Origin of the sequence: Fusobacterium sp. FSA-380-WT-3A, from assembly GCF_012843705.1 — a bacterium.
In the GTDB taxonomy this organism is placed as follows: domain Bacteria; phylum Fusobacteriota; class Fusobacteriia; order Fusobacteriales; family Fusobacteriaceae; genus Fusobacterium_B.
In genome coordinates, this window is record NZ_JABAFQ010000003.1 from 1 (window position 1) to 57671 (window position 57671).

A 57671-nucleotide genomic window follows, 5' to 3' on the forward strand; every position below is an offset into this window, starting at 1 on the left:
CCCAATCTCCTTCAAATCTATCTATTTGATATTTTTCTAAAGTTATATTATGATGATTTTTATGTTCTAACTCCATTCTTCCATCTAAAATTGATATTATTCTATGAGTATTTTCTAATTTTGTAAAAGTAGAATTTTCTAATTCTGTTGTAGCTATACTTATTCTAAATTTAAAATTTCTTTCTTGATAAGTAGAAGCTTCTGGATAAATATATAATTGTTTTGTAACTCCTCCACTCCAATTATTAATTACTCTATCTTTTTCTTTTAAAATTTTTATCATTTTTTCTCCTTAATTTTTAAGTAAAAATAACCTTAACATTTGAAATATTAAGGTTATTCTTTATTTTTAAAAAACTAGTTCTTTATTTTTTACTATAATTTTTCCCTTTTTAAACACATCATTTACATGATTTATTCCTATATTATAAAATATATAATTTAAATTAGTAGTATCATATATAATAAAATCAGCCTGTTTTCCAACTTCTAAACTTCCTATTTTTTCTTCTTTTTTAATAGCTTTTGCTCCATTTATTGTTGTTGCTTTTATTATTTCCAATGGAGTCATTTTTATTTGTGCAGAAGCTATATTCATCACAAGTTGTATATTCTCACAAGGACAAGAACCTGGATTATAATCTGTTGATAAAGCAACTGTTACACCTTTATTTATCATTTTTCTTACAGGAGCATAATTTTTTCCTAGATTAAAGGATGTTGCTGGTAAAATATTTGCAATAACATTATTCTTAGATAACTCCTCTATTCCTTTATCACTTATAGCCATTAAATGTTCTGCTGAAACTGTTTCTAATTCTCCTGCAAGTTCTGCTCCTCCTAACGAAACTATTTCATCTGCATGTATCTTTAATTTAAATCCTTCTTTTTTAGCTGCATTTAAAATATATCTACTTTCTTCTATATCAAAAACACTATCTTCACAAAATATATCACAAAATTCTGCTAAATTTCTTTCTTTTATTTCTTTTAACATTTTTACAATTTCTTCTATATACTTTTTCTTATTATTAATATACTCCTCAGGTACAGCATGAGCCCCTAAAAAAGTAGAAATAATTTCTAATGGATGCTTTTCATTTAATTCCTTATTTACTTCCAATTGCTTTATTTCTGTTTCTAAATTTAGACCATACCCACTTTTACTTTCTATTGTTGTAACTCCAAACTTAATCATTCTATTTAAAACTTCATAAGCCTTATTAAATAATTGTTCCTTAGAAGCTTCTCTTGTATTTCTTACTGTACTTAATATTCCTCCTCCTTGTTTTAATATTTCTAAATAGGGTACTCCCTTTATTTTTAATGGTAATTCATTTTCTCTTGAACCATAATGAACTAAGTGTGTATGTGAATCAACTATACCTGGTGTAATAACTTTTCCTCCTGCATTAAATAATTCTGTTTTTTCATCTTTTAATTCTATAGGGTAATTCCCTTCTCCTATTGAAATTATATTTTCTTTTTCTATTGCGATATAGGCATTTTTTAAAACTTCTATATTTTCCATATCTCCTATACTTTTCCTTTCTAATTCTTTAGATGTTACTAAAGTCCCTATATTATATACTATTAAATCAGCTTTCATAATTCCTCCTTAATTATATTACAAGAATAAGAGGCAGATTAATCTGTCTCTCATTCTTCTTACTTATGACTTTTTACTATTTAATTTTTTCTTCAACTAATTTTTGAATTAATTGTTCATTAGCTATATAAGGTAAAGTAATATGGTCTGTACCTTTGTTATCTTGATTATATTTTATAACTGTTTCTATTGAATGAGAATTTCTTGCCCAAGCTCTTCTTGCTACTCCTCCCATTACATCCCAAGGCATAGCTTGCATTAATATTTCATCTACTCTATGACTTCCATCTAGAACCATTCCAAATCCACCATTAATAGATTTTCCAATTCCAACTCCTCCACCATTATGAAGAGCTATCATTGACATTCCTCTTGCTGCATTTCCTGCAAAACATTGAGTTGCCATATCAGCCATTATATTACTTCCATCTTTGATATTTGAAGTTTCTCTAAATGGAGAATCTGTTCCTGATACATCATGATGATCTCTTCCTAACATAACTGGTCCTATCTCTCCATTTCTAATCATTTCATTGAATTTAAGAGCTATATTTGTTCTGCTCATAGCATCTTGATAAAAAATTCTTGCTTGAGTTCCTACTACTAAACCATTTTCATCAGCATTTTTTATCCACATATAATTATCTCTATCTTGATATCTTCTATTTGGGTCAACTAATTCTAAAGCAGCTTTATCTGTTTTTAATAAATCTTCTTTTTTACCAGATAAGCAAACCCATCTAAATGGTCCATAACCATAATCAAATAATTCAGGTCCTAATATATCTTCTACATAAAAAGGGAATATAAATCCTCCTTTATCATCTCTTCCATTCTTAGAAATTTCTTTTATTCCTATATCATATAATGATTTTAAAAAACTATTTCCATAGTCAAAGAAATATACTCCTTTTTCAGTAAGATTTTTAATTACATGATAATGTCTTCTTAATGTTTCATTTACTAATCTATTAAATTCTACTCTATCTTCTGCTAATAATCTTGTTCTTTCTTCAAAACTTATTCCTGCTGGACAATATCCTCCATCATAAACAGCATGGCAAGAAGTTTGATCTGAAAGTAAATCTATATGAATATTATTTTTATCTGCATATTCTAATAAATCAACTATATTTCCATGAAATGCTATTGCATAAGGAGTTTTACTTTCTAATTTTTCCTTTGCTACTTCAAAAGCTTTCGCTGGATCTGCAATTATTTCATCTACCCATCCTTGAGATAATCTTGTCTGAATTCTTGAAATATCAACTTCTGCTACTATTCCAACTCCTTTAGCTATTACTGTAGCTTTCCCTTGAGCTCCACTCATTCCTCCTAATCCTGATGTTACAAATAATTTTCCTGTTAAATCTCCATCATTAGGAACTCCACAGAATAGTCTTGCTGCATTAAGTATTGTTGAATATGTTCCATGAACTATTCCTTGTGGTCCTATGTACATCCATCCTCCTGCTGTCATTTGTCCATAGTTTGCTACTCCAATTGCTGCTGCCCTTGCCCAGTTATCATAATCATCAAATGCTCCAACCATTAATGCATTAGTAATTATTGCTCTTGGTGCATCTGGTTTTGATCTAAATAATCCTGTTGGATGTCCTGATGCAACTACAAGTGTTTGATCTTGTGTTAAATTTTCTAGATATTTTTTTATCAATCTATATTGCATCCAGTTTTGACATACTTGTCCTGTTTCTCCATAAGTTACTAATTCATAAGGATATAATGCTATTTCAAAATCCAAGTTATTATCTATCATAACTTGCATAGCTTTTCCTTCTATACATTTTCCTTTATATTCATCAATAGGTTTTCCATAAATTCTTCCAGCTGGTCTAAATCTATATCCATAAATTCTTCCATGTTCCATAAGTTCATCTAAAAATTCTGGTGCTAATTTTTCATGATATTCTTCTGGTATATATCTTAAAGCATTTTTTAAAGCTAATTCTATCTCATCTTTTTCTAAATGTACTACTCTTTTTGGTGCTCTTCTATACTTAGGATCTAACTCTGGTATAACCTCTGGTATATCACAAGCCTCTAATTTTATTGACATATTTTCAAATATTTCTTTATTCATCATATTTTTCCTCCTAATTTTTTTATTATTATATTTTCATTTCTCCTATTACTTTTTCTACTGCCTCTACTACTTTATTACTTTCTATTAAATTCTCTACTGAATCTATATCTAAATGCATAACTCTATCTGCATCATAATATGATACTTTTTCTCTTACTAATCTATATGCATCTCTAGTACCTTCTCCTAATTTATCTTGGGCTTTTCTAAGATCTACTCCTTGACAAGCACATAACATTTCCATTGCAATTACTTTTCTTGTATTTTTTAATATTTCTCCAGCTTTTCTTGCTGCAATAGTTCCCATTGAAACATGATCTTCTTGATTTGCTGATGAAGGAATTGAATCTACTGAAGCAGGATGTGCTAAAACCTTATTTTCTGACACTACAGCTGCTGCTGCATATTGAACTATCATAAATCCTGAATTTACTCCCCCATTTTCTACTAAAAATGCTGGTAATCCAAAATTTAAATTAGGATTTACTAATCTTTCTATTCTTCTTTCTGAAACATTTGCCATTTCTGATATTGCTATTCCTAAATAATCAAATATTAAAGCCATTGGTTGTCCATGAAAATTTCCTCCGGATATAACATCATCTGTTTCACAGAAAATAATTGGATTATCTGTCACTGCATCCATTTCCATTTCTACTTTATATCTTAAATATTCTAAAGCATCTTTACTAGCTCCATGAATTTGTGGTATACATCTCAATACATATGGATCTTGAACTCTTAATTGTCCTTGTTTTGTAGTATTTTTACTTCCCTCTAAAATTCTTCTAAAATTTTCTGCCGTTCTTATTTGTCCTTGGTGTCCTCTGATTTCATGAACTCTTGGATCAAAAGCACAAGTAATTCCATTTAAAGCCTCTATTGTTAAAGCACCTGCTAAATCTAAATGTTTCATTAAATTTATTGCATCATATGTTACATGAGCTCCAACAGAAGTCATAACTTGAGTTCCATTTATTAATGCTAATCCTTCTTTTGAAGAAAGTTCAGGTAATATTTTTACTCCACCTTTTTCCATAGCTTCTTTACCATCCATTAATACACCTTGATAATAAGCTTTTCCTAATCCTAACATTACTAAAACAATATGAGATAAAGGTGCTAAATCTCCTGATGCACCTAAAGACCCTTTCTCTGGAACAAATGGAGTTACTCCTTTATTTAACATTTCAACTAAAGTATCTACTGTAATTTTTCTAGCTCCTGAATATCCTTTTGTCAAATTTACTACTCTTAAAAGCATAATTCCTCTAACTACATCTATTGGTAAAGGATTTCCTACTCCACAAGAATGACTCATTATCAAATTTTTTTGTAAAATACCTGTTTCTTCCTTTGAAACTACTGTATCACAAAATTTTCCAAATCCTGTTGTTATTCCATAAGAAACTCTTTTTTCTTCTACATAAGTATCAACCAATTTTCTTGCTCTAGCTATTTTTTCATAAGCACTTTCTGATATTTCTACTTGATAACCTTTTCTTGTAACATTAATTAAATCTTCTAGAGTTAGTTTTTTATCTCCTATCATAAGTATTGACATAACCCCATGACCTCCTTAAATTTTTTATTATATATTCATTATATTATTTAAAATATAGTTGCCCCTATTAATCCAAAAATAAATAATAGTACTGTATAGTGACTAAAAGTAGGTATACATGTATCTACTATATGTTGATGTTGCCCATCTGCATTTAATCCAGATGTAGGACCAAGAGTAGAATCTGAAGCAGGAGAACCAGCATCTCCCAATGCACCAGCTGTAGTTATTAATATTATCATTGCAGTAGGAGAAAAACCTAATTTTAATGCTAAAGGACAATATATTACAGCTAAAATTGGTATCGTTCCAAATGAACTTCCCAATCCTATTGACACAAAAAGTCCAACTGTTAACATCACAAATGCTGCAATTAATTTATTTGTTCCAATTATAGCTACTACTCCTTCGACTAATACTGGAATTGCATTTGTTTCCCTAATAACATTTCCATATCCCGCTGCAACTAACATTACAAATGCTATAAGACCCATTATCATTACTCCACCATTTAATAAATTATCTATCTCTTTTAAATTTATTACTCTAAAAATCATCATCATTATTAATGCCGCTATAGCACCTAATGGTAAAGAACCTGTTATTAACTGAACTACAAAAGCTAAAATAGCTGCTCCTAATGTTATCCAATGCTTTCTCTCCATATGTTCTGGAATATCTTTATCTTCTGAAAAACCTTTTAATGGCAAATCTTGATATTCTCTATCTTTTCTATAAGTTATAAATACAGCTATCAACAATCCTAATAACATTGCAATTCCTAAAAACCAATTAGACTTCCAAACTTGATCCAATGTTATATTATAACCATTCGCATTTAATTGTTCCTTAACTATAGTATGAAAAATTAATCCAAAACCTACTGGTAAAACTATATAAGGAACTTTTACACCAAATGTTAAAGCACATGCAACAGCTCTTCTATCAATTTTTAAGTGATTCATCATTTTTAATAATGGAGGAATAAGAATTGGTATAAAAGCAATATGAACTGGTATTAAATTTTGTGAAAAACAAGCTAAAAAAGCTATTAATAATATTAAAACTTTTTTTCTACCGTTAACTAAATTAGCTATTTTTTTAGACATTATACTAGCTAATCCCGTTTGATTTATTGCTACTGCTAAAGTTCCCAATAAAATATAACTTAGTGCTGTTTCAGAATTTCCTCCCATTCCAGCAACTAAATATTTCATAGTTGATCCTAAACCCATTCCCGACATCATTCCTGCCACTAATGATGCAACAATCATAGAAAGCATTACATTTAATCGTAATAAACACAAAACTCCCATAACAATAACTGAAATTACTACTGGATTAAATAATAACATCTTAAACCCCCTCTTTAGTTTTTAAAGTCATTTTAATAATTAAATAAAAAAATTTTTTCAATCCTTCGCCCCTTGATATTTTTATTTTTAAAATCAATTTAATAATTAAATAAAAAAATTTTAATATTTAAAAATAACTTTATCCATTTTTTTTAATTTTAACTATTAAAATCATTTTTATTTTCCTATTTTTTAAATGATTTTAATAATTACAATATACTTATACCATTATCTTTTTTAAAATTCAAATATAAAAAATATATAATATCTATATTTTATTTATATATATCTTTTTATAAACTTTATGATTTATTTTAGAATAAATTTGAATATTTTAATTAAATGTTATATAATATATAAAAAAGGAGAATATTATGTATCAGAAAAAAGTAAAGGAGTCAAATAAAAATAATATTTTTAAATATATTTTTGAGAAAAGAAAATCTTTTGTTATAAACGACATTGCAGAAAATCTCAATATTACTTTTCCTACTGTAAAAAAAATTATTAATTCCTTTTTAAAACAAAATATAATTTTTGAAAGGCAAAAAGTTGGATTTGGTGTTGGAAGAAAGGCAATGGAATATGAACTTAATGAAGAATTTTGTTATTCTATAGGAATTTTAGCTTCTTCTACAAAACTTAAATTTATTTTAACTAATGCAATTGGAAAAATTTTAAAACAACAGATTTATGAATTAAAAAGTAATAATTGTAAAGCTGAAATTTTAAATTCTACCAAAGATTTTTTAAATACAATTAGCCCTGAAGTCAGAAAAAAATTAATAGGTATAGGAATATCTGTACCTGGTATTGTTAGTGAAGAAGGAAATTTTATAGAGTTTTCTTCTAAGGAAAAAATTGTTCTTTCTTTTATTGAAGAATTGAAAAATTTATTCCACATTCCTGTATTAATAGAAAATGAATCAAATCTAGCTGCTATTGCTGAAGCATTTTTAACTAGAAATTCTATTTATTCTACTTTTACTATTTTGACTATAAATGAATATGTTGGAATTAGCAATTTTCATCAAGATTCTTTAAACAATACTCTTTTTTTTAAAGCTGGAAGACTTCACCATATGGTTATAGAATCAAATGGTAAATTATGTGAATGTGGAACACATGGATGTTGGGGAACTTATGTTTCAGATAAGGTCTTACTTAATGACTTCCAAAAATATTTTCCATCTATTAAAACTTATAATGAAATTTTTGATTTAAAATATCATGAAACTAATATAGGAGCTTCTCTTATAGATAATTATTTAGAACACTTAGCAATCGGAATAAAAAATATTTTATTCTTTTCAAATCCAGAAAAATTAATAATTTCTGGTAATATTTCTATTTACAAAGAATATATAGCTGATAAATTAATTGAAAAAATATATAAAAATCATATTTTTTATCGTGGTAAAGAAACTATAGTGTTTTCATCTTTAAATGAAAATGGAAGTATTATAGGAGCTGCTATGTTTCCTATATTAGATAAAATAATTTAGTTATTAAAACTTCTTTCTAATCTTTTCCATAATTTTAATATTTTCTCTTCTATTTTATTTATTAACTAAAAATAATTATTTAAATTTATTATTTTTTTACTTAAAATAAATCTGAAAATCTTATAAATAATTCAATATTATCCTCTCAAATAATATCTAATATTCTCAAAATATTTTATAATATTTTATTAAATTATAATTTTTACTTTTTAATTTTCTATTATAATTTTTTATAATACTTTTTATATTTTTTATTTATATTAAAAATTTAAATAAATATTCAAATCTATTATTTTTTTGATATAAAAGGATTTAGAAATACTAGAAAATAGTATAAAACTGTTAATAAAAATAAAGAGGTTATTTATGTAGAAAAAGAAAAGATAAAGTGAATAAATGTACTAATACTGCTATTAGAAAAGAAATTTTAGAAGCTTTAGTTATAGAAGCTTTAAAAGAAAATATTTTTACACCTACACAAATAAATATAATTTCTGATAGAGTTTATAATTATTTAAAGGATAATTATCTTAATACACAAAAAAAGTAGTTAAAATAAAAAAAGAAATAGAAAAATTACAACTTCAAAAAGATAAAATTTTAAATTATAATTTGAATAGTGTTTTAAATGATGATGAATATTTCAAGAAAAAAACACTTTTCGTCAAGAAAATTTTAAATCATAAAGAAAATTTAATAAAATTGGAATTTGATACGAAATTCTTGAATCGTGATAAAGTCTTTAAATACATTGAAAAACTTGCAAAAAAATAGAATCATCAGATATAACAATTCTACAAAATATTATATTTACATTCATTGAGAAAATAATTTTCTTTAAAGATACTATTCAAATAAACTTAAGACTATTTTCTCTTGAAGAAAAAATTGTTAAGGTTGGTGGAGATGAAAAACAACACCAATTAGAAATGTTCATTCGTTCTCCTAAACTTGGAAAACTAAGAGCTATCAAATAGGTAGCTCTTAATTTTTAAAATTATCTTTTTGAGAATTGGAAATCCTTGATTTCATTGGTATAAATATACCTTTTGTTACCTATGCGTTACCTACAAAGGGATTTTTAAACATTTTTCCAATTTATTCTTTTTTATTTTTATTTAAAAAAGAGTTTTCCCTATTATTAATATATTAAAATCTTATTAAAGTGACCCTAATTTTTTAAATATCCTTTTCTTTTAAATTTTTCAATATAAATATTATTAAATTCAAATTCTATTTTACAATATAAACCCAATCTTTTCTCTTATTTTAAATCCTCTAAAATTTGTCTTAGTGATTAATCCATGACATTATTCCTTATTTGATTTATAAAAAATAAAATAAATAATAAATCTTATTTTTCTATTTTCTTGTTATTTTCTATACTACTCATAGAATTTAAAAAGCATGTTTTATATTTTTATCATAGCAATTGTTTTTAATTATATTATTATCATCTATATATTACTTAAATTATAATTTTCTAATTTACAAATATATTTCTAACTCATTAAAATTATAATTCTAATAATTATACACTATTAATTTAATTATTTTTTATCAAAATTATTTTGTTTCCTATAAATATATTTTTAAGAAATATTTAAAATTCAATAGTAACAGCAATATCATTTATAATATTATTTATAGTCTTACTCAGTTTTTCTTCTAAATATTTTTTTGAACGATCTAGTTCATAAATACCAGCTTTTGAGTTAAAAGAACTATCATATTCACTAAAATTTAAAATTGAGCATTTTTGAGAATCATATTTATAAAAAGGTGTATAATATAAAGAAACTACTTTTTCTTTCTTTTCAATAGGAAAATTCGGAAATGGAATACTTGTAATTTCATTCACTTTTATTTCTTTCATTTTAGATCCCATTGATAATGCACCACAATATTCTCTATATAAATTTGAATTTAAAATTGCGTTATAAAATACTAAATCAGAATCACAATAATTTTGTATTCTATAAATTCCTTGATTATGGTGCCCTACTCCTAAATTAATAAAATCATAAAAATAACTTAATCCTACATATAATCCATCCTTTCCTTTGGAAGTTCTATTGACTATAAGCAAACAATTTGAATAAATATTACTTTCAAAACAGTCTATAGTTGGATGTGAATTTAACAAACCTATATTATCAAATATTGTAGGAGTAATCCAATAATTAGATAAATTATCTTCTTCGCTAATTATTCTCTTTTGAGGAGTATTTCCTCCTTTAATATTTTCTTTAGATATATAAGAATAACCATATTTATAATTTTTTATCATAAAATCTATTTCTTTAAATCTTTTTGAATAAACAGAAGAATCTAATCTTGTAGTTTCCATTATCTCATTTATACTAGGAAATGAATATGTAAATAAATTTTCAAGTTGATTATTTTGTAGCTCAGACATTATATAATCAGAAACTTGAACATATCTTTTTTTTATTTCAATTTCTTTATTAATAATTGCTTGCATTAATAGTTCTATATAAGATATTACATTTTCTTTATTTTGGTTTGGTAATGGAATAAGACAATCTAAAAATTTAGTTTTTCCATGTCTAATAGTAGAACCTCTTGGAACTAAAAAATCAATTTGATCTCTAAAAATTTGATTTTTTATAAAAGCTAGAAGATAATATTTGTAAGTAGTTATTGGCAACTTATAAAGTGCTCCACATAACATGGTATTTGGATAATCTTTATCTAATATTACAATTTCTCCTACATTACTATCTTTTGAAATAATTATATCTCCTTTTTTTAGTTTCATATCTACAAAATTTTGTGGAACTATTGCCTGAACTGAATCATCAGTTATATCAAGTAAATAAGATTCCTCTTGTAAAGCTTTTGTTTTTATAAAATAATATGGAGAAGTCTCAATATAACTTTCACTTCCAACTTCATATCCCAAATCATATCTTTCTAAATTCCTATCTAAAAATGAAGAAACTGGTTTTAAATTTTTATTTTTTATTTGTAAAGATTTATATTGAGTAGCAGATAGAGTATAATCTTTTTCCATAATTTCTTGTATTGTTGTAAAAATAGGTATATCAATATAATTTTTCTTCAATTATAACTCTTCTCCTTTCATAAAAATAATTTTTTTAATGTTTCTTCTTGTTTATTACACCATTGTTTAAAAGTAAAAATTGTTTCAGAAAACTCTTCATCTAATCTAGGAGTTCCATCATTGTTTATTTCTTTTTCAAAAGTTTCTGGATTTATTTTATACTTTGTTTCAAAACATTTTACTTTATTTTTAGTTTTTACTTCATAACCAACCTTTTTAATTTGTTTTGAAAAAACTTGATAATTTTCAGCTTTTAATTTTTCTAGTTCACTAGAAGAAGGTTTATATGCTATTATTATGGTTGGTGACACTCCTGCTTCAGCAAAAATATTTGCAGGTAAATCTATAATAGCAACTATTCTCATGTTATTACACAACCATTTTCTTGCCTCTTTGTGAGCTTCTATTGATGCAATTGAATTTGATAAAACAATGGCCATTCTTCCATTTTCATTTAAAATTCTAACAGCATTCTCTAAAAAAATTACTCCCATATCTATTTCATTTTGATTATATCTATTCCAAAGTTCATAACATTCAGCAATCGCTTTCTCTGCTTCATTTGGAACCCAAGAACGAGCTTTACCAAAAGGAGGATTTGTTAAAACTATATCAAACTTCTTTAAATTTTTTCCATCTACTCTATTATCCCAATTTCCGTTATAATTCTGTTCTTGTTTTTCTGATTTAGGAATTAGTGAGATAAAATTTCCCTCATCATCAAATTTGGTTTTTATAGATCCTAAACCATCACTTTGAACTTCTATTTTAGCGTTTCCATCTCCATTAAGTAACATATTTAAAGTTGCTAATTTTACCATATTTTCATCTATGTCAAGTCCATAAAAATTTCGATCGTCTAATGTTCCATTTGATTTTACATAGGAAACTGATAGAAAATCTGCAATTCCTACAGTTGGATCTATAATACTTTCATTATGTTTAGGATTAACCATATCAACAATAAAATCTATTATTTGAAGTGGTGTAACAAATTGAGCATTATCAGCTTTACTATATTGAGAAGCAAAACGATGAAAAACAAGTTGATATAAATTATTCCTTTGAGAATTTGTGAAACTATAATTTTGAAATTGTCTAACTATTTCTATTACTATTTTTATTTGATTTTCATTTGTGCTATCAAAATAATTTTCATTCAGTATTTTTTTATATTGTGACTTAGCTTTTAATCTTATTCTTTCTATTCTTTTTAAAAATTCTTGAAGACCATCATCTGAAATTCTTTCATACAAAGCTTCTTTAGGATTTATATAATATTTTAAATCAGAAAAATTATTTTTTTCATCATAAATTTTAAGAGCTAATAATTGAATTAAAATATCGTAACCTTTTTGATTTACTAAACTACATTTATCCATAGTATGTAAAATTTGATAAAGTGCGTCATTTAAACGTTTTGAATCAGTTTTAGATATAATACTTAAATCCTCTATTTTCCTTTTAGAATAATCAACAATATCTTTAGTTGAAATATCATATTTTACCATTTCATCAAAACTTAATAAATTATCATATCCATCTGGTATATCAAAAGTTGGTTCTAATTTTCCTTTACTGTTTTCATTATTAAATTCATCACTTAAACGATAATAATTTTTTCCATTTGATTTAAATAAATACAATCTTCCTTCATCATATAATATTCCAAAAACAGTATTTTTTGTAGATTCATTCATATATGCTTTTAATTGACTTGTAAAAACACCTTTTATATCTTTTGATCCTTCTTTTTTAAATTCTAAGGCACAAAGAAGATGTTCTTTTAACCAATTTAACTCATCCCATCTAGAATTATCTTTTTTAGTATGTAAGGCTTGATAATGCTCATACCAAGTCTTATCATCAAAAATTGCTGCATCTATTTTTATCATAGCCGAATTTTTATTTCCTTTTGGCAAGTGTATCTCTGTTCCTATATAATCTTTTGAACATAAACTAGCACCTACAAAGCAATTCAAAAATTCCCATTTATAATATTGTTCATTATACTCTCCATTTTTCTTTAAAAGATTAGTTTCTATTTTTCCAATAGTTAAATGTGTTGGTAAAAAACAATTTATATATTTATCATTTTTATGAAAAATATTATATTCTAATTTTAACTCTTCAAATTTTTTCATAAAATCTCCTTTTTTAATTTTTTATACATTTTTGATTAAAACAGCAGTTTTATTATATCCTTTTACAGTCTATGAAGTCAATAATTACTTATTTTGCTATTCATTAAAAGTTGAGAATTAAGTCTCCTCAATTATATAAAATAGTATATAATTACTAATTATACCAGAATTCTTATCTAATTATTTATTTCATTTTTTATAAAAACACCATAGTCACATTATAACATAATATTTTTTCTAATTAATATCATATTATCTTTAATTTCCTCTAAAGTTAGTGATATTCTTGTATCTATTATATTTGCCATAATACTTCTTAATTCATCTAATATTTTTTTGCTTTATCTAATAGCTTATTAAATCTTTTTAATTTCTCTACTATCTCTTAAATTCTGACTTCTGTTCTCATTATTTAACAAACTATACTTTCTATATTTATTCCATAAATTTTATCTATTAATTTGTATATCTCTAAATTATTTAAAATCAAGATATTTTTATTGAAAATATTTGATAATACATTAGGGGTATGGATTATAAAAATAAATTATATTTTTGAAAATGTCTTAGTTAAACCTTCTATTATCTTACTCTATAAACTCGAGTGTAATTGCATATCAAATTCGTTATAAATACTACTCCAAAATTTTCTTATAAAATATTATCTAATAATTGAAAATTTAATATTATCATTTTATATACTTACTATATTAATAGTATTTTTATATCATCATTAAGTACTTTAATATAGAAAATTTATTATAATATTTATGATATTTATTATATCACACTATAAAGAAAATCCCTATTTTATTATTTATTAACTATGTAACTCCAAAAATATTTCTATAAAAATATTCCCATATAAATCGGTAAATGAATAACTCCATCTTTTATCATCAAGTCTTTTTGATACAAGATATATGAGTTATTTATCCTTTCACCATACTTCTTTCTAAATTTATCAAGAGAAGAATGTTTTCTATAAGTAGATGATTTAACCTCTATAACTGCTAGTTTTTTTATATTTTTCTTATCTTTTATAAGAAAATCTATCTCCATATTATTTTCTTTTTTTTCTTTATCATATCTTGAATAGAAAAATAGTTTATGTCCATTTGTTCTCAATATTTGAGCTACAATATTCTCCATAATCATTCCTTCATTTATATTCAACTTATTAAAGAGAACAGCCTTATAAATCTCATTATCAGTATAACTTCCATCCATAAAAGTTTGAGTAACAAGAAGTCCTGTATCCATCATATAACATTTTCTAGTAGAATAATCACTATTTAGACTAAGTCCTACATTTGGGTCTGTTGAATTGTAACAAGGATTAACAATCATAGCATCATTTAACCACATAAAAGAATCCTCATACTCTCTATATCTAGCTTCTTTTGATATAGAACTTAGATTATATTTCTTCTCTTTTTTAGATAGTTGGCTTGGAATCTCATCAAAAATAGATATTACTTTATTTTCATATCCTTTAGCAAATTTACTTATATCATTTCTATATAAAGTTAAAATATCTCTTTTTATTTCATCAACATTAGCAAAATCTTTTGTAGCAATATACTCATTTACAGCTTGTGGCATTCCTCCAACTAAAATATACTGTCTAAAATCATTCATTACTTTTCTATGTAATGCTTGTCCTAATGGCTTTTTTTCATCAAAACACATTTTTAAAAATGGAATTGTTGTAGTATCTCCTAATGCCCATAAAAATTCTTCAAAATCAAGTGGGTACATTTGAATATGTTTCTCTTCTGATGGAAGTATTATATTTTCTGTATTTCTTTTAAGTGATAATAGAGAACCTGTTTCTATATAATCATATCTTCCATCTTTTACTAGATATTTTATTAATTGTCTTGCTTTTGGAAATTGTTGAACCTCATCAAAAACAATTAAGCTTTCTCTTCTAAAAAGTTGTACTCCATAAAAAGCTGATAATTTTATAAAAAATAAATCTAAATTACTACTTTCATTTTCAAATAAATCAACTATTTCTTTTGAAATATTTCCAAAATCAATAATTAGATAACTTTTATACTCATTTTTTCCAAACTCTTCACAAAGATAGCTTTTTCCTATTCTTCTTGCACCATCTATAAGTAATGCTGTCTTTCCTTGTGATTTTTCTTTCCATTCAAGTAAAGAACTGTATACTTTTCTTTTAAGCATATTACCACCTCAAAATACAATAATCACGTTTTCCTATATTTTATTATATCATTTTTTCACGTTTTCCGATATATTTTTTATATTATTTTTCACTTTTTCCAACTATTTTGATATTTTTATCCTATATCTTATATTTCTTCCCTCTCTTATTTTAAATTCTATCTCTAATATTTCTACAAACTGATATTCCTAGAGTTAATCTTTTAGAAGAAATATTACTTGGTATCTCTCCTAAAGATATTATCTCTATTTTATTATTATGTAATTTGATTATATATTTTTTATAACACTATATTATCATTTTATTACTTATATATTATCTAAAAAAATTTATTTTTTAGAGGTTATCCTAATTAAATCAAGATAACCTCTTTTCTTTTATCTTATTTTATAATTTAATAAGTCTTTTCTCATTTTCAATATTTCAGCATATACATCTAGTATAATAATTTTTCTTTCTCCTTGTATTGAATTTAATATCTTCCTAACTTTAGTAACTGCTCCTTCTCTTGTTTTATTATTATCTATACATATTCCTAATGCTCTTCTTAATACTTCATAATCATATATAGTTGACAGATTCTGTAAAATAAATCTTTCATACTCAAAGTTTCCTTTAGCTCTCTCTTGAATTAATATACTTGTTAATTCATTTGCCCATTCTTGATATAAAGTATCTATTATTTCCATATTTATCACATTTTCTAAGATATATTTCTTATATTCTGAAAAATAATGTCCATATATATCAAAACTAGTAAATTCTTCCACAGTAAAAGGAATTTCTCTTCTTATTCTTTTAGAAACCTCTAATCTCATTCTTCTTAATAAATCAGGATTCTCACATACTATATCCTCTATATTTTCCTCTCCTAATTTGCTTTTTAAATTTTCATATTGATTATAAATCATCAAACGATTATTATAATCTTTATTAGTTCTTCCAGTATCAGAGTATATAACTGTTTCTACTTCTTCTGTTAATGTATCTACATATTTTTTACTTCTTGCTTTATTTTTCTTTTTAGTATATGTATATGCAAATATCTTATAAATTTTACAGTAACTATTAAAATCCATATTTTCTCTCATATAATAAGTAAAAGGAATATCTACTCTAGTTAATGATATACTATCTATAATATCTCCCCAATTTTGAGATATATATTCTGCAAATGCTCTTTGAACCTCAAAACATTGTTCTCTACTATCTATTAAGAAAGCATTATTTCCTCTAAAAAATCTAGGATAAGAAATCTTGACTATAAGATTACTATCTGGTGTTCTTTCTAGCACATCACAGTATGTATATCCTTGTGTACTTCTTAAATTATTAATAGAACTTCTTAAATGTTCTATAACATCATAACCACCTAATGTACAAATTTCTTTTAATATGTTTAATCTAATTTCTATTGTATCCATTCTTCTTCCTCCTTATAAAATTAATTAAAAGATACATATATTTCAGTGAGTGTCCTCATTTTCACTCAAGTGAATTCGGACACTCACTTACTAAAAAAACAAAAAATATCCAAAAAATAGCTATTTTTTGGATATTTTAAGTAAATTTATACTAGTTTATAACTTTGTATAAACCTATCTAAATTAGTATACCCCTTGAGGTCACAAGGGGTATAAACATGTGTACAAATATAAATAATAACTAATTTATACAGTTATCTCTATAACTTATACACGTATATTGTTAAAGATATTAATAACTTTTATTAGTAATATATCTATTTAAACACACAATATACATGTATATTGTTATATAAAAAAAAGAGAGGTTTCCCTCTCAATTTCTTAAAAGCTATTTATTCTTTTCTAATAATAAGAGAATTATTTCTCCTATCATAAAATAAAGTTACTATCCTATCATTACTTGTTATACCAAGATCTTTTATTATCTCTTTATTGATAGGTAAATTATACTGTTCTGCTATACCTTTCTTAGGTTTTCTATAACTAAGTTTCTTTTTCATAACAATACCCCCTTTTGTATTAATATACATATACATGATATTGTTAATAAAAATTATATTTTTTACTATATATTGTATTTTTGATATATAAATTTTCTAGTTCTATTATCTATAATATAAAATATTTCTTTGATTATATAAAAAAATCAATTTATAATTTCTTTAGTTGTAAAAAATAGATAGAGATATATCCCTATCTATTTTTTATTGTCATTATTTAATTACAACTGGTTGATCTTCTTTAGTAGATTGAGCTTCAATAAATGGTCTTATTGTAGTAAATGTAGTATTTTCTATAATTTCTCTACATATTTCATATACCAAAGCATGTGATAATAAGTAGTTATATTCAGAACTATCCATAGAAAATTCCTCTGATTGAAATTGTCCAGAAATAAATGCTACTATAGATTTATTAAATAGAATCTCACACTCTAATTTTCTACCTTCTTCATATGCTCTAACAAATAATTTAAACAGAATCTCATCTAATCCAACTGTAGCTGTTATATAGTAATAATCATATTTTTTATTATACCAATCTTCATCCTTTTCAAATTCGTTAGGTTTGTATTCTTCAATAGACCAATTCATTTCCACTCTATAATCTTTATATCTTACAGGATATTCTACTTGTTCTAGAGCAGCATCTCTGTAATATTGTAAGAAAGGTTTTGATATCTTTTTAATATCATCTAGAGTTAACACATAATTTTTATGATATACTGGTTCAATAATATCATTTACCAAGTCATAATTTGTGCAGCCTCTTAGAAATGTATTGGCTACATTTTGACTTTTACTTTCAATATCTGCTGATACATATGTCACATAGCTAATATATTTAAGTTCTTCTTCTAGATTACTAATATACTTGCTTCTAGATATAGTTTTAGATAACTCTAGCACATCTTCTTTACTAGCTCCACATCCATTAAATAACATTATAACAACTAAACTTAACATAACTAAAAACTTTTTCATAATTGGTCTCCTTTATATTATCAATTCTTTTTAGTTATTTTCAAAATTATCTATATACTCTAATAAGATCCTATGTTACTATTAAATCTTGATATATAATCTTCTATATTTCTTTATCATTTACACAACCTGTAAATAATATTGTAGTACTCTATAGCTCTTTCTTATTTTTGATTACCAATCATTATATGATTTTTTATAAAGTTCTTCTTTAATTTTTAAATATTCTTGATATTCAATAGAAAAATCTAAAAAATTAATTAACCATATTTTTGAAATATCTGGTATATATACACTTACACTTTCATATAAAAATATTACTTCATTATTTTCTGCTATTCTAAAAGGAATAAAAATTTTATAATTTGGTGCTTCTGTATACTTTATTCCAAATCCTCCCTTTCTTTCTGTTGAAAAATCAATTATATACTCTAATTTACTATTTTCTTTTTCTATTTCTGTTATACCTTTATATACCTCTTCTTCATTAGTATTAAAAAACTTTTTTGCTATATCTACTCTTTCATTGGCTGAATACATATACCTACGAAAATCCGGATGATAAGCTAAGAATAAAGATAAATAATTAATTGTAGCAATATACTCTTCTTTTGTTTTTATTTCTTTTTCCCATTTACTTTCATTTCCCATTCCCATTGGAAATAATTTTATTCCTTTAGGAATATCTGTAGTTTTAAAAGCATTTATAATAACTTCGTTAGGAATTACTCCTTCCTTCACTCTAAGACTTTCTCCAAATATAATGCTATGAAAAATTAATATTAAACAAATAATAATTTTTTTCATTTTTTCTCTCCATTTTATATTTAATTATTTTTTTTATCTTGTTCGTCTAAAATTTCGTAAAGAACTCTGTATATATCAAATTCGTCTGGTGTTAAATTATAATTTCTATCTTTCATTTTAGGTTTTATATCTGTCATATATAAACTAATATAATCTCCATCTTTTGCTGTTTGAATTGTAACTACCACATTTGAAGAAGTAACTTCTAATATTTTTCCTTTTTCTGTTTTCCCTGCTACTTTCCATTCAACTGTAGTCGGTTTTTGTAATTTTAATCCCATTTGTTTTGCTGTTGAATAAGCTCCTTCATCTGTCATATAAAACATTGCCTGTAATCGTATTTTTTGTGAATTTAACTCACTATAATTTAGTTTATAAAATTCTCCTCCTTCTATATACCCTTGTGCAATCTCTTCTACTGTCTTTCCATCATCAAATGTAATCATTTTTACAGTATCTATATAATTTCCATCACCACATCCTGTAAATAAAAACATTCCTAATAAAAATAATACTGATAATATTTTTTTCATAATTTTACCTCCAAAGTTATAATAAATATTTATTTTAAAATACAATGGCTCATTATTAAATGTGATTATCAAATAATAAATTATTTTTTCTCTTTATAATTTATCTTTTATCATAAACTTTCTAATGCTAAAATCCTATCTACTGTTTTTGGATGAGTAGAATATAAGATTTTTATAAAGTTAATATTAGATCCAATTTCCATTCTCTCTAATTTTTTAAAGAATCCTTTTAATTCTTCTGTATATCCTAAACTGGCAGAAAAAGCATCACATCTATATTCTTCTTTTCTACTTTTAAACATCAAAATTAATCTAAACAATCCATCAGATAATAATTTCACAAAAATAATATAAAATATTAAAGCGAGTATTGGAAGTATACTTGCATCTTTTTTATTTTTTACTCTTGTACCAGCTCCTATTATCAAAGTACATAAATATCCTACACATCGCATTATAAAATTACAACTAACAACTGCTGATAAAAAAACAGTATCTTTTTTTATCAAATGAGCAAATTCATGAGCTAGTATTGCTTCCATTTCTTTTTCATTTACTAAATTTCCATATAAAAATCCTTCTGAAACATAGATATTTCTATTCCCTAAAGCAAATGCATTAAACGATTGATCTATAAACACTTTGAAAACATAATCATTTATATTTAAATCTAAATCATATTCATTATTAATTCTAGTAATCACATTTTTTATAATAGGAAATAAAAATTCTCTTTCTTCTCTATATAATCCTCTTTGATTTGGAATAGTAATACTTCCTACTAATTCTTGGAATTTTGTTGAAAATCCTAATAAAGTTAAAACAATTGGTATAAATATTGATAAAATCACAATAAGATATTCTCCATTCGGAACATATGAAAGTGGCATTAATAATATAATAAATAATGCTATTATGTTTAATATAATATTAATTATTATTAATGCTATATCTACTCCTTCAAATTTAGTTTTAATTTTTTGGGTATTTATATTAATTTTATTTTTCATGTTACATTCCTTTCTCTAGGTTAATCTTTTAATATTTTCTTTTAAAAATATTTTATAAATTACCAAACAATTATTTAATTTTTTTAAATATTATGATTTATTTCATTATTTAAAATTTATTTTTTCTAAAGAATCTATAACCTCATCCAAATGTTTTTCATTATTAGAAGTCATCATATATGTTGGAGCATATAAATAGTAATCCTCATCCAAGTATATTGTAAATTCTAGTTTTTCTTTTTTCCATTTATAAGTTACAATATAACAATAATTTGGTTCTAAAGTTTTTAATTTTATCTTAAAATCTTCTTTTTTTAAATCTAAAGAAGTTATGTATTCTTCTGCAAATTCATCTATTGTTCCATATAATTCACATTCAAAAATAGATTTTTTAGGTTCTTCTTTTACTACCTGAGTATTTTTAAAATTTTCTATTTTTCCACTCATTCCACAACTGCTAAATATCAGTGCTATTCCTAGTAAAAATCCTATTAATATTTTCTTTTTCATTTTTTCCCTATTCCTTTATATCTATTCCATTTTTTCTTAATATATTAACTCCTATTTCATTTACTGGTTTAAAGCCTTCTTTTATAAGATTTTCTGTATAATATTTATTATAGGCAAAAGCTACTATTATATTTAGTGCATAACAACCTGCTCCATAAGTAAAATATGATACTACACATGAAATTAGAAAAAAACCTAAAGCAGTTTTATAATCTTTTCTAATTAAAGGAACTAAAAATCCAAAAAATAAAATAGTCCAACTAAATCCTACAAATCCATCCTTCACTATTCCATCTTTTACTAAATTTATTTTCTCTGCCATTTTTATCCTCTCTTATTTCTCTATTCCTAATTCTTCATTGGTAAATTTTTTAAGTCCCACAGTTTTTAATCCCCCATTAAATAATCTATAAAAGCTTCCATCAGTATCTCTAAACATACTCATTTCATCAGCTCTTATATTAACAATAGGTATAAAAGCACTTATTTTAAGCATTTTATTACTCCAATTATCTTCTATAAGATATGGTAAATGTCTCTCAAGATTTTTTTCCAATTTTTTTATTCCTTTTTCTTCTATATCAACCTTTAATTCCCCTTTTTCATATCTTTTAAAATTTTCAAATCCTTCAGCAAAAAGTTCAAATTTTTCATAATAGTCTTTATCTTCTCCATTAGGATTTAGAAATCTATATATTGAATATATTACTGCTAAAGTAAATATTATAGAATAAAGTATTCCTATTCCACTAAAAATAAAAATCAAAAGAAATATAATTTCTAAAGCTCTTGCAATATAACCTTGAATCCTAGTTAATTTTTGTTTTTCATAGACATTTTTCATCTTAAATATTAATTCTTCTTTTTCTAATTCCAATAATTCATTTAAAGATTTTTTCATAAAACCTCTCCTCTCATATTATTAAATTAATTTTCTTCCACAAAATTCACAAAATTTACTTTTATTAATATCTACTTGTGCTCCACATCCAGGACATTTATCTATTTTTATTATTTGATCATTTTTAGAAGATTTCTCATATAATATTTCTTTTATTTTATTTTCTTCTTTATCATAATAGATATTTATAAAAATTCCATTTTTTATAAATGCCTCTATTTCTTCTTCAACATCTTTTAAATTTTTATTTCTTTTTTTAGAAATTTCTTCTAAATCTAAACATCCCCCATTTATCATTACTATATATTGATCAGCACTTTTAAATAAATTTCTTTTAAAAAAACCTATTCCTAATAAAACTAAAGAAATAATTCCAAAAAATGTTGCAATTCCTATTTCTTCTCCTAAAAAAATTAAAAGAGTCAATATCATCAAAATACTACCAATAATAATATAAACTATTCCTAGAAAATTTTGCTTATTTAAAGAGTCATAATTTACTTGTAACATCTTTATTCACCTCCTTACCTTTTATACTTATACAATAAATTATAATAAAACTTATAATATTTATTATTATAGTTATTATATTTACTACTATATATTGCCTTTCATCATAAAATTTATCATAAAATTTATAAAATAATATTGTTAAAAATATATAACTTATATTAATTGTTACTCGTCCTGCTAAAAAAAATGTTTTTTCCATTTTTACTTTTGTATTGCTGCTCCAAAATAATTCTAAAAAAAATGTTAAAAATGATAATAATATAAAAATAATTGAACTTATTCTTTCTTCTAAATTTCTATTAAAAATCAATAATATAATTATTACAAAAAGAAAAAAAATAATAAAAATATATTTGTTTTTTACTTTTTCCATTTATTTCACCCCTATTCTATTTTACTTCCACATTCAGGACAAAATTTTGTATTCTCTGGTAAACTAATTTTACATTTATTACAATATTTTCCTAAAGGAGTTCCACATTCAGAACAAAATTTAGCATTTTCATTCTCTTGAATTTTTCCACAATTTTTACATTTTTTAAATTGTAAAGTTCCACAATTCGGACAAAACTTTATCCCCTTTAAAATTTTAGTTCCACAATTTTTACATATTACAAGTTCCTCTTTTTTCTCAACTTCATTAATTGAAGTAATATTAGAATTAAAACTTTTATTAAAAGCATCTCCCATTCCAACACCCATAGCCATTCCAATTCCAGCTCCTATAAAATTAGAAGCAACTCCATTTGCATTATTTTTAGCTGCTCCCTCTAATGTATCAAATGATCTTTCTTGTAAATAATTATACCCAACTATATTCATCTCTGCTCTTTTTGCTAATGCTTCTTTTAATCTTTTTACTCCTTGATCTTCTTCTGGAACATTTATATCATTAATATAAAAATTTACTAATGAAATGCCATACTCCTCAAATAATGGTTTCACTATTTTTTGAATATAATCTGATAATTCATTTATATAAGCGTTTATTTCTAAAATACTTATCTTTTTATTAACTACATATGAGGATATAACATCTTTTATCTTTGATAAATAAATTCCTCTAAAAAAATTATTAATTTCATTTCTATCAAAGCTATTTTTAGTTCCAATTAATTTCAAAAAAAAGTCTTTTGAATTTTCTATTTTTATTCCAAACTGACCAAAAGAACGAACAGGTATAAAAATTCCATATTTAGGATCTTGAAGTTGAATAGGAGTAGGAGTTCCCCATTTTATATCTAAATTTACCCTTTTATTGACATACCAAATTTCTACCTTAAATGGAGATTCATTTCCAAAAGGTAAATTTATTATTTTATTTAAAATGGGTATATTTTTAGTTTCTAATGTATATTTTCCTCCTTGAAATATATCACAAATCTTTCCATCTTTAACTAATATAGCTTCTTGAGTTTCATTAACTATCAACTGAGTCCAAGTTCCTACTTCATCTGAAGGATATTTCCAAATAAATTCATTTATATTTCCATTATATTTTACAACATCTACTATACTCATATTTTTTCAATAAATAAAAATTATTTATTTTCCTCCTTTTTATTTAAACTTTTAGAGATATAATATCGAAATATTATATCTCTGTTTTTATTAACTTATTTTAAGAACTTCTATATATCTCATTTCAAATAGAAATTCTTTTCCTTCTTTTTTTGCCTTTAATACAGTGTACAAATCATTTCCTCTTTCAAAAGCTATAGGATATACATCATATAAAGTTTTTTCATAATAAATTTTTAATTTATGATTACTTTTTATAGCATTTTCTACTGTATTAAATAATTCTGTATTAAGCACTTTTTCTCTTAAAAATGGATGTAAATTAGCATAAGTTGAAAATACCTTTCTAAAAAATTCACTCTCTACAGTTTCTTTACTTAATTTAATCATTTCATCAAATAATTCTGTATTTTTATCATTAAGATTAAAATTCCAAATAGTAGTTTTATCTAATACTTTTTTATGTAATCCTTGATTATTTTCAAATCCTAATCTTTGTACAACAATATTTGAAATTCCATCTTTAGATAAATTAAAATATTTGATATCTTGTTTTAAAATTTCTAACACAAAATTTGGAATTGATACCCTCACTCTTTTTCTCAATTTATCATCACACCTTTTTTATAATTACTATAATTATACCTCTTTATCTAAAGTTAAAAAATACGAACATTTTTTTATTTAATAATTTTTTTAAATATTGATAATACTAACTTTATTTGATTAAAATTTCTATTTTTTGTAGTAATTTCTACTACTTTTTTCAGTTTTAAATAATATAATTAAATTCTTCTTTTTTATTTTTTATAATATTCCATTATCTAAGAAGCTATAATGATTTCCTTGTCCTACTATCACATGGTCTACTAAGCTCATATTTAAGTTTTTTAGTGTTTCTTTAATTGCTTGGGTTACCTCTTTATCTTTTACACTTGGTGTTACATCTCCACTAGGATGGTTATGGGATATTACTATTCCCTTTGTAGGATATTTTAATGCTTCTTCTACTATTAATCTTGGATATACTACACTTTTATCTACTGTTCCTTGAAATAGTGTTTTCTCTCCTAAAAGTTTATTATCACAATCTAGGAAGAATACTTTAAATTCTTCATTATTCTTTATTCCTATATTAATATTTAAAAATTCTATTAGTTCTCGCATTGTTCTTATTCTTGTGAAGTCTTTATTTTTTAATTTTTCTTTTCCTATGATATATATAAGATTTTTTAGTTCCTCTATTTCCTCATTGATTTCATAGCTTTTCATCTTATAAACTACTTCATCTACATCTTTACATTTTAAAAATTTTAATATCTTTTCCATAATTTTCCTCCATAATAATAGAGGACTTCCTATTGGAAGTCCTTATTTTCTTCTATATAATATTTATTACTATCATTTTCAAACCTTGACATAGTAATCATATATTCTTCTATAGCTTTTTTGTAATTAGTTACCATAAGAATAAAGTTTTCATATGTTGTTTGTCCATACTCTCTATATTCTCTACAGCAATTATATTTATTTTTTATTTCCTTAAATTCTATGCGATAGTCAGGTGCTTTTCTATTGTCTATATAGAATTTAACAACTTTAGGAGTTAGACTTTGTTTTGATGTAGTTATTAGAACTTTTTTCATTTGTCCTGCAATGGGTTTTACTTCTGCTGTATCCATTTGTACTCTAAAGTTTCTCATATATCCACTTAAAGCTTCTTCAAAATTATTATACTCTGTAATATCATACCCTTTTAGTTTGTATACTCCTAATTGCTTTTCAGCTACTGCTCTATGTAAATAGTATTTCATCTTTATTCTCCTTTCTTTCCATATGTTTTTTATATTCCTCTATTAGTTCCTCAATTCCTGTATAACTATCCACAGTCAAATATTCATATTTTATGTAAAAGTCATATAATCTCGCGAGAGTTATATCTTTTTCTACTTTTTCTTGTGCTTCTAAATAATCGCATACATTATTATAGAAATGGATTTTATAGGATTGATTAAATACTTCCTCAATCCCTTTATCCATAATATTCCTTTTAAATTCCCTATATTCTTCACTAATAGTCATTTTATTTTCCCTCTAATAATCTTTCACAAGTTTTTATTATATTAACATCCCTACTTTTATCCCTTAGGTATTTGATATAGCTTATATCTTTCTTATAGATTTCTTCTAAGGTATATCCTTTATACTTTCCAAAGTCTAATACTAAAGGTTTATCTTCTGTTTTATCAGGTAGTTTTTCTTTTTTAGGTTCTTTATCATTTAATTCTAACTTTGGAGTAGTTGCAAACACAAATCCTTTTCCTTGGGGTTTTATAGGAAACCAACTATTTCTAGCGTTATATAAATATCTTCCTATTCCAAATCCACTACTTGCTACTCGCTTAAAAGCACTTGATATTCCACCTTTTATACTTTCATAATCAGTTGTAGAAGCTCCATCCTCTTTAGAAATCCATTCATTATTTATTCTAATTGATAAAGTACATAGAAATCCTCCTTGTATTTCCTTGTAAGCTACTTTCCAATTCTCTACTCCTAATACTTCATCTAATCTATTTTGAATTGCTCTTGCTTGAACATAAGCAAGAGCCAATCCCATAGTTTTATCTGTATTTGTCGCACCAACTCTAAATTCTAAATCTTCTTCTGGGAAATGTTCCCTTAATTTATTCAATAGTTCTGTCATACTTTTCCCCCTTTTAATATTCACTAGGATACATAATAGTCCAAACTTCTCCATATGTAGGGTCTATACTTTTTACTGCCCATACACTACATTTTTGATTATTCTTATATCCTAAAGGTATTTGTTCTATTCTTTCAGGTACTTCTTGTTTATTTATCATAGTAGTTTCTTGAAGATTAAATATTTGTAAATCGTCTATATCTTCCTTATTCTCATTTCTTAATATTGTACCTACTACACAAGCTAAATTTCTTAAATCTAATTCCTCTCTTATTCTTCTAGTTGTAAATATGTTTGCCATTATTTTTCCTCCTCTAATAAATCTATTAATCCTTTTTTATCTTCGCCTAATCCATATAGGAATTGCTCAAATGATGATAAGGCTACATCAAAAGCTTCATCAATTCTTACATTATTATTTTTCCATAAAGCTATATATTTATATTTTCCACTTATGTCTAAATTAAAATAGGAACCATATAACATGGCTCCTAGTTCTGCTTCAACTTCCTCTTGATTCATATTCTTTTTTTCTTTTACATCTTCATCAAAATGATTTAAGTAATGAGTAAACTCATGTATTAAAGTTCCACTCATAGCTACAAATTTATCTTTTTTTAATGTAATAGTCTTTCCATCAGTCATTCCCCTTGATGTTCTATCATCTAATTCTTTTTGGATATTTACTGGTAAATACTGTTCTACTATTTCCTTACTTTTATTAAATAGTTTTGTAATTCCATATTTGCTTTTTCCTATCTTCATTCTAGTATCTATTGTTGGTATTTCTACTGCATTTTCTGTAGGAATAGTATGTTTAATATCAAATACATTAGCATATCTAAATCCATAGATTTTTTCCTTTTCTTCTCCATTAACTTCTTCTTTTTTAAATAATGGAACTAATATTTTAATGGCTTTCGCACCCTTTTTAATGTTATATCCCATCTCTTTCCACTTTTGAAATCCAGCGACCATTGTTGCTGTTTTATCTTGTTTATAGATAAGGATGTTATTTCTAATACTATAGCTATAGAAGTTATTTTTTCTAAATTCTATAAACTCTTTTAGTTCTTGTGAGTTCTTTAAGAAATCTTCTATCTTATCATTTATATCATTTTTTAATTCTTCAATCTTATTTATAAAGTTTGAATATTCCTTCATTCCAAATTCCTCCTTTTTTATTAAAATTACCCCGTTTTTTCTAAAAACTATATCTATTTTTATCTTTCAGGAAATAGGAAAGCCTTATTTTTACTAGAGTTATAAAATCCTACAATTTCCTAGAAAATCCTAGTTTTTCCTAAAAATCCCTTTAATAATCCTGATATTTTCCTCTTTCCTTATAATTTTCCCTAAAAATTCCTCTTCATATCCTTCTTGGATTTTTAATATTTCCTCTGTAATTTCTTTCATCATCTTATCTGTAATGAATAGTTAGTTACTATTCTCGCTCCTTTTAATTCTCCATGTTCTTTTAAATATTCCTTTATTTTTTCTTTATCTGCTTTTACTTCCTCTGTTACTTTTAGAAATTCTTTAGGTAAAACTGACATATCATATACATCTACTTTATCAGGATTTTTTCTTATTCCATAAGCTCCTAAATCTGTTTCTATTTTCTTTTTATCTAGGAACTGCATAATCCCTATAAGGTAGTTTTTAAGATTCTCTATTTTCTTAGTTTTCTTCTTACTTATATCTAGTAATCTATCTGATTCTTCCTTTGCTGATTTACTTTCAAGTTCAAGATTTCTAATATATTTGATAATATTAGAACTTTTCCCAGAAAGTTCATCTTTTAAATAATCCATAATCATATTATAGTTTTCTTTATCTAGTTCAGTACCATCAGAATCTAAGAATATATCTAGTGTTTCAATCATTGCTCCAGCTATTTCATACATTTTCATAAATATCATCTCCTTTTAATTTTTATTAGTTAAATCATCAATAGCCTTAATAGTAGTTCCTACAATTACTAAAATTCCTCCAATAGTTCCTAACATATAATCACTCCTTTCAAATAATACAAAAAGCCTAATCCAATTAAGGACTAGGCTTAATAATCAAGTTTTTTCTATTATTATTTCTTTATGTACACTTTATAATATATAATTAGTTTTAAAATAAATAATTAATAGTTGATGCTTTTCCTATTAGATTAAAGTCATTTTCTAATAAAATAAAAGTAAAAACATGAGTACATACTGTATTAGGATCAGTAATAAAATCTCCTAATAAAATTTGACTTTCAAAAACATAAAAATTATTATTTTCTATATTTTTTATTTCTAAAAGTTTTACTAAACAATAATAATCATTACTTATTAAAATTTCATTATTTAGTAATTCTTTTGAAGTAGAAATATATTGTTTTTTTATAATCTTACTATCCCTATCTTTATTTGTACAAAGATTTAATGATATATTTTGAATATTCTTTAATATTATTTTTTTATTCAAATATATAATAAAATCTTTTCCTATACTTCCTGTAAAATCTTCAACTTCACTTAAAATAACATTTATTTTCTCAGATTTAACTCTCGTTAACTCTATATTTTTTAATATTTTTTCTTTATATACAAAATCTTCAATATTCATTTTTTCATAAAAAATAATAGCTTTATCAGAATAATTATTTCTTATACTATCTCTTATTTTATATTTTAAATATATGTAATATAAATTAGAAATATATTGAATAGTGTCACTAGTATTTTTTAAATAAACTTCTGAAAAGTTTTTTATTGATGAATCATTAAGAAGTTTAGCACCTGACAAATATTTATTATATTCTTGTTGACTAGCAAAAGAATCTTTTAAAACTTTATCTAATTTTTTCTCTTTTTTTATCAATTCATCTAAAGCAATTACTGTTTGAGTATATGAAAAACAACTCATTCTAAGTGGAGTTGTTAAATAAAAACTTAATGATACGCACTCAAAAGTATAGTTTCCTTTTAATTTAAATAATAAACATTTTATTAATTCTTTTTCTAGTATATCATAATCAATTTCAACAGTTTTTAATTTTTTACTAAGAATTGGAAGTATTTTAAATTTATTTTTAGTATTACTTTTTAATCTTAAATTAGTCATATATATTTTTTCTAAAATACATATTGAATGAATTATAGCTCGTACTAATCTATCAGTATCTGCTAATAATATCTTCATATCCTCAATTTTATTAATATATTCATTATAAATTTTAATTAACTCTTCTAATTCTTCTAAAGTTAATATTTCAATTTGTAAGTAATATAAAGATTTCAAAATAATTTTTTCTATTTCTTCTATTTTTAATTTATCTTCATATTCTTGTCTTTTCATGTCTAGTTCTAGTCTTATCTTTTTATGACTATTCTTTATTTCTTTATCGGTTAATTTATTGGTTATTATCTCAAAGTTATTTTCCTTTTGTTCTTTTGGATAAGATATTACAGTATTATAACGCATTACTTTATTATACTTTTTATCTATATCTTCAATCTTTTCAACTTGAATATTTGACATCAATTCACTTTCAAAATTTTTTAAAAAATTTTGAAAACCCTCTTTTGAAATTGAATTACATTTTTCTGCCTTTAATTTAATAAAATTATAGTTATATCTTTTTAAATACATTTCTTGTAATATATTATCAACATCCACTTTATTTAAATCAAATCCTAGCACTTCTGTTTCTTTTAAAATAATTTTATCTTTAAAAAATGTTTTTTTAAACTTAAGACTCACTAATATTAATTCCCTTATTTTTCCATTTATTCCATTAACAATTCCACTATTTGTAGTAAAAAAAATACGTTTCATTAAAATTACTCCTTCTTTGTAATAATAAAAAGACTATGTCCAACTCTTAAAAATTTCTTGTAAAATACAAGTATAAAAAATCAATTCTAATTAGAAAATTACTTATTTAATTATAACAAAATTTATTTTTTCAATAAAGTAAAAAATTATATTAACTTACTTACTAACACAATAAAATTATTAACAAGGAGGAAATAATGGAAAAAGTAGAAAAAGAAAAATTAATAAAGTTATGTTCAGTATTAAATGGTTTTAATTGTTTACAACTAATATATGGAAAAATATATAAAGTTTCCGAACTAACAATTTTGTTAGAAAATTCTAACTATATTATTTTAGGTACTGGAGTTATTGAGAGTAAAAATTTAGATAAATTGGAAGGACAAGAAAAATTGAAATATATAGAAGAAAACATTATTCAAATCCAAACAGAAGAGGAATTTCAAGCTTTTAAAGAAAAATTAATACTCGAAAAAAAAGAACATGCCCAACAAAAGGAATTTTCGGAAAAGCAATGGGAAACTATATTAAAAAATACTATAGAAGAAAACACTTCTAAAAACACCTCATCTGAAGAAAAGAATAGAATCTTTAAAATAGTTGTAAATTGTCCAGTAAAAAAAGAGGAAATAAAACCCTATTATTGGGAAGTATTTGATATCGTAGGAACTGCAGAAAAAACTAGAAATATATTTAATGCTAAAGATGGGATAAAACTTAATAAAAATGATTTCCCACAAAAAAATAGAGAAAATAAAGAGGAGGAAAATTAAATGAAAACACTTTCTGTTAGCGAAAGAATAAAAACAATGGATAGAAAAGATTTAGAGGATATAGTTTTAAAATTAATAGAAAAAAATGAAGAAAAAAGAGAGGAATTACCATATGAAATGATAGATTTAATTAAAAAGAAACCTTCATTTCCAATATTTACTTCTTCTATAGAGAAAAAGTTACGCCATGATGATGAAATAGTATCTAGTAATAATAGTTTTAAAGCTTTTATAGATACTGATATCTCTACAAAAAAATGTGGAATAATTCTTAAAGTCAAAGATTATGATATAGAATTCCTCCTACCTCTTCCAGATAAAATAAAAAAAGAGTTTTGTTTAAATATTAAAACAGGTATTTATACTTGTGAAGGGGAAATTAGATATACTCCAGAAATGAATATCTTTACAGTTCATTATCTTAAAATTTATAGTTATTATGATATATTTAATACTTGGAATAATATGATTTCTAATACTGATAGAACAATTAAATCTAGAATGGATTTAATCATTTCAAAGTTTGGACTCGAACCGAATAATTTACTATATATGGAGAAAATAGTATTCTTACTACGGTTAGTTCCTTTAGTTGAAAAAAAGTATTTAATGGTAGATATTTCAAAAAGAGAAATAGGAAAAAGCTATATATACTCTATGTTAAATTTCAACTTATATACTAATCGTGTAACTAGAAGTACTGCATTTGTAGATGGAAGAAATGGAAAAGAAGGTGACTTCTTCTTAGAAAATCCTGTTTACATAATTGATGAAATAGGAAAGATTAAGGATTTAGAACTAATAACATCAATCCAAGTTTTTAAAAATGGTGATAAAAACGAAGGAACTATTCAAACTGGAAAAGGTAATAAAAAATCTAGTAATTCAATTATTTTATTAGGAAATCCTAAAATTACTGTTGATTTTAATAGAATATTTAAAACTAAAACTAATATATTTTCTAATACTATAATTGATAAAAATGAAGATAGTACAGCATTTTTAAGTAGAATTGATAGTTTAATTCCATCTTATGGCTGTCGTGCTTTTAATTCTTCAATGTTAAACAAAAATGGTAAAGATGAAGAATTTATAGATATATTTAAGAATGCTTTATCAACATTAAGAGAAAAAGAGTTGAATATTTCTGAGTTCTTAAAAAAATATAATTTACCTTCATCTTTCAATAGTCCTAGAGAAGAGATTGCTATTTTTAAAACTTTAGAAGGATTATTAAAACTTTTATACCCTGAAGTGTATATAGAAAATAATAATAACAATCTCTTACAAGGAATCTTAGATTTGCTATTATTAATTGCTATCCAAGTTCGACAAACAGTAAATAATCAAATAGCGATAATAGAAAAGAGAGAATTAGGAAATATTATTGATTATTCTTGTGATATTAGAAATATCTATTTTAATTCTTTTAATGCTCAATATCTTTGTACACCTCATAGAATATTTATAAATGAAGGTACAACAATAAGAAAGATTCCACTTGATACAGTAGGAATTATGCTTAATAAATTAGAGATAAACTACTTAAAACAAAGGAATTATTACTTTGAAGAATTAGGAATTGGTGAATTGAGACATTATTTAAATGTTGTATCTGAATTTGATAATAATCCTATGTTTAATCATTTAACTGGTAGTATAGAATATTCTAAAAACTATAACTTTATAAAAACTTATTCTCTAGTTAATTTTTAATTAATTATATATCATAATATGAATATTATATAATGGAGGGATAAAATTATGGAACTTAAGAAAATAGAAGATATTAATAAGAAAATGATAATTAAGAAAGAGGTATATATAAGTATTCAAGAAGAGGAAATAAATAGTGATATTTTGATATCTAGATTAGCTAAAGATTTATTTGGAGTGTAATTATTTAGAATGAGAGAGGGAAACTTTCCTCTCTCAAATTTAAAACTATAAAAATTATGGAGGTAAAAAATATGAAGAAAGCAGTAGCATATTGTAGATTTAGTTCAGATAATCAAAGAACAGAAAGTATATTAGCTCAAGTAAGAGCAATAGAAGACTATTGTAAAAAAGAAGGTTTCACTTTAGTAAAAATCTATAAAGATGAAGCTATATCTGGTACATCTACTGACGACAGAGAACAATTCTTAGAAATGATAGCTGATTCTAAAAAGAAAGAATTTAACTATGTTATAGTACATAAATTTGATAGATTTGCAAGAAATAGATATGATCATGCTATTTATGAAAGGGAATTAAATGAAAATAATGTAAAACTTATATCAGTATTAGAGCAATTAAATGATTCTCCTGAAGCAGTAATTTTAAAATCTGTACTCACTGGAATGAATGAATATTATTCTCTTAATCTTGCTAGAGAAGTTAGAAAAGGACAAAAAGAAAATGCATTAAAATGTATTCATAATGGAGGAATACCACCACTTGGCTATAATTTAACAAATGAGAAAACTTACATAATTAATGAAACAGAAGCTCAAGCTGTTAAGTTAATATTTAAAATGTATCTTGAAGGAAGAGGATATTCTTATATAGCTGATGAATTAAATTCTCTAGGATTTAAAAACAAATTAGGAAAACCTTTTAAAAAATTAAGTATAAGAGATACTCTAAAGAATGAAAAGTATTCTGGAATATATACCTTTGGAAAAAAAGATAAAAAAGGAAAACTTACAGGTAAAGAAATAAAAATAGAAAATGGAATACCAGCTATTATATCAAAAGAAGATTTTGAAAAGGTACAAATAAAACTAAAAAGAAGAATTAGAAATACAACAGGTCGTTCAACTGCATTAACTCCTTATCTTTTAACAGGATTATGTATGTGTGGAGAATGTGGAGGAACTTATTCTGGAGGATATAGAACTGTTAATAGAAACAAGACTATTTACTATGGATACCAATGTAGAAATAGAAAAGATAAAATAACTAATTGTAAAAATACTCCTATAAGAAGAGAATTATTAGAAAAACTTATCATTTCTATTTTAAAAGAAAATATATTCTCTGCTCCACAAATAGATATAGTTGCAGAAAAAGTTTTCTCTTATATAAAAAATTCTTTAAAACAATCTAATACAGAAATTAAAAAAATAGAAAAAAATATATCAAAACTTCAAGAAAAATTAAGTAAATTATTAGATTATTCATTAGATGGAATAATTTCAGATTGTGAATATAAAGAAAAAAAAGAAAAAATAGATATGGAAATATTATCTTTAAAAGAAAAAAAATTAGAATATAGTAATTCAGCTAAAATAATAAGTAAAGAACAAATAAAAAATCATCTTATTGAACTAGGACAAAATCTAGATTCAAAAGATGATACTCTTATTCAAATTATTATTCAAACATTTGTAAAAAAAATTATTATCCATAGAACAGAAATCACAGTAGAAATACGTTTATTTCCTGGACTGGACATGGTTAATAATGGTGGAGATGACGGGAATTGAACCCGTGTCCAAAACAATAAGCACCATAAGCTTCTACAAGCTTAGTCTGTTATTAAATTTTGCAATAGTTACTCCCACAGACAGGGCTAACTAAAGCTATCCTCTAAAATGTCCCTAATTGTTTAGAGAAATCACAATAGGTAATCTGTGTATTGGTAACACCTCGAAAGTTTTCTCCCACAGAACAGAAAAAACAGAGGTGAGCTGACAACTAAGCAGCTAAAGCGTATTCGTTATTTCCATCTAAACGATGAGTTGATCTCTCACAGCGATCATCCTGGCCTGCTACCTATGACCTCATGGCCCTGTCGAAACCTTTGCATCCCCACATATAATTTAGAAATATATTATACTATTTTTAATTTTTTTTGTCAAATAAATTATATTAAGCACATTATAAGTAAAAATAAAAATTTTTCTAATTTTATTTTAAAGAAAATTGATTTTTATTTTCATCATAAAAATAACCATTTTTTTCAAAATGCTCTATAAGTTCATTTTTATCAATATCCATATCTTCACATAAACTATCAAGTGATGAATAAAAATCTCTCAATTTCATATTTATCATACTATAAGCTATATTTATATCCATTTTTATAAAATTCATTTTATTTTTCTCCTTTTAAAAAACTGCTGATTAAATATAATCAGCAGTTTTTATTATAATATTATAAATTTTCTTTTATTTTTAAAGTAGCTTCATCAATAGCATAAGGAATGAAATCTTCTAATTTCATAGTTTTTTGGTCTTTTTCTCCAAATCTTCTTACATTAACCTCTCTATTTTCAGCTTCAGCTTTTCCAATTACAAGTTGCATAGGAATTTTATATTTTCCATTTGCTTCTCTAATTTTGTAACCTATTGTTTCAGCTCTATCATCTAATTCTACTCTTATATTTTTATCTTCTAACATAGCCATAACTTCTTTTGCATATGGAACTACTTCATCATTAAGAGTTAATATTTTAACTTGAGTAGGTGCTAACCACATAGGGAAAGCTCCAGCATAGTGTTCTATTAAAATTCCAATAAATCTTTCTATTGAACCATAAACAACTCTATGAATCATTACTGGTCTATGTTTTTCTCCATCTTCACCAATGTAGTTAATATCAAATCTTTCTGGTAAGTTGAAGTCTAATTGAATTGTTCCACATTGCCAAGTTCTTCCAATAGCATCTTTAATTTTGAAGTCTAATTTAGGTCCATAGAAAGCTCCATCACCAGGATTTAATTTATAAGGAACACCTATTTTTTCTAAAGCTCCTTTTAATCCAGCTTCTGCTTTATCCCAAATTTCTTGAGCTCCAATAGCTTTTTCTGGTTTTGTTGATAATTCTATTGAATAATCAAATCCAAATATTCCTCTATAGAATTTATCTATTAATTGTACGACTCCTATAATTTCATCTTGAATTTGGTCTGGAGTCATAAAGATATGAGCATCATCTTGAGTAAATGCTCTAACTCTCATTAATCCATGTAAAGCTCCTGAGAATTCATGTCTGTGTACATGTCCTAATTCTCCAACTCTTTCTGGTAAATCTTTATAAGAGTGAATTTTGTTTTTATAAGTTATAACTCCACCTGGACAGTTCATTGGTTTTATAGCAAAATCTGTTTCATCTATTGAAGTAGTATACATATTTTCTCTATAGTTAAACCAGTGTCCTGAAGTTTCCCATAACTCTTTATTTAACATTGTAGGAGTTTGAATTTCAACATATCCAGCTTTTTTATGCTCTCTTCTCCATAAGTCTATTAAAGTATTTTTTAATACCATTCCTTTTGGTAAGAAGATTGGGAATCCTGGTCCATATTCACTTACAAAGAATAATTCTAACTCTTTTCCTAATCTTCTGTGGTCTCTTTTTTCAGCTTCTTCTAAGAATACTAAATAATCTTTTAATTTATCATTATTTGAAAATGCTAAACCATATATTCTTTGAAGCATTTTATTTTTTGCGTCACCTCTCCAGTAAGCTCCAGCAACTGATTTTAATTTGAATGCTTTAATATATGATGTTGATGGAACATGAGGTCCTCTACAAAGGTCCATAAACTCTCCTTGTTTATAGAAAGAAAGTTCATCTCCTTTTGCAATTTCTTTTATAATTTCAACTTTATAAATTTCTCCTAACTCTTCAAAATGTTTTATAGCTTCCTCTCTAGTCATCATAACTCTTTCGATTTTTAAATCTTCTTTAGCTATTTTTTTCATTTCAGCTTCAATTTTTTCTAAGTCTTCTGGAGTAAATTGTTCTTCTGAATCAAAGTCATAATAGAAACCATTTTCTATAGCTGGTCCTATTGTTACTTTTGTTCCTGGGAATAATCTAACAACTGCTTGAGCCATTAAGTGGGCTGCTGAGTGTCTAATTATATGTTCTCCCTCTTCTGTATCCATAGTTATAAATTCTACTTTTGCATCATGGTCTAAAACATAAGACATATCTTTTAGTTCTCCGTCAACTTTAGCAGCAACAGATTTTTTTACTAAAGAATTACTTATAGATTTAGCTATGACAAACATATTTTCTGCTTTTTCAAATTCTTTTATGCTTCCATCTATTAATTCTACTTTCATTTTTTTCTCCTTCTATAAAATTTTCTTAAATTTTTATTTTTATTCAATATCTTCTACTTCTATTCCACTAAGAATGCTTCCATCTGGAGATAATTTTCCATTTTCTCCTCTATCATTTTTAGCACCAATACTAAAGATTGTATTATCAGGGAAAGTAAGAAGTGTAAATTGAAGAGCCGCTCTCCATTCATAATCTCTTGTTGAAATACTGTAATCTCTTATGTATGCAACAGACCACTCATAGTATCCCATCTCTTTTCCAATTTCAATTCCTGCTTCATCTATAAAGTTATTAACTTCTCTTATTGTATCATCATTATCATAGAATTGAATATACATCTTAGTTCTCCATCCTTCACTAGGTTTTCCTATTTTAGCATGGAAACTAAATTCATGTTCTTTTTCATTTACTTTTCTAATACCATTGTTAAAGTCAGCAGTTTCAGAATAAGTATATCCAAGTCCAACTCTATTTTGAGAATAGAATAATCCTGCCTTAAACTCTTTTAGAGCATCCCAATAATCTCCAGAAATTTTATCATCCTTATTTCTTTCAAGAGATAAATAGAAATCTAAACTTCTCTTATAATCTCCATAATAATTTATTCTTTCATCAATTGATTTTCCTAAATTAAACATTGTAGTTCTAGCTTCATTTCTTTCAAAAATTTCTCTCATTCTTGAAATATCCATTGGAGTTACTTCATCTTTAGATTTTCCAAACTCTTTACTTGCATAATATCTTAATTCATCTTCTGATAATCTCTTATCTTTAAAACTATATCTTAAAGAAATTATATCACTATTATATTGAGTATTCATTTCTGTGTTAACATTATTATAGGCATTAGGTACATAATTTCCTTGATAATCTCCATAAGTTACACTTGTAAAGTGTTGTACATCAGTTCCTGTTTGATATGCTACTGTATAAAGTCTATTTTTTATATCTAAAACTTCTCTATTACCTATATTAGCTTTATCTGTACCCTCTGTATATTGTAATGTAAGTTTTTTATCCTTACTAAATGAATAAGTATATCCATAAATATTTTCTCTAATTTCTTCATCTAAATCAAATAAATTATTACTAGAATCTTTTATTGAATCTAAAGCTAAATAATCAATACTTTGATTTTTATAATAGAATGAATGATTTCCTTTATACAAAGCTACACCATAATCTTTATTTGATAAATCATTATAATTCTCATTATCTAAAGAATTATAATCATATGGTTTTTTATATGAGTATCTATCATTTTCATTATAGTAGAAAGATACAACTTTTTCATTATTATATTTAAAGTCTAAAGTATTTTTTAAGCTATCAAAAGCCTTATCATTTGAATATGCTTTTTCAGCCTTTTCATACTCTCCACTATAAACAGTTTCTAATTTTCCTGTTGTTATTGAAAAATCTTCATTAAATTTTAAAGTACTATTTTTATTAATAAGTCTTCCATACTCTTGAGAATCTTCTCCATCATATGTATAATCTTGATAATAAAAACCTAATTTATTTTCAAAATTTTCACTAGAAATATCATAATTGATTTTACCACTATATTTTGTCATTGAATCATCATTTATAGTTCCCTTACCATCTGTAAAGTCATCTTTTCTAATATCTCCATAAATATCTATATTTCCTACTTTTCCTAAAGAGATATCTTCTTTAGATAATCCTAAACCATAGAAATCAGATTCATTTTCAAAAATTCTAGAAGTTCCATCATAGCTTCCCTCTCTAGTTTCAATAGTTTCCTTATAATTTCCACCAAAGAAAGATACATCAAATATTCCAGAATAAATATCTACAGTTGCTTTATTTTCCTCTATTTCTTCATAAACAGTATTTTCATATTTATTATATTGACTAACTCTATTATTTCCAAAAACTTTTTCTCTGAATGGGTCATTATTTTGATTTAATTTTTTCTCTGAATAATCATGAGTTAAAGTAAGTTTAGCATCTGTATTTCCAACAAAATCATACTCTCCAAAAGATGCACCATATTTTTGAGAATTATACTCATCATATTCTGCTACAGTCCAAGGAGTATAAGTTATTTTTAAATTTGGAATTAAATATTCAGTTAAATCTCCTAAGTTAGGGTTTCTTTCCCAAGAGTTAAGTTTTCTAAATTTATCTCCATTTACTTCATCAAAATATAAAGATACTTTATTTTTCTTATCAGTAAATCCAAATCCGAAATCTTCTCCTCTACTTCTATCATCATTTATATTAGAACCCTTATCCATATCATATAAATAATTATAGTATGTAGTAAAAGTAAATTTTTCATTATCTTGTGTAAGTTTTACATTTGAAAATAAGTCATTATCTATTTGAGAGGTAAATCCCATATCATTAATTTGGTCTGAAACTATATATTTATAAGCCTCTTTATCATCAGTTAATTTAACTTTTGCTTCAAGTGATATATCTTGATTTTTTCCAAGTTTTGATAAAGATGTATCAAGTGTATAGAAATTTGAATAATCTCCTATATCTGGAATATCTCCTAAAACTCCTTTTTTTAAATTTCCATCTTTATCATAGTGATTAAACTTACCTTGAGAATCATAATCTTCTATAACATCTTTTAAAGCATCATTCATATTATAAGTTAAACTTTGGAATCCAAAATCGAAATGACCTTTTTCACCATTATATTTATGAGTATACTCTACATCCCATCTATCATCAAAACTTTCATCTTCTCTTCCAATGTCATTTTTCTTATTATCATCTTCTTTTCTCCAAATAAGAAAATCTGTGACATTTAATTTTGATTCTCCAAGATTATCAAACTTATACCAATTTTCCCATCTTCCAATTAATATTCCCATTTCGTCAGCAAACTTTGGAGCAAATCCACCTCTGAATTTTTTATTTTTACTTTCGTAAAGAGTTCCCCATGCTATATTCCAACCATATTTTTCATCAGTTCCCCATTCTGGAAATAATGGAACTTCAGAACCTTGTCTTATATTAAAACGGAACCATGGAAATTTATAAGGAAAGATATTAAAATCTTGAATATATAAATCAGCACCTTTTAAGGTTACTTGCTTATCTGGTTCAATATAGATACTATCTAAAGTTAAATAATATCCTAAATTTTTTCTGTTTCTATTGGTATTTACTTTTGGGTCAGTTGTTAACCAGGCATTCTCTACTGTTATTTTTTCATCTTTTATAACAGTTTTTTGTCCACCAAAATATATTTTGTCATTTGGTTTTTCTGCTCCTGTTGCTTGACCAATTTCCAGCCAACTAAAACTTTCACCAAATAAACCATCTCTATTTTTTGTAGATAATTCAGCATTTTTAGCTTCTATTTTAAAATTTCCAGAAATAAAATTGGTTTCTAAAGTAAAGTCTTTATTAATATATATTTTTTCAGCCTTTTCATCTCTTCTAGCATCATAAACTTTAAGAGTAGCATCTCCATAATTAATATCTATCCCTTGAGTAGCTTGAATTTGTCCTGTAGTCAAATCAATTTCTACTTCATTTTCATTAGGATTAATATCATTTGAAAAAGATTTCATTCCTATTAAAGCAAGAGCTAATATTAAATAATATCTTTTTTTCATAAAAAATCCCCTTTTATTGTTATCCATACTATTGAATTATATCATAATTAAGATTTTTTTTATATATCATCTATAAAATTTCTTAAAATTATTTTTCCTTTTCTCTCTCTGCTTGTGATTTACTTAAATATACAGGTTCCATTGTGTAGATATTATCTTCTCTGTCTTTAGAAATTTCACATAAAACTCCTGCTCTAGGTAGATTTAAAGAGTTATTTGCAAAAATACAATTATCTTTTCCAACAATCTCCTCAATCAAACTTCTATATCTTATAGCTCCATCACCTAAATAAAGAGTTTTTTTATTTTTTCTAGTTTCTAAATATTCTCTTAATTCTCCAACTTTATATTCTTCTAATTGTTTTAAAGCTTCATTTTCATACTTAAAACTACAATAATATCCTCTTTCTTTTCTAGCATCTATTATTGAACAAATTTCATAATCATTATTTGTAGAATTTCCTGCAATAATATCAAGTTCATTAACTCCAACTATTTTACAATTATTTGCAAAAGCTAATCCTTTGGCAACAGCTACACCTATTCTTATTCCTGTAAAAGAACCAGGTCCTATACTTACAGCAATTTTATCTATATCTTTTATATCAACCTCTAAAAGATTTAATAAATTATCAACCATTACCATAATATTTTCAGAATGAGTTTTATTAATGTTTACCGTTATTTCTCCTAGCAATCCTTTTTCATCAGAATACACTCCTATACTTCCAACATTTGTAGAAGTATCAATTCCTAAGATTAACATAATTTAAACAACTCCTTTTCTCTTGCTTTATTTCCAATAAAAGAAATATTTAATTTTCTTGTACCCTCATCAAAATATTCAAATTTTATTTCAATATATTCTTTTGGAAGTTCTGACTCAATTATATTAGCCCATTCTATTAAAACTACTCCATCACCATTTATATAATCTTCATAACCTACTTCATAAATTTCTTCTGGGGTAGATAATCTATACACATCAAAATGATAAAGAGGAAATTTTCCAGAAAAATATTCTAACACATAGTTAAAAGTTGGACTTTTTAAATTTTCTGTAACACCAAATTCTTTTGCAAAATTTTGGCTAAAAGTTGTTTTTCCTGTTCCTAAATCTCCAATTAAAGCAATAGTATCTCCAGGTACAACATAATTTGCCAATTTTTTAGAAAAATCATTTATTTGAGCAAATGACATTATTTTTTCCATATACATCCCTATCCTTGAATTTTTTTTACTATATTTGTAGTAGATTTTCCCTCTACAAAAGATAAAATTCTAACTTCTCCACCATAACTTTCAACTATTTTGGTTTCAGGAAGGTCATCTTTCGTATAATCTCCACCTTTTACATGAATAGATGGTTTTAAACAAGCAATTAATTCTTCTGGGGTATCCTCTTCAAAAATTACAGTAAAATCTACTGCTTTTAGTCCCCCTAACATTTCTGCTCTATCATATTGATTATTTATTGGACGAGATTCTCCTTTTAATTTTTTTACAGAACTGTCTGAATTAACTCCTACAATAAGTATATCTCCTTGTCTTTTAGCTTCATTCAAATATCTTAAATGACCTACATGTAAAATATCAAAACATCCATTTGTAAAAACAACTTTTTTATTTTGAGTTTTTAACATTTCTACTAATTGTTTTCCAAATTCTCTGTCTATTAACATTTCTCCTCCTTGAAACACATTTTTTAGAAAAACCTTTATCCTTTATTGTACCATAATATTAAAAATTATAAAACTATTTTTACAAAATAAAATTTATAATTTTAAGAAATAAAATGAAATAATTTTTATTTCACAAAAATTTTTAAAATTTTCTCTTTAATTTTTTTACTTTTTAATGTATTATATAGTTATAAGAATTTTTTTTGAAATAAAGGGGGACTTATGGAAATTTTATCTAAATTGGGATTTAAAAAAGTAGGCGAATGGAAAAAATTACAAAATAATCTATATTTTGATGTTAATGACTTTAAAAAAGAAAATAAAGTTGTTTTTGCTTTTGTTGTGAATTCTTTTGTAAAATTTATTTCAGCTACTGAAGATGTTTTAGAATTTGCATTAAATTGTTATGTGTCTCCAAAAGAATTTGAAGGAGAAGAAGTTAGAGTTAAAGAACTTATTTTAAAAACATTGGATAATGGCCCTGTTGAAATTTATGCTTTAAAAAACACTAAATTTTTTGGTTTTAAAACTAGATTTGATAAACAAGATATACTTAAACTTATAAAAGAATTTAATGCTGATTGGAATGACGAAAATCTTGTAGACCGTATGAAAAAAATAGTTGGTAAAGACAGAGTAGCTATTCAAAAAGATGTTGAGGAAAAAGAAAAAATCCAAACTATTATTGAAGAGAAACCTGAAATGAAAGAAGTTTTAAAACCTGAAAAAACTAAAAAAGAATATGAATCATATATTTTCATTTTAGGAAAAAGTTATCTTGATAGAGGATTTTTCAATTTAAAAACTTCTCACTCTCATTTAGTTGCTGGAGATAAAGATGAAATCCAAATAGTCGTTGGAGAAAAACAAGTTATCTCTGGTAGAATAAGTAGGACAGCAAACTCTTCTGGTACTCCTAGAATCATTGGAAATAAACCTTTAAAACTTTGGTTTACAGAACATTCAGAAGTTAATGGTGAAATAAAAATAACTTTCATCAATAAGAAAAAAATTAAGCTTGAAGCTTTGAATAAATAATTAAAATATGAGGTTATTGTATTTTTTATAATAGCCTCTTTTTCTTATTTAAGTTTTATTAAAAAAGAGGGCTGTTACAAAAATTTTGTAACAGCCTTTTATTAATTTTATTCTGGAACTATCATTACTATACAAGGAGCATGTTTTACTACATAACTAGTTACAGAACCAATCATACGAGTAAGTCCTTTCTTAGTAGATTTAGTCATTATTATAATATCAACTTTATTCATTGAAGCTGATTTTAAAATTTCTTTTCCTGGCTCTACAAATCCAACTTCACAAGCAACTTTATATCCCTCTAACTGTCTTATAGCTGGTGCCACTATCTCTTGCATCTCCTTTTCAGCTTCTAAAAAATCTTTTTCTTCAATAAAAAGCTTAGCATCTTCTTTAACATACATCAATATTAGCTCTATCTCATCAGTAGTATAAAGATTTTTTACTAAATCAATAGAATGCATACTTCTTTCTGTTCCATCTAACGGTATAAGAATTTTTTTCATAATTAACCCTCCCTTTAAACAACAGATAATAAATAATTTTTATTATTTATTTTTCTATATTAGACTCTTATTTCCTTTATTTTTCTAAATATTATTTTTAACAGCCATGAAATATCCTATTGAATATGTTAAATTTCTCTCTTGATAAGATTTTATCTTGTTTACAGAAGTCTTTGTATTTTTTAAACCTACTCCTGTTCTTTTTATATGTTTTAAAGCCTCTAATGGAGTAAAAAAATTTAGAATCTTTTTTTCTCTAAAATATTTAATATCCGTAAAATATTTTTCCAATATTTTTATAATGTCCTCTTGAGTTTTATATTTAAGTCCAACTCCAAAATGATTTTGAATCTCCTTTAAATTCCCATCAATATACATTGAAAAAAATAATTTATCAGTTTTTCTAGAAATATTTTCTACCAATTTTTCAAAATCATCTATCCATTGAAAACTAGAGCTTGAAATTATAATATCATAATTTTCATTTATAGAGTTTACCATATCTCCTACAATGAAATTATTATATTCAATATCCTTAAAATAATTTTTTGTGTCATAATAATCATTTAAATCTAAAATATTTATTTGAAATTTTTCTAAAACCTCTCTTGTAAAAAGTCCTGTTCCACAACCTAATTCAAAAACTTTATTAAATTTTTTTTCTTTAATATTTTCATCCATTATATCAACTAATTTTTTAGCTACTTCTTTTTGGATTAGTGCATTACTATCATATGTTGAAAAATTCTTTTCAAAATTCATTTTATCCCTCATCAATATTTATAATTTTTTCCCAACTATCTAAATAATAAAAAGGAAAGTGAGAAATAGGTAATTTTATAATATTAGTTTTTTCTTTTTCATAAAATTTTATTTGATTTTTAGTTGGTATTGTAATATCTTTTTCTCCAATTATTGCAGTTGAAATATAATTATTTTGTGGTCTATAATTTTCCTTTAAATATTTCAATTCTTCTATTAAATTCTCAATATTTTTTTCATTACTTTTGCTTTTATATCCTATATTTATATAAAATTTTTCAATATTTTTTTCATCCATATTTCTTAAAGTCAAATTATAAATTTTCTCTTCTATTCCAAATTTTCCAATAATTTCTGGTGTCCCATTTATTGAAATAATTTTTTTATATTTTATTTGAGAATTTTCTGATAAAAATTTAGAAAGGTAATATACTCCAAAAGACCATCCTACAAAATAAATATTCTCAAATTCCTTTAATTGCTCTTTTTCTAGTAAATATGGAAAAGTTAAAGTTTTTACAATAAAATTTTCTGGAATTTTTAAATCTTCTATTACATTTTCATTCATTCCCCAACCATTAAAAAAGATTATTGCATTCATTTTTAAACTCCTCTAAAAATTTTTCAATCTCAACTTTTGAAATATTTGGATTTAATCCTAATCTCATTCTTTCACTGCCCTTTAAAACTGTTGGACTTTTTATTGGATAAACTATATAACCTTTTTCTCTAAGATTTTTACACACAATATCAGCTTTTTCATTATCTCCTATTATTAAACTTATAATGTGAGAAGTAGAAGTTGTTTTTAATTTCATCTGTTTTATTTTATTTAAAGTAAAATTTTTTAAATCTTCTAATTTTTCTCTTTTTTCCTGAAAATTTTTCATATTCTTTAAAATAAAAAGATTCCATAAATTATTTACAGGAGGCAAAGCTGTTGTATAAATAAATTCTCTTCCAAAATTTATTAAATAATCTCTATGAATATCTGAGCAAATTATATATGCTCCTATGGAACCTCCACCTTTTCCTAAAGGAATTGTTATAAAATCAATGTCTTTTATTAAATCTTCTTCATAACTTATTCCATACCCAAAAACTCCATAGGAGTGGGCTTCATCAACCATTAAATCAAACTTATATTTTTTCTTTAAATTTACAATCTCTTTTATAGGGGCAATATCCCCATCCATACTATAAACTGTTTCTGTCACAACTAAAATATCTGAATAATCTCTATGATATTTTTCTAATATGTTTTCTAAATGATTTACATCTAAATGTTTATATCTAATTATTTTACTACCACTGGCTAAAATTCCATCATATATACTAGCATGATTCAATCTATCAGTTATTATTAAAGAATCTTTATTATAAAAAGTTTCTATTATTGTTTTATTGGCTGAAAAACCACTATTCATAACAAGAGATTTTTTTCCATAAATTTTATTTAATTCCTCTTCTAATTCTCTGATTATTTTATAATTTCCTGTTATAAGTCTTGAAGAGCTAGAAGAAAAACTTATCTCATTCCTATATTCTTCTAAAAATTTATCTTTTAAATTTTTATCTTGTCCAATTCCTAAATAATCATTTGAAGATAGATTTAATCTATTCTCATCAATAATTTTTAAACTTCTAAAATTTTTTTCCTCTTTATTTTTTCTCAATCTCTCTTCTATCTTATTTATTTCCATTTTCATCACTATTTCTTGAGTTTATATATTCTTCAATAGATTTTTTACAAATCTCTAACATTTCATCAATTTCTTTATAAGTTATTATATATGGTGGCATAAAATACATAGTATCCCCTAATGGTCTTAATATAGCCCCATGTTTTAAAGCTATTTTATATATTTCATATCCTACTCTATCTTTAGAATTATATCTTTCCTTTGTATTTTTATCTTTTACAATTTCTAAAGCTCCCATAAGTCCAATTTGTCTTATCTCTCCAATATAATCTTTATCTTTAAAAATTTCTAAAGCTTTTCTCTTTAGATATTCACCTTTAGCATTTATTTTTTCTAAAAGGTTTTCCTCTTTAAAAATTTTTAAAACTTCTAAAGCTATTCTACAACCAATTGGATTTCCAGAAAAACTATGAGAATGTAAGAAAGATTTTCCCTCTAAATATTCTGAATAAAAAGATTGGAAAATTTCCTCAGTCATTAAAACTATAGACATTGGATAATATCCTGCTGTCAGAGCTTTTCCAACACACATAATATCTGGGGAAATTTGAGCCCATTCACTAGCAAACATCTTTCCTGTTCTTCCAAATCCCATAGCAATTTCATCTACTATCATTGTAATATTTAGTTTTTTAGTCAATTCTCTCAATTTTTTCATATAAATTGGAGAATAAATTTTCATTCCTCCAGCCCCTTGGACTATAGGTTCTATTATAGTTGCTACAATTTCCTCATGATTTTCTGTTAAAACTTTTTCCATTTCACAAAAACATTCAGCTTCACAGTTATCATAATTTTTCTTGAAAGGACAATTAAAACAATCTGGACCTTGAACTTTTATAGCCTCTTTTATAAGTGGTTTATATTTTTTTGTAAAAAAATCTATATCCCCTACTGCTAAAGCTCCTATTGTTTCCCCATGATAAGAATTTTTTATAGTAACTAATTTATGTTTTTTTGTATACCCTCTTTGATGTTGTGATTGTAAGGCCAATTTTAAAGCTATCTCAACACCTGAAGACCCATTATCAGCAAAAAATAATTTTGTAAGTCCCTCTGGAACTAATTTTATAAGTTCTTCTGATAATTCTATTGCTGGTTTATGAGAAAAATTTGCAAAAATAATATGTTCTATTGTATTTATTTGTTCATTAATTACCTTATTTATTCTTGGATTACAATGTCCTAAAGGATTAAGCCACCAACTTCCCACACAATCCATATATTTTTTTCCAAATTCGTCATAAACATAAAGTCCCTCTCCTTTAGTTATAACTATTGGAGGAAATTTCTCATAATCTTTCATTTGTGAACAAGGGTGAAAAATATATTTTAAATCTCTTTTTTGTAAATCACTTAACATAAATTATCCTCCAAATTAAAAAAATTAAATAATTGACTTTTTTCTATTTCATTTTGATTTTCTTTTATAACTAAATAATTTTTAATATTACTATCTTTTAAAACAACTTTTATATTGTCATTTTCAAAATCTTTTTCTGTATATCCATTAAAAACTATTCCATGAATTTTTATATTTTTACTCCTTAAAAATTCTATGGTAAGCATTGCATGATTTATTCCACCTACTTTTGTATTTGCAACTAAAATTACAGGATAGTTAATTTTTTTCATAAAGTCAAACATATAAAATTCATCTCTTATAATTGGTACATATACACCACCAGCTCCCTCTACTAATAAAATAAAAGTTTCTTTTTCTTTTCTCTCTATCTCATTATAAATTATTTTCATATCTATATTTTTATTTTCTATTTCACTAGCTAAATGTGGAGATACTTCTGGAATTAACATATAACTACACATTTTTGAATCATAAGAGATTCCACTAAAATTAGATAAAAATTTTAAATCTGGTGCTGTTAATTTCCCTCCTTCATAAAAACAACCACTTTGAATTGGTTTATAATAATCTGTTTTTATATATTTTCTCAATTCTTTAAAAAATAATGATGAAGTATAAGTTTTTCCTACATCAGTCCCTACTCCTGTAATAAAAAATCCTTGCATTTTTTATATCACTCCCTTTAATAAAATTAAATTCATTATAAAATAAATAGGTTGATATTTCAAAATAAAAATAAATTTAGGTTAACAATTAAAAAATGTTTTATAATAAAAAAAGAGAATATTGTAAAATTCCAATACAATATTCTCCTTTTAATAAATGAATATTAATTTTTTATTTTTTTAACTTCATGGTAACATGAGGAATTCCATCTTCATCATAAACTTCTGATGTAGGGATAAATCCCAAAGATGAATAAAATTTTCTCAAATAATTTTGAGCTCCAATAGTTATTTCTTTTTCTCCAAACCTTTTCTCTATTATTTCAATAGCTTTTATTAACATTTCTCTTGTATATCCCATTTTTCTATATTTTTGATTAGCAACTATTCTTCCTATTGAAGCTGTAACACAAGTTATTCCTTTTGGTATAACTCTACAATAACAAATAATTTCATTTTTCATTTCATCAAAAAAATATAGGTGTAAACATTTTTCATCATTTCCATCTAAATCTAAATAGGGACAATTTTGTTCTACTATAAATATTTCATTTCTTAGTTTACAAATTTCATAAACTTCTTTTCCTGTAAGTTCCTCAAAAGTTTTTAAAACTTCCTTCATTTCTCCTCCAATATATAAAAAAGAACCATTGCAAAATATTGCAATGGCTTTTTCTACTACTTTCTAAGTTCTTTAATTCTTGCTTTTTTACCAGAAAGTCCTCTTAAGTAGTAAAGTTTAGATCTTCTTACTCTTCCTACTTTAACAACTTCTATTTTATCTACCATTGGAGAGTTTAAAGGTATTATTCTTTCTACTCCAACTCCGTCTACTACTTTTCTTACTGTACATGATTTAGCAATTCCAGAACCAGATACTCTGATTACAGTTCCTTGGAATAATTGTACTCTTTCTTTGTTTCCTTCTACAACTTTGTAGTAAACTCCTACTGTATCTCCTGATTTAAATTGAGGGATATCAGTTCTTAAATAATTTTGCTCAACAAGAGCGATTAATTTTTCTTTCATTTATAAATCCTCCCTTTAGATATTCATAATAATTTTTATAATTTTTAGCGGAATATCTAGTTATTAACTTTGTTATTCTAACATAAAAAGCTTATTTTGTCAATGATTTTCTCCTATATAAAATCATATTTTTAACTTTAAATTTTTACTTCCATAATTTTTTTTCTTTATAATATTTTATAGCTCCCTCATGAAAAGGTATTTCTACATTTTTTGAATAATTTTCTAAAGAAACATTTCTCTTTACAGAAATATGAGTTTCTTTTATTTTATCTAAATTTTCAAAAAATGCTTTTGTTATTTCATAAACAACATCTTCAGATAAATTTCCATCAACTAATAATAAATTTTGTACAGCAACTGTTTTTACTGATTTATTAATATTATAATCATTTGGAGTAATTATCCCTCTAAAGAAAAATGGCCATTTTTCTTTTAAATTATTATACCCTTCATCACTGATTTCAACAAAACTTATAGGAACTTCATTGGCTAAATTATAAATTATTTCATTTGGAATAGTATTTGTTAAAAATATTGCATCCAAAAGATTACTTTTTAATTGTTCTATAATTTCTCCAGGAGTTAAATATACTATATCACTATCTTCATACTTCATATTATGAGCTTCATATAACAATCTAGCATTTAATTCTACACCAGAATTATATATTCCAATTCCTATTCTTTTTCCTTTTAAATCTTCAAAAGTTTTTATCCCTGAATCTCTTAGAGTAACTATCTGAGTAAAATTTGGATGTAAACCTGTAATACATTTTAGATTTTTCATAGGACCTTTTATTTTATAAGCACCAACTCCATTATAAGCTTGATATACTGAATCTGACATAGATATAGCCATATCCACTTTTTTTAGAAATAGAAAATCTATATTTTCTCCTGAACCAGCTGTAGATTGAGCTGAAGAATTATATCCAGCCTCTTTTATAATTTCAGCAATAACAACTCCTGTTGGGTAGAAAACTCCATCTATTGGTCCTGTTCCTATACTTATAAAAGGTTTCTTATCCTTTCCATAACCTATTAAACTTAATATTAAACTTAAAATAATTATTACTATTTTTTTATTATTGTAACTCATACTCATTTATCTTATTCCTTAATCCTCTCTCACTGATTCCAAGCATATCAGCAGTTTTCTTCCTATGTCCATTATTTTTCTTTAATACCACTTCTATTAAAAGTTTCTCTACCTCTTTCAAAGTCATATTTGTTAAATCTTTTCCCTCTACAACATATTCCTCTTTTTTATCTTTAGTAAATCTCTCTATAAAACCATTTGGTAAAGCATCTTTTTCTATAATTTCTCCTTGGGATAATAAAACTCCACATTCTATAATATTAGCTAACTCTCTTACATTTCCAGGATAATCATATTCTAATAAAAGTTTTTCTACTTCTCTATTCATTCCTTTTACATCTTTTGACATCTCTTTATTAGAAATATTTATAAAATGATTAAATAAAAGTGGTAAATCAACTTTTCTCTCTCTCAATGGTGGAATTTTTAATTCTATAACATTTAATCTGAAATATAAATCTTTTCTAAAAGTTCCCTCTTCTACCATCTTTCTCAAATCTTTATTTGTAGCAGCTATAATTCTAACATCTATTTCAATAGGGTCATTGGCTCCTAAAGGAATAAAACTTTTTTCTTGAATAACCCTTAATAATTTTGATTGAAGATTAAGACTCATATCTCCTATCTCATCTAAAAAAATTGTCCCCTTGTTAGCATACTGAAATTTTCCAATTTTGTCAGATATAGCATTTGTAAAAGTTCCCTTTTTATGCCCAAAAAATTCCTCTTCTAATAATCCTTCTGGAATTGCAGCACAATTTACCTCTACAAATTTATTATTTTTCCTTTTTCCTGAAAAATGAATTGCCCTTGCTACCAACTCTTTTCCTGTTCCACTTTCTCCTGTAATCATAACACTAGTTTCTACATCTTTTAATTTTTCAATTAAATTGAAGATTTTTTTCATCCCTTCACTTTTTCCAATTATTCCCTCATATTGATATTTATTTTGTAATTCTTTATTAAGATATTGAATCTCCTCACTCATTCCCTGATATTCTAGAGCTTTACTGATAACTATATATAATTCTTCTAAATTCATTGGTTTTGTTAAATATGTATAGGCCCCTTTTTTCATTGCTTCAACAGAAGATAAAATAGACCCATAAGCTGTCATAACTATTACTATAATATCTTTATTTATCTCTTTTATCTTTTCTAAAACTTCTAATCCATCTATATCTCCTATTCTTAAATCCAATAAAACTAAATTTATATTTTCAGTTTTTATTATTTCTAACCCTTCATTTGGATTTAATGTAGAATATACTTTATATTTATCTTCTAAAGCAAAGGTTAAAGAAGAACAAATTCCTATTTCATCATCTATTATAAGTATATTTTTCAATTTATCACCTCGAAAATAATTGTAAATTTTGAATATTTTTCTTTTTTACTTTCAACATATAATTGTCCATTATTTTTTTCTATTAGTTGCTTAGATAAAGATAGACCTAATCCTGTTCCCTTACTTTTAGTTGTATAAAAAACTTCAAAAATATTTTTTAATTCTTCCTCTGTCATTCCTATTCCTTCATCTAAAATTTCTAAGACAATATAATTTTCTGCTATATAACCATTAATTTTTATCTTTAATTCTTCTTCTAATTTTAATTTTTCTCTTTTTTCTTTAATAGCATCAATGGCGTTTAAAAGTAAATTTATTATAACTTGTTTTAGTTGTCCTGCATCACCCTTTGTTATAAGTTTATCTAATATATTTAGTTCTAATTTTATTTTATTTTTATCCAAAGTTGGTTTCAATAAAATAATTGAAGAATTTATAATCTCATATATATTTATAGTATTTATTAGATTCTGTTTCGGTCTTACATAATCTATTAAATTTTCTATCAATTTATTTACTCTCTCTACCTCTTTAGGAACTATAGTTACTATTTGTTCTCTAAATTTTTCATTATCTTTTTTTATTGGCAATAATTCTATATAGGTTTTTATTGCAGTCATTGGATTTCTTATTTCATGAGCTATTCCTGCTATTATAGTAGTTATGGCAGCATCTTTTTCTTTTCTCATTATTTTATCCTTATATCTTTTTTCTTCTGTAAACTCTTCCATTGTCAAAAATACTCCAATATTATTTTTTTGATAATCTAATAAAGGATATAAAGTATATCTATAATATTCTTCTTTTTCATTATTTAAAACTTTTATCTCTTTTGTAATATGAGCTTTATTCTTAAATACAGTTTCTTCAAAAATCCCATTTCCTAAAATTTTTTCTATTATTGGATAATTATAATAAGTTTTTCCTTTAAAATCTCCTTTAGGACAAAATAAATTAATTGCATTTTTATTCATAAAAGTTATTCTTCTAAATCTATCTAAAATTGTTATACATCTAGGACTACTTTCACAAATTATACTATTTAATTCATTATTATTTCTAATTTCTATAATTTTTTTCTCTAACTCTTCATTACTTTTTCTAAGTTCTGAAGTTCTTTCTTTTACTGCTTTTTTTAATTGAAGGTTTAAAAAGGAAATTACTAATAATATTAATACTAAAAATCCAGCTACTATTGATATTGTTTTTAATTTTTTTAGCATCTCTTTTTCTCTTTCTAGTTCTGCTTCTTTATTCCATTTAAAAAATAATTTTTCATATTCTCCTGTAATTTTTAAATTTTTAATCTCTTCATTCAAAGTTTTTATAAGTTTTTCATTTATATATGGTACTCCTATATAATAACTTACAGGGGCTGTATAACTATTGACTATCTCATATTTATTTTTAAACTCATCTGTTAAAAGCATATATTCAGCTATCTCTTTAACACCAATTATAAAATCTGCTCTATTTAATTTTAAAAGTTCATATAAAGATTTTTGGTCAAAAACAATATTAAAATTTATTTTTTTCATTGTTTTCAAATAATTATATTCAGAAGAATCCTTTTCTACTCCAACTAAAAAATTTGAATTTCCAAATCCTTCTTTTAATTTATTTATCTTATTTTTAGGGGCAACTATACAAATAGTATAATCCCCAATACTTTCTGTATGCCTATACTTATTTTCCAATTCTTTTTCAAACCTAATTCCTAAAATAAGGTCCACTTCTCTTTTTCTCAATTTTTCTAAAGATTTGTTTTTATCCATTTGGATAAATTTAAAATCTATATTACATTTTTCTCCTATCAAATTTAATAAGTCTATATTAAATCCCTTAATTTCTCCATTCTCTATAAACTGTAAAGGTGGTTGTTTTCCCTCTACAGCTACAATGTATTGTTCTTTTTTCTGATTACTTTCTTTTTCTATAGAAACGGCATTTACCATAATAGAATAAAAAAAGAAAATAAAAATCATTATATTTTTCTTCATTGTTTTCACCTAAAATTAATTATCTAATCAGTTCATTATATAATATCATATAGATTTTGTCAAAATTATAAAAAGGGAATTACAAAATTCCCTTTTCTTTTACTTCTTATATTCTGGTGCTACTTCCTCAATAAATTTTTCAAAAACATCAGCTGCTATCTCTACAGTTTTCCAACATCTTTCTTTTTCAGTTTTGTATTTTATTTTTAATTCATTACACATACTTGTTTTTAATTTTTTTTCATAATCTTCTATTAATTTTGTACATACTTTATGAAATAATTCTTTTTCCATATGTACCATAACTCCTAAAATAGATAATCCTCCTGTTAAAGCTCCACAAGTTCTACCACAACCCATTCCTCCACCAAAAGCTGTCACCACTTCTCTCATTTTTTCATCTAGTCCTAAATTATAATATTCATTACTTGCTAAAAATATACTTTCAGCACAATTATATGATTTTTCTAAATAATATTTTTTGGCTATATCTTTTAACATTTTTTCCTCCTATTTTTTATAAATTATAACATATTTTTATAAAATAGAGAAAAATCTAAAAATTAAATTTTTATAAATTATTATTGTTTTTTTATAAAAATCTAAATATTTTTATCATTATATAAAAACTTTTTAATTAATTTTATAAAAAAGTCATTGTAAAATTTTACAATGACTTAAAATTTATTTGCTTTCTATTTTTTTCTTTTTTTTTCATAATCTCTTAAGGAAGCTATAGCTTGATTTGATAATGGAATTATTGCTATCATATTAAATACTGTCATTAATGCTACTCCTAAATCTCCTAAATCCCAAACCCAGTTATATTGAGCTATTCCTCCAAAGAATAACATTAATAATCCAACTAATTTATAAGCGTGTTGAGCCCACCACTTATCTCCAAATAAAAAAGCTAATATTCCTCTTGAATAAAACATAATTCCTAAGAAAGTACTAAAACTAAATAGAAATAAAATAACAGCTATAAATATAACTCCAATTTCTCCTATATGATAATTCATAGCAGTTTGTAATAAATCCATCCCCATTAAACCTTTTGTTAAATCATTTGGAGCCAATAAAATTATAAAAGCTGAACAACTACAAATAAATAATGTATCTATAAATACTCCAAAAGCTTGAATTAAACCTTGTTTTGAAGGATGAGAAACATCAGCTGCTGCTGCTGCATTAGGGGCTGAACCTGAACCAGCTTCATTTGAGAATAATCCTCTTTTTACCCCATTCATTATTACAGCTCCAAATCCTCCAGATACAACTTGTTTAAATCCAAAAGCTTCCTCTAATATCTCTCCAAACATACTTGGTAATAAACCAATATTTTTTATCATAATAAATATAGTTATTAAAAGATATAAACAAGCCATTATAGGAACTATTTTATCTAAAATATTTACTACACTATTTTTCTTAAATATAATAATAGCTGAAATAATTACTAAAGCTATTGTTGTTTGTAAAGGTGGAATTGAAAAAGCATTTACAAATGATTGTGAAACTGAGTTAGCTACAATTTGACTTATTCCAGCCCAACAAATTAAAGCTGAAATTGAAAATAAAATAGCTATTGTTTTAAAACCACAAGATTGTCTGTAGTGAGTTCCATATGTTGTTGAAGCTACATCTGATTCATCAAGATTTTCTTCTACAAGAACATCATCAGCTCTTACCTCTGTCATTAATTTCATTCTACTTATGTAGTAAGAAGGTCCACCTCTAAATCCTCCGTATAGTGGGTCTTTTTCTTTGTAAATTTGAGCTAAAGTAGATTCTACAAATGAAGTAGCAGCTCCAAATATAGCTACTACCCACATCCAAAATACAGCTCCAGCTCCTCCAAAAGAAACAGCAGCTGCTACTCCAGCTAGATTTCCCATTCCAACTCTTGTAGCAGTAGCCACTATTAAAGCTTGTAATCCTGAAATTGCTTTTTCATTATTTGTTTCTTTAGGTTCTAAAGTAACTCTTATCATTTCAGGAAATAATCTAAATGGTAAAAACTTAGTTCTTACTGTAAACAATATTCCTACTGGTAATAAAATTAATACCATTATACTTAATCCTATTTTAGTGTTTCCAATACTAATTGTAAAAAGGTCTCCCCATAAAAGATTATTTAATCCTCTTACAATAGCAACTATAAAATTTTCTATAATTTCCATCTTCTCCCCCAAAAATATATTTTTAATGAATTTATTATAGAATAATTTTATTTATATGTCAATATTTTTTTAAACATTTTTTTTTAAACATTTTTTATTTTGATTTTTACATTTTGTTGAATATTTTAAAATAAAAATAAGTTTTCACTATATATTTTTATAATGAAAACTTATTTTTCTACTTTTATAATTTTACAATATTTGTCGGTGTTCCTTTTAAATAATTAATTACATTATCAAAAGTAATTTTAGCTCTTATTTTCATTGATTCGTGTGAAGCAAAGGCCACATGTGGAGTTAAAATTGTATTTTTAGCATTTAATAATGGATAATCTGATGGAATAGGTGGCTCCATATCAAAGACATCTATTCCAGCTCCAGCTATTTTTTCTTCATTTAGTATTTCAGCTAAAGCCTTATTATCTACTACTCCACCTCTAGCACAATTTATTAATATGCTTGTTTCTTTCATTAATTCTAATTTTTCTTTAGAAATAAATCCTTTAGTATTATCATCTAATGGAAGATGAAGGGAAATTATATCTGAAGTTTTCATTAACTCATCTATATTAACATATCTTATTCCTAAATTTTTTGCTTCTTCATTTTCTACTACATCATATCCTAATAAGTTAGCTCCCATACATTTAAATAAATTAGCTGTCATTGTTCCTATTCTACCTGTTCCTATAATTCCAACAGTTTTTCCTCTTATTTCTCCACCAATAAGTCCAGCTATAGTTCCACCTTTTCTTATAGCTGAATTACATTTATTTATATTTCTCATTAAATCTAATGTCAATCCAATTACTAATTCAGCCACAGCATTATTAGCATAACCAGCAGCATTACACACAATTATATTTCTTTCTTTAACTAATTTTCCAACATGGTCAAATCCTGTAAAAGCTATTGAAATCATTTTTAAATTAGGAGCAGATTCAATAACTTCATTAGGTAATGGGTTATTAGCTATCATTAAAATATCA

56 protein-coding genes, 1 other RNA gene and 1 pseudogene (1 of these 58 running past the window's edge) are annotated in these 57671 nt (G+C 24.7%); 7 read left to right on the forward strand and 51 right to left on the reverse strand.

Annotated elements, in window-relative coordinates; translation table 11 throughout:
• From HF862_RS03155 to HF862_RS03175, 5 genes are all read right to left on the reverse strand, one after another.
• Positions 1-283 (reverse strand): HutD family protein (locus HF862_RS03155; RefSeq protein WP_206038995.1); only part of this gene is annotated, 283 nt, incomplete at its 3' end.
• A gap of 66 nt (positions 284-349) precedes the next feature.
• Entirely contained in the window at positions 350-1609 is a 1260-nt protein-coding gene (gene hutI / locus HF862_RS03160; protein WP_170186479.1) for an imidazolonepropionase, read from the reverse strand.
• A gap of 76 nt (positions 1610-1685) precedes the next feature.
• Positions 1686-3713 carry a urocanate hydratase gene (locus tag HF862_RS03165; RefSeq protein WP_170186480.1) on the reverse strand — a complete coding sequence of 676 codons (2028 nt, stop codon included), beginning with the start codon at positions 3711-3713 and terminating at the stop codon, positions 1686-1688.
• 25 nt (positions 3714-3738) lie between these two features.
• A complete protein-coding gene (gene hutH / locus HF862_RS03170; RefSeq protein ID WP_170186481.1) occupies positions 3739-5277 on the reverse strand; it encodes a histidine ammonia-lyase in 1539 nt (512 codons plus the stop codon).
• A 47-nt stretch (positions 5278-5324) separates the two neighbouring features.
• The gene (locus tag HF862_RS03175; RefSeq protein ID WP_170186482.1) at positions 5325-6632 is read right to left on the reverse strand and encodes a Na+/H+ antiporter family protein; all 1308 of its coding nucleotides are present in this window, start codon (positions 6630-6632) and stop codon (positions 5325-5327) included.
• A gap of 374 nt (positions 6633-7006) precedes the next feature.
• Here HF862_RS03175 and HF862_RS03180 point away from each other — a divergent pair, with 374 nt between their 5' ends.
• Positions 7007-8137, forward strand: a complete 1131-nt coding sequence (locus tag HF862_RS03180) for an ROK family protein (protein ID WP_170186483.1) — start codon at positions 7007-7009, stop codon at positions 8135-8137.
• A gap of 373 nt (positions 8138-8510) precedes the next feature.
• Positions 8511-8687 (forward strand): annotated as a pseudogene (locus HF862_RS03185) (hypothetical protein); the annotation flags it as partial.
• Between the two features lie 1053 nt (positions 8688-9740).
• Here HF862_RS03185 and HF862_RS03190 read toward each other — a convergent pair.
• The 25 genes from HF862_RS03190 to HF862_RS03305 all read right to left on the reverse strand — a co-directional run bounded on the left by HF862_RS03190 (position 9741) and on the right by HF862_RS03305 (position 30858).
• Positions 9741-11225, reverse strand: a complete 1485-nt coding sequence (locus tag HF862_RS03190) for a hypothetical protein (protein ID WP_170186485.1) — start codon at positions 11223-11225, stop codon at positions 9741-9743.
• A 17-nt stretch (positions 11226-11242) separates the two neighbouring features.
• Positions 11243-13369 (reverse strand): class I SAM-dependent DNA methyltransferase, encoded by a 2127-nt coding sequence (locus tag HF862_RS03195; RefSeq protein ID WP_170186486.1) that lies wholly within the window; start codon positions 13367-13369, stop codon positions 11243-11245.
• A gap of 846 nt (positions 13370-14215) precedes the next feature.
• Positions 14216-15565: an ATP-binding protein gene (locus HF862_RS03200; protein ID WP_170186487.1), complete on the reverse strand. Its 1350-nt coding sequence runs from the start codon at positions 15563-15565 to the stop codon at positions 14216-14218.
• A gap of 378 nt (positions 15566-15943) precedes the next feature.
• Complete coding sequence (locus HF862_RS03205; RefSeq protein ID WP_170186488.1) at positions 15944-16990, reverse strand: hypothetical protein; 1047 nt, start codon at positions 16988-16990, stop codon at positions 15944-15946.
• A 395-nt stretch (positions 16991-17385) separates the two neighbouring features.
• The gene (locus tag HF862_RS03210) at positions 17386-17553 is read right to left on the reverse strand and encodes a hypothetical protein (RefSeq protein ID WP_170186489.1); all 168 of its coding nucleotides are present in this window, start codon (positions 17551-17553) and stop codon (positions 17386-17388) included.
• A 213-nt stretch (positions 17554-17766) separates the two neighbouring features.
• Positions 17767-18537: a hypothetical protein gene (locus HF862_RS03215; protein WP_170186490.1), complete on the reverse strand. Its 771-nt coding sequence runs from the start codon at positions 18535-18537 to the stop codon at positions 17767-17769.
• 174 nt (positions 18538-18711) lie between these two features.
• A complete protein-coding gene (locus HF862_RS03220; RefSeq protein WP_170186491.1) occupies positions 18712-19344 on the reverse strand; it encodes a hypothetical protein in 633 nt (210 codons plus the stop codon).
• A 20-nt stretch (positions 19345-19364) separates the two neighbouring features.
• Entirely contained in the window at positions 19365-19877 is a 513-nt protein-coding gene (locus HF862_RS03225) for a hypothetical protein (RefSeq protein ID WP_170186492.1), read from the reverse strand.
• 110 nt (positions 19878-19987) lie between these two features.
• Positions 19988-20887, reverse strand: a complete 900-nt coding sequence (locus tag HF862_RS03230; protein ID WP_170186493.1) for a M48 family metalloprotease — start codon at positions 20885-20887, stop codon at positions 19988-19990.
• A 105-nt stretch (positions 20888-20992) separates the two neighbouring features.
• Positions 20993-21397: a hypothetical protein gene (locus tag HF862_RS03235; protein ID WP_170186494.1), complete on the reverse strand. Its 405-nt coding sequence runs from the start codon at positions 21395-21397 to the stop codon at positions 20993-20995.
• A 7-nt stretch (positions 21398-21404) separates the two neighbouring features.
• Positions 21405-21719: a hypothetical protein gene (locus HF862_RS03240; RefSeq protein WP_170186495.1), complete on the reverse strand. Its 315-nt coding sequence runs from the start codon at positions 21717-21719 to the stop codon at positions 21405-21407.
• Positions 21720-21731: 12 nt separating this feature from the next.
• Positions 21732-22298 carry a hypothetical protein gene (locus HF862_RS03245; protein WP_170186496.1) on the reverse strand — a complete coding sequence of 189 codons (567 nt, stop codon included), beginning with the start codon at positions 22296-22298 and terminating at the stop codon, positions 21732-21734.
• A 21-nt stretch (positions 22299-22319) separates the two neighbouring features.
• Positions 22320-22808, reverse strand: coding sequence for a zinc ribbon domain-containing protein (locus tag HF862_RS03250; RefSeq protein ID WP_170186497.1), 489 nt, complete (start codon positions 22806-22808; stop codon positions 22320-22322).
• Entirely contained in the window at positions 22789-23010 is a 222-nt protein-coding gene (locus tag HF862_RS03255; protein ID WP_170186498.1) for a hypothetical protein, read from the reverse strand. The genes HF862_RS03250 and HF862_RS03255 overlap by 20 nt, the downstream gene beginning before the upstream one ends.
• Positions 23011-23195: 185 nt before the next feature.
• Positions 23196-24332 carry an SPFH domain-containing protein gene (locus HF862_RS03260; protein ID WP_170186499.1) on the reverse strand — a complete coding sequence of 379 codons (1137 nt, stop codon included), beginning with the start codon at positions 24330-24332 and terminating at the stop codon, positions 23196-23198.
• Positions 24333-24422: 90 nt separating this feature from the next.
• Positions 24423-24902 carry a hypothetical protein gene (locus HF862_RS03265; RefSeq protein WP_170186500.1) on the reverse strand — a complete coding sequence of 160 codons (480 nt, stop codon included), beginning with the start codon at positions 24900-24902 and terminating at the stop codon, positions 24423-24425.
• Between the two features lie 237 nt (positions 24903-25139).
• Positions 25140-25661, reverse strand: a complete 522-nt coding sequence (locus tag HF862_RS03270) for a RadC family protein (protein ID WP_170186501.1) — start codon at positions 25659-25661, stop codon at positions 25140-25142.
• 29 nt (positions 25662-25690) lie between these two features.
• The gene (locus HF862_RS03275) at positions 25691-26146 is read right to left on the reverse strand and encodes a hypothetical protein (RefSeq protein ID WP_170186502.1); all 456 of its coding nucleotides are present in this window, start codon (positions 26144-26146) and stop codon (positions 25691-25693) included.
• Entirely contained in the window at positions 26127-26414 is a 288-nt protein-coding gene (locus tag HF862_RS03280; RefSeq protein WP_170186503.1) for a hypothetical protein, read from the reverse strand. Before HF862_RS03280 ends, HF862_RS03275 begins: the two co-directional genes overlap by 20 nt.
• Position 26415: 1 nt before the next feature.
• A complete protein-coding gene (locus tag HF862_RS03285) occupies positions 26416-27039 on the reverse strand; it encodes a Rad52/Rad22 family DNA repair protein (protein ID WP_170186504.1) in 624 nt (207 codons plus the stop codon).
• A gap of 13 nt (positions 27040-27052) precedes the next feature.
• Complete coding sequence (locus HF862_RS03290; RefSeq protein ID WP_170186505.1) at positions 27053-27340, reverse strand: hypothetical protein; 288 nt, start codon at positions 27338-27340, stop codon at positions 27053-27055.
• A complete protein-coding gene (locus tag HF862_RS03295) occupies positions 27340-28203 on the reverse strand; it encodes an ArdC-like ssDNA-binding domain-containing protein (protein WP_170186506.1) in 864 nt (287 codons plus the stop codon). The genes HF862_RS03290 and HF862_RS03295 overlap by 1 nt, the downstream gene beginning before the upstream one ends.
• 129 nt (positions 28204-28332) lie before the next feature.
• Positions 28333-28458, reverse strand: coding sequence for a hypothetical protein (locus HF862_RS10090; RefSeq protein ID WP_255456929.1), 126 nt, complete (start codon positions 28456-28458; stop codon positions 28333-28335).
• Positions 28455-28952: a siphovirus Gp157 family protein gene (locus tag HF862_RS03300; RefSeq protein ID WP_170186507.1), complete on the reverse strand. Its 498-nt coding sequence runs from the start codon at positions 28950-28952 to the stop codon at positions 28455-28457. Before HF862_RS03300 ends, HF862_RS10090 begins: the two co-directional genes overlap by 4 nt.
• A gap of 211 nt (positions 28953-29163) precedes the next feature.
• On the reverse strand, positions 29164-30858 hold the full coding sequence (locus HF862_RS03305; protein WP_170186508.1) for a hypothetical protein: 1695 nt from the start codon (positions 30856-30858) through the stop codon (positions 29164-29166).
• A 197-nt stretch (positions 30859-31055) separates the two neighbouring features.
• Between HF862_RS03305 and HF862_RS03310 the strand changes: the two genes are divergently transcribed.
• The 4 genes from HF862_RS03310 to HF862_RS03320 all read left to right on the forward strand — a co-directional run bounded on the left by HF862_RS03310 (position 31056) and on the right by HF862_RS03320 (position 35101).
• Complete coding sequence (locus tag HF862_RS03310; protein WP_170186509.1) at positions 31056-31631, forward strand: hypothetical protein; 576 nt, start codon at positions 31056-31058, stop codon at positions 31629-31631.
• Positions 31632-33347: a BREX system Lon protease-like protein BrxL gene (locus HF862_RS03315; RefSeq protein ID WP_170186510.1), complete on the forward strand. Its 1716-nt coding sequence runs from the start codon at positions 31632-31634 to the stop codon at positions 33345-33347.
• Between the two features lie 48 nt (positions 33348-33395).
• Complete coding sequence (locus HF862_RS10095; protein WP_255456931.1) at positions 33396-33530, forward strand: hypothetical protein; 135 nt, start codon at positions 33396-33398, stop codon at positions 33528-33530.
• 71 nt (positions 33531-33601) lie between these two features.
• Positions 33602-35101 (forward strand): recombinase family protein, encoded by a 1500-nt coding sequence (locus tag HF862_RS03320; RefSeq protein ID WP_170186511.1) that lies wholly within the window; start codon positions 33602-33604, stop codon positions 35099-35101.
• Here HF862_RS03320 and ssrA read toward each other — a convergent pair.
• The 7 genes from ssrA to rfaE2 form a co-directional block, all read right to left on the reverse strand.
• Positions 35080-35428: a transfer-messenger RNA gene (ssrA, locus tag HF862_RS03325) on the reverse strand. The two genes, HF862_RS03320 and ssrA, sit on opposite strands and share 22 nt — an antisense overlap.
• 97 nt (positions 35429-35525) lie before the next feature.
• Positions 35526-35711, reverse strand: a complete 186-nt coding sequence (locus HF862_RS03330; RefSeq protein ID WP_170186512.1) for a DUF4250 domain-containing protein — start codon at positions 35709-35711, stop codon at positions 35526-35528.
• Between the two features lie 61 nt (positions 35712-35772).
• On the reverse strand, positions 35773-37692 hold the full coding sequence (gene thrS / locus HF862_RS03335; protein WP_170186513.1) for a threonine--tRNA ligase: 1920 nt from the start codon (positions 37690-37692) through the stop codon (positions 35773-35775).
• A gap of 39 nt (positions 37693-37731) precedes the next feature.
• Positions 37732-41298, reverse strand: a complete 3567-nt coding sequence (locus tag HF862_RS03340; RefSeq protein ID WP_170186514.1) for a hypothetical protein — start codon at positions 41296-41298, stop codon at positions 37732-37734.
• An 88-nt stretch (positions 41299-41386) separates the two neighbouring features.
• Positions 41387-42064 carry a tRNA (adenosine(37)-N6)-threonylcarbamoyltransferase complex dimerization subunit type 1 TsaB gene (gene tsaB, locus HF862_RS03345; RefSeq protein ID WP_170186515.1) on the reverse strand — a complete coding sequence of 226 codons (678 nt, stop codon included), beginning with the start codon at positions 42062-42064 and terminating at the stop codon, positions 41387-41389.
• Entirely contained in the window at positions 42058-42510 is a 453-nt protein-coding gene (gene tsaE / locus HF862_RS03350) for a tRNA (adenosine(37)-N6)-threonylcarbamoyltransferase complex ATPase subunit type 1 TsaE (RefSeq protein ID WP_170186516.1), read from the reverse strand. The genes tsaB and tsaE overlap by 7 nt, the downstream gene beginning before the upstream one ends.
• 8 nt (positions 42511-42518) lie before the next feature.
• Positions 42519-42980 (reverse strand): D-glycero-beta-D-manno-heptose 1-phosphate adenylyltransferase, encoded by a 462-nt coding sequence (gene rfaE2, locus HF862_RS03355; RefSeq protein WP_170186517.1) that lies wholly within the window; start codon positions 42978-42980, stop codon positions 42519-42521.
• A gap of 222 nt (positions 42981-43202) precedes the next feature.
• Between rfaE2 and HF862_RS03360 the strand changes: the two genes are divergently transcribed.
• Complete coding sequence (locus HF862_RS03360; protein ID WP_170186518.1) at positions 43203-44018, forward strand: hypothetical protein; 816 nt, start codon at positions 43203-43205, stop codon at positions 44016-44018.
• Positions 44019-44125: 107 nt separating this feature from the next.
• Here the strand turns inward: HF862_RS03360 and HF862_RS03365 are convergent, their stop codons facing one another.
• From HF862_RS03365 to HF862_RS03430, 14 genes are all read right to left on the reverse strand, one after another.
• Positions 44126-44524: a universal stress protein gene (locus HF862_RS03365; RefSeq protein ID WP_170186519.1), complete on the reverse strand. Its 399-nt coding sequence runs from the start codon at positions 44522-44524 to the stop codon at positions 44126-44128.
• A gap of 84 nt (positions 44525-44608) precedes the next feature.
• Positions 44609-45286, reverse strand: coding sequence for a methyltransferase domain-containing protein (locus tag HF862_RS03370; RefSeq protein WP_170186520.1), 678 nt, complete (start codon positions 45284-45286; stop codon positions 44609-44611).
• A gap of 1 nt (position 45287) precedes the next feature.
• The gene (locus HF862_RS03375; RefSeq protein WP_170186521.1) at positions 45288-45887 is read right to left on the reverse strand and encodes a pimeloyl-ACP methyl esterase BioG family protein; all 600 of its coding nucleotides are present in this window, start codon (positions 45885-45887) and stop codon (positions 45288-45290) included.
• Positions 45865-46989, reverse strand: coding sequence for an aminotransferase class I/II-fold pyridoxal phosphate-dependent enzyme (locus HF862_RS03380; RefSeq protein WP_170186522.1), 1125 nt, complete (start codon positions 46987-46989; stop codon positions 45865-45867). Before HF862_RS03380 ends, HF862_RS03375 begins: the two co-directional genes overlap by 23 nt.
• Entirely contained in the window at positions 46976-48352 is a 1377-nt protein-coding gene (gene bioA, locus HF862_RS03385; RefSeq protein ID WP_170186523.1) for an adenosylmethionine--8-amino-7-oxononanoate transaminase, read from the reverse strand. The genes HF862_RS03380 and bioA overlap by 14 nt, the downstream gene beginning before the upstream one ends.
• Positions 48346-49020 carry a dethiobiotin synthase gene (bioD, locus tag HF862_RS03390; protein WP_170186524.1) on the reverse strand — a complete coding sequence of 225 codons (675 nt, stop codon included), beginning with the start codon at positions 49018-49020 and terminating at the stop codon, positions 48346-48348. The genes bioA and bioD overlap by 7 nt, the downstream gene beginning before the upstream one ends.
• 172 nt (positions 49021-49192) lie before the next feature.
• On the reverse strand, positions 49193-49642 hold the full coding sequence (locus HF862_RS03395; RefSeq protein WP_170186525.1) for a GNAT family N-acetyltransferase: 450 nt from the start codon (positions 49640-49642) through the stop codon (positions 49193-49195).
• A 56-nt stretch (positions 49643-49698) separates the two neighbouring features.
• On the reverse strand, positions 49699-50049 hold the full coding sequence (gene rplS / locus HF862_RS03400; protein WP_170186526.1) for a 50S ribosomal protein L19: 351 nt from the start codon (positions 50047-50049) through the stop codon (positions 49699-49701).
• A 145-nt stretch (positions 50050-50194) separates the two neighbouring features.
• A complete protein-coding gene (locus HF862_RS03405) occupies positions 50195-51151 on the reverse strand; it encodes a TAXI family TRAP transporter solute-binding subunit (RefSeq protein WP_170186527.1) in 957 nt (318 codons plus the stop codon).
• Entirely contained in the window at positions 51138-52499 is a 1362-nt protein-coding gene (locus tag HF862_RS03410; RefSeq protein WP_170186528.1) for a sigma-54 dependent transcriptional regulator, read from the reverse strand. Before HF862_RS03410 ends, HF862_RS03405 begins: the two co-directional genes overlap by 14 nt.
• Positions 52496-54499, reverse strand: a complete 2004-nt coding sequence (locus HF862_RS03415) for a transporter substrate-binding domain-containing protein (protein ID WP_170186529.1) — start codon at positions 54497-54499, stop codon at positions 52496-52498. Before HF862_RS03415 ends, HF862_RS03410 begins: the two co-directional genes overlap by 4 nt.
• Positions 54500-54598: 99 nt before the next feature.
• On the reverse strand, positions 54599-55000 hold the full coding sequence (locus tag HF862_RS03420) for a C-GCAxxG-C-C family (seleno)protein (protein ID WP_170186530.1): 402 nt from the start codon (positions 54998-55000) through the stop codon (positions 54599-54601).
• Between the two features lie 194 nt (positions 55001-55194).
• The gene (locus HF862_RS03425) at positions 55195-56682 is read right to left on the reverse strand and encodes a sodium:alanine symporter family protein (protein ID WP_170186531.1); all 1488 of its coding nucleotides are present in this window, start codon (positions 56680-56682) and stop codon (positions 55195-55197) included.
• 184 nt (positions 56683-56866) lie between these two features.
• Positions 56867-57671: the 3' portion of a 2-hydroxyacid dehydrogenase gene (locus HF862_RS03430; protein ID WP_170186532.1), read on the reverse strand. 149 nt of this gene lie beyond the right edge of the window; 805 of the gene's 954 nt are visible here — the last part of the coding sequence; its start codon lies beyond the right edge, outside the window — the gene reads right to left on this strand; its stop codon occupies positions 56867-56869.

Bases quoted from the DNA above. Each gene is read 5' to 3' on its own strand.
- hutI (WP_170186479.1), bottom strand. From the start codon at position 1,609: ATGAAAGCTGATTTAATAGTATATAATATAGGGACTTTAGTAACATCT.
- HF862_RS03195 (WP_170186486.1), bottom strand. From the start codon at position 13,369: ATGAAAAAATTTGAAGAGTTAAAATTAGAATATAATATTTTTCATAAA.
- HF862_RS03250 (WP_170186497.1), bottom strand. From the start codon at position 22,808: ATGTTACAAGTAAATTATGACTCTTTAAATAAGCAAAATTTTCTAGGA.
- HF862_RS03240 (WP_170186495.1), bottom strand. From the start codon at position 21,719: ATGGCAGAGAAAATAAATTTAGTAAAAGATGGAATAGTGAAGGATGGA.
- HF862_RS03315 (WP_170186510.1), top strand. From the start codon at position 31,632: ATGAAAACACTTTCTGTTAGCGAAAGAATAAAAACAATGGATAGAAAA.
- bioA (WP_170186523.1), bottom strand. From the start codon at position 48,352: ATGTTAAGTGATTTACAAAAAAGAGATTTAAAATATATTTTTCACCCT.
- HF862_RS10090 (WP_255456929.1), bottom strand. From the start codon at position 28,458: ATGATGAAAGAAATTACAGAGGAAATATTAAAAATCCAAGAAGGATAT.
- HF862_RS03425 (WP_170186531.1), bottom strand. From the start codon at position 56,682: ATGGAAATTATAGAAAATTTTATAGTTGCTATTGTAAGAGGATTAAAT.
- HF862_RS03270 (WP_170186501.1), bottom strand. From the start codon at position 25,661: ATGGAAAAGATATTAAAATTTTTAAAATGTAAAGATGTAGATGAAGTA.
- HF862_RS03260 (WP_170186499.1), bottom strand. From the start codon at position 24,332: ATGAGTATAGTAGATGTTGTAAAATATAATGGAAATATAAATGAATTT.
- rfaE2 (WP_170186517.1), bottom strand. From the start codon at position 42,980: ATGTTAATAGACAGAGAATTTGGAAAACAATTAGTAGAAATGTTAAAA.
- HF862_RS03245 (WP_170186496.1), bottom strand. From the start codon at position 22,298: ATGAAAAAATCTTTAAATGAATTATTGGAATTAGAAAAAGAAGAATTA.
- tsaB (WP_170186515.1), bottom strand. From the start codon at position 42,064: ATGTTAATCTTAGGAATTGATACTTCTACAAATGTTGGAAGTATAGGA.
- HF862_RS03180 (WP_170186483.1), top strand. From the start codon at position 7,007: ATGTATCAGAAAAAAGTAAAGGAGTCAAATAAAAATAATATTTTTAAA.
- HF862_RS03255 (WP_170186498.1), bottom strand. From the start codon at position 23,010: ATGGAAAAAACATTTTTTTTAGCAGGACGAGTAACAATTAATATAAGT.
- HF862_RS03215 (WP_170186490.1), bottom strand. From the start codon at position 18,537: ATGAAAAAGTTTTTAGTTATGTTAAGTTTAGTTGTTATAATGTTATTT.
- HF862_RS03225 (WP_170186492.1), bottom strand. From the start codon at position 19,877: ATGAAAAAAATATTATCAGTATTATTTTTATTAGGAATGTTTTTATTT.
- HF862_RS03275 (WP_170186502.1), bottom strand. From the start codon at position 26,146: ATGAAATACTATTTACATAGAGCAGTAGCTGAAAAGCAATTAGGAGTA.
- HF862_RS03230 (WP_170186493.1), bottom strand. From the start codon at position 20,887: ATGAAAAATAAAATTAATATAAATACCCAAAAAATTAAAACTAAATTT.
- HF862_RS03415 (WP_170186529.1), bottom strand. From the start codon at position 54,499: ATGAAGAAAAATATAATGATTTTTATTTTCTTTTTTTATTCTATTATG.
- HF862_RS03175 (WP_170186482.1), bottom strand. From the start codon at position 6,632: ATGTTATTATTTAATCCAGTAGTAATTTCAGTTATTGTTATGGGAGTT.
- HF862_RS03375 (WP_170186521.1), bottom strand. From the start codon at position 45,887: ATGAATGCAATAATCTTTTTTAATGGTTGGGGAATGAATGAAAATGTA.
- rplS (WP_170186526.1), bottom strand. From the start codon at position 50,049: ATGAAAGAAAAATTAATCGCTCTTGTTGAGCAAAATTATTTAAGAACT.
- HF862_RS03285 (WP_170186504.1), bottom strand. From the start codon at position 27,039: ATGACAGAACTATTGAATAAATTAAGGGAACATTTCCCAGAAGAAGAT.
- HF862_RS03165 (WP_170186480.1), bottom strand. From the start codon at position 3,713: ATGATGAATAAAGAAATATTTGAAAATATGTCAATAAAATTAGAGGCT.
- bioD (WP_170186524.1), bottom strand. From the start codon at position 49,020: ATGCAAGGATTTTTTATTACAGGAGTAGGGACTGATGTAGGAAAAACT.
- HF862_RS03420 (WP_170186530.1), bottom strand. From the start codon at position 55,000: ATGTTAAAAGATATAGCCAAAAAATATTATTTAGAAAAATCATATAAT.
- HF862_RS03405 (WP_170186527.1), bottom strand. From the start codon at position 51,151: ATGAGTTACAATAATAAAAAAATAGTAATAATTATTTTAAGTTTAATA.
- HF862_RS03300 (WP_170186507.1), bottom strand. From the start codon at position 28,952: ATGAAAATGTATGAAATAGCTGGAGCAATGATTGAAACACTAGATATA.
- HF862_RS03290 (WP_170186505.1), bottom strand. From the start codon at position 27,340: ATGGCAAACATATTTACAACTAGAAGAATAAGAGAGGAATTAGATTTA.
- HF862_RS03395 (WP_170186525.1), bottom strand. From the start codon at position 49,642: ATGAAGGAAGTTTTAAAAACTTTTGAGGAACTTACAGGAAAAGAAGTT.
- HF862_RS03370 (WP_170186520.1), bottom strand. From the start codon at position 45,286: ATGAATTTTGAAAAGAATTTTTCAACATATGATAGTAATGCACTAATC.
- HF862_RS03295 (WP_170186506.1), bottom strand. From the start codon at position 28,203: ATGAAGGAATATTCAAACTTTATAAATAAGATTGAAGAATTAAAAAAT.
- HF862_RS03340 (WP_170186514.1), bottom strand. From the start codon at position 41,298: ATGAAAAAAAGATATTATTTAATATTAGCTCTTGCTTTAATAGGAATG.
- HF862_RS03365 (WP_170186519.1), bottom strand. From the start codon at position 44,524: ATGAAAAAAATTCTTATACCGTTAGATGGAACAGAAAGAAGTATGCAT.
- HF862_RS03380 (WP_170186522.1), bottom strand. From the start codon at position 46,989: ATGGAAATAAATAAGATAGAAGAGAGATTGAGAAAAAATAAAGAGGAA.
- HF862_RS03310 (WP_170186509.1), top strand. From the start codon at position 31,056: ATGGAAAAAGTAGAAAAAGAAAAATTAATAAAGTTATGTTCAGTATTA.
- hutH (WP_170186481.1), bottom strand. From the start codon at position 5,277: ATGTCAATACTTATGATAGGAGATAAAAAACTAACTCTAGAAGATTTA.
- tsaE (WP_170186516.1), bottom strand. From the start codon at position 42,510: ATGGAAAAAATAATGTCATTTGCTCAAATAAATGATTTTTCTAAAAAA.
- HF862_RS03320 (WP_170186511.1), top strand. From the start codon at position 33,602: ATGAAGAAAGCAGTAGCATATTGTAGATTTAGTTCAGATAATCAAAGA.
- HF862_RS03305 (WP_170186508.1), bottom strand. From the start codon at position 30,858: ATGAAACGTATTTTTTTTACTACAAATAGTGGAATTGTTAATGGAATA.
- HF862_RS03360 (WP_170186518.1), top strand. From the start codon at position 43,203: ATGGAAATTTTATCTAAATTGGGATTTAAAAAAGTAGGCGAATGGAAA.
- HF862_RS03205 (WP_170186488.1), bottom strand. From the start codon at position 16,990: ATGGATACAATAGAAATTAGATTAAACATATTAAAAGAAATTTGTACA.
- HF862_RS03220 (WP_170186491.1), bottom strand. From the start codon at position 19,344: ATGAAAAAAATTATTATTTGTTTAATATTAATTTTTCATAGCATTATA.
- HF862_RS03330 (WP_170186512.1), bottom strand. From the start codon at position 35,711: ATGAATTTTATAAAAATGGATATAAATATAGCTTATAGTATGATAAAT.
- HF862_RS03235 (WP_170186494.1), bottom strand. From the start codon at position 21,397: ATGAAAAAGAAAATATTAATAGGATTTTTACTAGGAATAGCACTGATA.
- HF862_RS10095 (WP_255456931.1), top strand. From the start codon at position 33,396: ATGGAACTTAAGAAAATAGAAGATATTAATAAGAAAATGATAATTAAG.
- HF862_RS03200 (WP_170186487.1), bottom strand. From the start codon at position 15,565: ATGCTTAAAAGAAAAGTATACAGTTCTTTACTTGAATGGAAAGAAAAA.
- HF862_RS03280 (WP_170186503.1), bottom strand. From the start codon at position 26,414: ATGACTATTAGTGAAGAATATAGGGAATTTAAAAGGAATATTATGGAT.
- thrS (WP_170186513.1), bottom strand. From the start codon at position 37,692: ATGAAAGTAGAATTAATAGATGGAAGCATAAAAGAATTTGAAAAAGCA.
- HF862_RS03210 (WP_170186489.1), bottom strand. From the start codon at position 17,553: ATGAAAAAGAAACTTAGTTATAGAAAACCTAAGAAAGGTATAGCAGAA.